The organism is Methylotuvimicrobium sp. KM1 (assembly GCF_044788715.1).
In the GTDB taxonomy this organism is placed as follows: Bacteria; Pseudomonadota; Gammaproteobacteria; order Methylococcales; family Methylomonadaceae; genus Methylotuvimicrobium.
Genome location: NZ_CP173170.1, coordinates 4,555,099 through 4,612,769 on the forward strand (window position 1 = coordinate 4,555,099; position 57,671 = coordinate 4,612,769).

At 48.9% G+C, this 57,671-nt stretch carries 51 protein-coding genes (1 of these 51 running past the window's edge); 24 read left to right on the top strand and 27 right to left on the bottom strand.

The features are described 5' to 3' along the window. Positions 1–271: 271 nt before the first annotated feature. Both ACINK7_RS19810 and ACINK7_RS19815 read right to left on the bottom strand, forming a co-directional pair. Complete coding sequence (locus ACINK7_RS19810) at positions 272–928, bottom strand: response regulator transcription factor (RefSeq protein WP_404357978.1); 657 nt, start codon at positions 926–928, stop codon at positions 272–274. Continuing rightward, complete coding sequence (locus ACINK7_RS19815; protein ID WP_404357980.1) at positions 916–4,728, bottom strand: PAS domain S-box protein; 3,813 nt, start codon at positions 4,726–4,728, stop codon at positions 916–918. The genes ACINK7_RS19810 and ACINK7_RS19815 overlap by 13 nt, the downstream gene beginning before the upstream one ends. A 34-nt stretch (positions 4,729–4,762) precedes the next feature. Here ACINK7_RS19815 and ACINK7_RS19820 point away from each other — a divergent pair, with 34 nt between their 5' ends. Further along, positions 4,763–4,966, top strand: coding sequence for a hypothetical protein (locus ACINK7_RS19820; RefSeq protein ID WP_404357982.1), 204 nt, complete (start codon positions 4,763–4,765; stop codon positions 4,964–4,966). 176 nt (positions 4,967–5,142) lie between these two features. On the opposite strand, the gene ACINK7_RS19825 is transcribed toward ACINK7_RS19820, so the two are convergent. The 3 genes from ACINK7_RS19825 to nadC all read right to left on the bottom strand — a co-directional run bounded on the left by ACINK7_RS19825 (position 5,143) and on the right by nadC (position 7,550). Beyond that, a complete protein-coding gene (locus ACINK7_RS19825; protein WP_404357984.1) occupies positions 5,143–5,826 on the bottom strand; it encodes a hypothetical protein in 684 nt (227 codons plus the stop codon). Between the two features lie 409 nt (positions 5,827–6,235). Beyond that, positions 6,236–6,718, bottom strand: coding sequence for a flavin reductase family protein (locus tag ACINK7_RS19830; RefSeq protein ID WP_404357986.1), 483 nt, complete (start codon positions 6,716–6,718; stop codon positions 6,236–6,238). Between the two features lies 1 nt (position 6,719). Beyond that, positions 6,720–7,550 (bottom strand): carboxylating nicotinate-nucleotide diphosphorylase, encoded by an 831-nt coding sequence (gene nadC / locus ACINK7_RS19835; RefSeq protein WP_404357988.1) that lies wholly within the window; start codon positions 7,548–7,550, stop codon positions 6,720–6,722. 31 nt (positions 7,551–7,581) lie between these two features. Here nadC and ampD point away from each other — a divergent pair, with 31 nt between their 5' ends. Beyond that, positions 7,582–8,178 carry a 1,6-anhydro-N-acetylmuramyl-L-alanine amidase AmpD gene (ampD, locus tag ACINK7_RS19840; RefSeq protein WP_404357990.1) on the top strand — a complete coding sequence of 199 codons (597 nt, stop codon included), beginning with the start codon at positions 7,582–7,584 and terminating at the stop codon, positions 8,176–8,178. 443 nt (positions 8,179–8,621) lie between these two features. Here the strand turns inward: ampD and lspA are convergent, their stop codons facing one another. The 9 genes from lspA to ACINK7_RS19885 form a co-directional block, all read right to left on the bottom strand. Then, entirely contained in the window at positions 8,622–9,095 is a 474-nt protein-coding gene (lspA, locus tag ACINK7_RS19845) for a signal peptidase II (RefSeq protein WP_404357992.1), read from the bottom strand. A gap of 15 nt (positions 9,096–9,110) precedes the next feature. Then, a complete protein-coding gene (ileS, locus tag ACINK7_RS19850; protein WP_404357994.1) occupies positions 9,111–11,936 on the bottom strand; it encodes an isoleucine--tRNA ligase in 2,826 nt (941 codons plus the stop codon). 15 nt (positions 11,937–11,951) lie between these two features. Further along, positions 11,952–12,881, bottom strand: coding sequence for a bifunctional riboflavin kinase/FAD synthetase (ribF, locus tag ACINK7_RS19855; protein ID WP_404357996.1), 930 nt, complete (start codon positions 12,879–12,881; stop codon positions 11,952–11,954). A gap of 90 nt (positions 12,882–12,971) precedes the next feature. After that, entirely contained in the window at positions 12,972–13,364 is a 393-nt protein-coding gene (locus ACINK7_RS19860) for a hypothetical protein (protein ID WP_404357997.1), read from the bottom strand. Positions 13,365–13,728: 364 nt separating this feature from the next. Continuing rightward, positions 13,729–14,292 (bottom strand): peptidoglycan-binding protein, encoded by a 564-nt coding sequence (locus tag ACINK7_RS19865; RefSeq protein ID WP_404357999.1) that lies wholly within the window; start codon positions 14,290–14,292, stop codon positions 13,729–13,731. Positions 14,293–14,616: 324 nt separating this feature from the next. Then, positions 14,617–19,785, bottom strand: coding sequence for a RecQ family ATP-dependent DNA helicase (locus ACINK7_RS19870; protein ID WP_404358001.1), 5,169 nt, complete (start codon positions 19,783–19,785; stop codon positions 14,617–14,619). Between the two features lie 679 nt (positions 19,786–20,464). Continuing rightward, positions 20,465–21,478 carry a quinone-dependent dihydroorotate dehydrogenase gene (locus ACINK7_RS19875; RefSeq protein WP_404358003.1) on the bottom strand — a complete coding sequence of 338 codons (1,014 nt, stop codon included), beginning with the start codon at positions 21,476–21,478 and terminating at the stop codon, positions 20,465–20,467. 199 nt (positions 21,479–21,677) lie between these two features. Beyond that, a complete protein-coding gene (locus tag ACINK7_RS19880) occupies positions 21,678–22,226 on the bottom strand; it encodes a cytochrome b (RefSeq protein WP_404358005.1) in 549 nt (182 codons plus the stop codon). Between the two features lie 159 nt (positions 22,227–22,385). Then, positions 22,386–22,595, bottom strand: coding sequence for a hypothetical protein (locus ACINK7_RS19885; RefSeq protein WP_404358007.1), 210 nt, complete (start codon positions 22,593–22,595; stop codon positions 22,386–22,388). Positions 22,596–22,840: 245 nt separating this feature from the next. Between ACINK7_RS19885 and pqqA the strand changes: the two genes are divergently transcribed. The 6 genes from pqqA to pqqE all read left to right on the top strand — a co-directional run bounded on the left by pqqA (position 22,841) and on the right by pqqE (position 27,469). Further along, positions 22,841–22,915, top strand: coding sequence for a pyrroloquinoline quinone precursor peptide PqqA (pqqA, locus tag ACINK7_RS19890; RefSeq protein WP_006892363.1), 75 nt, complete (start codon positions 22,841–22,843; stop codon positions 22,913–22,915). A 201-nt stretch (positions 22,916–23,116) separates the two neighbouring features. Beyond that, positions 23,117–24,031, top strand: coding sequence for a pyrroloquinoline quinone biosynthesis protein PqqB (gene pqqB / locus ACINK7_RS19895; protein ID WP_404358009.1), 915 nt, complete (start codon positions 23,117–23,119; stop codon positions 24,029–24,031). A 20-nt stretch (positions 24,032–24,051) separates the two neighbouring features. After that, positions 24,052–24,783 carry a pyrroloquinoline-quinone synthase PqqC gene (gene pqqC / locus ACINK7_RS19900; RefSeq protein ID WP_404358011.1) on the top strand — a complete coding sequence of 244 codons (732 nt, stop codon included), beginning with the start codon at positions 24,052–24,054 and terminating at the stop codon, positions 24,781–24,783. 31 nt (positions 24,784–24,814) lie between these two features. Next, on the top strand, positions 24,815–25,375 hold the full coding sequence (locus tag ACINK7_RS19905; protein WP_404358013.1) for a Uma2 family endonuclease: 561 nt from the start codon (positions 24,815–24,817) through the stop codon (positions 25,373–25,375). 716 nt (positions 25,376–26,091) lie between these two features. Further along, positions 26,092–26,364, top strand: coding sequence for a pyrroloquinoline quinone biosynthesis peptide chaperone PqqD (gene pqqD / locus ACINK7_RS19910; RefSeq protein WP_404358015.1), 273 nt, complete (start codon positions 26,092–26,094; stop codon positions 26,362–26,364). Further along, positions 26,342–27,469: a pyrroloquinoline quinone biosynthesis protein PqqE gene (pqqE, locus tag ACINK7_RS19915; protein ID WP_404358016.1), complete on the top strand. Its 1,128-nt coding sequence runs from the start codon at positions 26,342–26,344 to the stop codon at positions 27,467–27,469. The genes pqqD and pqqE overlap by 23 nt, the downstream gene beginning before the upstream one ends. A gap of 552 nt (positions 27,470–28,021) precedes the next feature. Here pqqE and ACINK7_RS19920 read toward each other — a convergent pair. The 4 genes from ACINK7_RS19920 to ACINK7_RS19935 form a co-directional block, all read right to left on the bottom strand. Continuing rightward, positions 28,022–28,597 carry a UbiX family flavin prenyltransferase gene (locus tag ACINK7_RS19920; RefSeq protein WP_404358018.1) on the bottom strand — a complete coding sequence of 192 codons (576 nt, stop codon included), beginning with the start codon at positions 28,595–28,597 and terminating at the stop codon, positions 28,022–28,024. A 7-nt stretch (positions 28,598–28,604) separates the two neighbouring features. Further along, positions 28,605–29,558, bottom strand: coding sequence for a prolyl aminopeptidase (pip, locus tag ACINK7_RS19925; RefSeq protein WP_404358020.1), 954 nt, complete (start codon positions 29,556–29,558; stop codon positions 28,605–28,607). 176 nt (positions 29,559–29,734) lie between these two features. Next, positions 29,735–29,980 (bottom strand): DUF2442 domain-containing protein, encoded by a 246-nt coding sequence (locus ACINK7_RS19930; protein ID WP_404358022.1) that lies wholly within the window; start codon positions 29,978–29,980, stop codon positions 29,735–29,737. Positions 29,981–31,148: 1,168 nt separating this feature from the next. Next, on the bottom strand, positions 31,149–32,024 hold the full coding sequence (locus tag ACINK7_RS19935) for a hypothetical protein (RefSeq protein ID WP_404358024.1): 876 nt from the start codon (positions 32,022–32,024) through the stop codon (positions 31,149–31,151). A 757-nt stretch (positions 32,025–32,781) separates the two neighbouring features. On the opposite strand from ACINK7_RS19935, the gene ACINK7_RS19940 reads away from it, so the two are divergent. Then, positions 32,782–33,876, top strand: coding sequence for an NAD(P)/FAD-dependent oxidoreductase (locus tag ACINK7_RS19940; RefSeq protein ID WP_404358026.1), 1,095 nt, complete (start codon positions 32,782–32,784; stop codon positions 33,874–33,876). Positions 33,877–34,536: 660 nt separating this feature from the next. On the opposite strand, the gene dmeF is transcribed toward ACINK7_RS19940, so the two are convergent. The 5 genes from dmeF to ACINK7_RS19965 all read right to left on the bottom strand — a co-directional run bounded on the left by dmeF (position 34,537) and on the right by ACINK7_RS19965 (position 39,471). Next, a complete protein-coding gene (gene dmeF, locus ACINK7_RS19945) occupies positions 34,537–35,454 on the bottom strand; it encodes a CDF family Co(II)/Ni(II) efflux transporter DmeF (RefSeq protein ID WP_404358028.1) in 918 nt (305 codons plus the stop codon). 393 nt (positions 35,455–35,847) lie between these two features. Further along, complete coding sequence (locus ACINK7_RS19950; RefSeq protein WP_404358030.1) at positions 35,848–36,543, bottom strand: OmpA family protein; 696 nt, start codon at positions 36,541–36,543, stop codon at positions 35,848–35,850. A 75-nt stretch (positions 36,544–36,618) separates the two neighbouring features. Beyond that, positions 36,619–37,032, bottom strand: coding sequence for an exosortase system-associated protein, TIGR04073 family (locus ACINK7_RS19955; protein WP_404358032.1), 414 nt, complete (start codon positions 37,030–37,032; stop codon positions 36,619–36,621). A gap of 524 nt (positions 37,033–37,556) precedes the next feature. Then, positions 37,557–38,051 (bottom strand): hypothetical protein, encoded by a 495-nt coding sequence (locus ACINK7_RS19960; protein ID WP_404358033.1) that lies wholly within the window; start codon positions 38,049–38,051, stop codon positions 37,557–37,559. Between the two features lie 28 nt (positions 38,052–38,079). After that, entirely contained in the window at positions 38,080–39,471 is a 1,392-nt protein-coding gene (locus ACINK7_RS19965) for a hypothetical protein (protein WP_404358035.1), read from the bottom strand. Between the two features lie 591 nt (positions 39,472–40,062). Here ACINK7_RS19965 and ACINK7_RS19970 point away from each other — a divergent pair. Continuing rightward, positions 40,063–40,470, top strand: coding sequence for a hypothetical protein (locus tag ACINK7_RS19970; protein WP_404358037.1), 408 nt, complete (start codon positions 40,063–40,065; stop codon positions 40,468–40,470). A 17-nt stretch (positions 40,471–40,487) separates the two neighbouring features. On the opposite strand, the gene nadB is transcribed toward ACINK7_RS19970, so the two are convergent. Continuing rightward, positions 40,488–42,089, bottom strand: coding sequence for an L-aspartate oxidase (gene nadB / locus ACINK7_RS19975; RefSeq protein ID WP_404358038.1), 1,602 nt, complete (start codon positions 42,087–42,089; stop codon positions 40,488–40,490). Between the two features lie 187 nt (positions 42,090–42,276). Between nadB and rpoE the strand changes: the two genes are divergently transcribed. The 12 genes from rpoE to ACINK7_RS20035 all read left to right on the top strand — a co-directional run bounded on the left by rpoE (position 42,277) and on the right by ACINK7_RS20035 (position 52,834). Further along, the gene (rpoE, locus tag ACINK7_RS19980) at positions 42,277–42,867 is read left to right on the top strand and encodes an RNA polymerase sigma factor RpoE (RefSeq protein WP_404358039.1); all 591 of its coding nucleotides are present in this window, start codon (positions 42,277–42,279) and stop codon (positions 42,865–42,867) included. 12 nt (positions 42,868–42,879) lie between these two features. Beyond that, positions 42,880–43,434, top strand: a complete 555-nt coding sequence (locus tag ACINK7_RS19985) for a sigma-E factor negative regulatory protein (RefSeq protein ID WP_404358041.1) — start codon at positions 42,880–42,882, stop codon at positions 43,432–43,434. A gap of 4 nt (positions 43,435–43,438) precedes the next feature. After that, the gene (locus ACINK7_RS19990) at positions 43,439–44,401 is read left to right on the top strand and encodes a MucB/RseB C-terminal domain-containing protein (RefSeq protein WP_404358043.1); all 963 of its coding nucleotides are present in this window, start codon (positions 43,439–43,441) and stop codon (positions 44,399–44,401) included. A 245-nt stretch (positions 44,402–44,646) separates the two neighbouring features. After that, positions 44,647–46,044 (top strand): DegQ family serine endoprotease, encoded by a 1,398-nt coding sequence (locus ACINK7_RS19995; protein ID WP_404358045.1) that lies wholly within the window; start codon positions 44,647–44,649, stop codon positions 46,042–46,044. Positions 46,045–46,046: 2 nt separating this feature from the next. Continuing rightward, positions 46,047–47,846, top strand: coding sequence for a translation elongation factor 4 (lepA, locus tag ACINK7_RS20000; RefSeq protein WP_404358047.1), 1,800 nt, complete (start codon positions 46,047–46,049; stop codon positions 47,844–47,846). Positions 47,847–47,894: 48 nt separating this feature from the next. Then, the gene (lepB, locus tag ACINK7_RS20005; RefSeq protein WP_404358049.1) at positions 47,895–48,671 is read left to right on the top strand and encodes a signal peptidase I; all 777 of its coding nucleotides are present in this window, start codon (positions 47,895–47,897) and stop codon (positions 48,669–48,671) included. Between the two features lie 31 nt (positions 48,672–48,702). Beyond that, the gene (locus ACINK7_RS20010) at positions 48,703–49,080 is read left to right on the top strand and encodes a DUF4845 domain-containing protein (RefSeq protein WP_404358051.1); all 378 of its coding nucleotides are present in this window, start codon (positions 48,703–48,705) and stop codon (positions 49,078–49,080) included. Then, positions 49,077–49,760 (top strand): ribonuclease III, encoded by a 684-nt coding sequence (rnc, locus tag ACINK7_RS20015; RefSeq protein ID WP_404358052.1) that lies wholly within the window; start codon positions 49,077–49,079, stop codon positions 49,758–49,760. The genes ACINK7_RS20010 and rnc overlap by 4 nt, the downstream gene beginning before the upstream one ends. After that, positions 49,757–50,638 carry a GTPase Era gene (gene era, locus ACINK7_RS20020; protein WP_404358054.1) on the top strand — a complete coding sequence of 294 codons (882 nt, stop codon included), beginning with the start codon at positions 49,757–49,759 and terminating at the stop codon, positions 50,636–50,638. Before rnc ends, era begins: the two co-directional genes overlap by 4 nt. Further along, positions 50,631–51,341 (top strand): DNA repair protein RecO, encoded by a 711-nt coding sequence (recO, locus tag ACINK7_RS20025; RefSeq protein ID WP_404358056.1) that lies wholly within the window; start codon positions 50,631–50,633, stop codon positions 51,339–51,341. Before era ends, recO begins: the two co-directional genes overlap by 8 nt. Next, entirely contained in the window at positions 51,338–52,093 is a 756-nt protein-coding gene (gene pdxJ, locus ACINK7_RS20030) for a pyridoxine 5'-phosphate synthase (protein ID WP_404358057.1), read from the top strand. Before recO ends, pdxJ begins: the two co-directional genes overlap by 4 nt. Before the next feature lie 3 nt (positions 52,094–52,096). Further along, positions 52,097–52,834 carry a PP2C family protein-serine/threonine phosphatase gene (locus ACINK7_RS20035; protein ID WP_404358059.1) on the top strand — a complete coding sequence of 246 codons (738 nt, stop codon included), beginning with the start codon at positions 52,097–52,099 and terminating at the stop codon, positions 52,832–52,834. Between the two features lie 263 nt (positions 52,835–53,097). Here the strand turns inward: ACINK7_RS20035 and ACINK7_RS20040 are convergent, their stop codons facing one another. From ACINK7_RS20040 to pyrF, 3 genes are all read right to left on the bottom strand, one after another. Then, positions 53,098–54,072, bottom strand: a complete 975-nt coding sequence (locus ACINK7_RS20040; protein WP_404358060.1) for a sigma-54 interaction domain-containing protein — start codon at positions 54,070–54,072, stop codon at positions 53,098–53,100. Positions 54,073–54,089: 17 nt separating this feature from the next. Next, a complete protein-coding gene (locus ACINK7_RS20045; RefSeq protein WP_404358062.1) occupies positions 54,090–54,806 on the bottom strand; it encodes a sulfite exporter TauE/SafE family protein in 717 nt (238 codons plus the stop codon). A gap of 136 nt (positions 54,807–54,942) precedes the next feature. After that, positions 54,943–55,668 carry an orotidine-5'-phosphate decarboxylase gene (gene pyrF, locus ACINK7_RS20050; RefSeq protein WP_125217182.1) on the bottom strand — a complete coding sequence of 242 codons (726 nt, stop codon included), beginning with the start codon at positions 55,666–55,668 and terminating at the stop codon, positions 54,943–54,945. A gap of 154 nt (positions 55,669–55,822) precedes the next feature. Between pyrF and ACINK7_RS20055 the strand changes: the two genes are divergently transcribed. Both ACINK7_RS20055 and ACINK7_RS20060 read left to right on the top strand, forming a co-directional pair. After that, positions 55,823–56,746, top strand: a complete 924-nt coding sequence (locus ACINK7_RS20055; protein ID WP_404358064.1) for an AEC family transporter — start codon at positions 55,823–55,825, stop codon at positions 56,744–56,746. An 8-nt stretch (positions 56,747–56,754) separates the two neighbouring features. Continuing rightward, a protein-coding gene (locus ACINK7_RS20060) for a competence/damage-inducible protein A (protein WP_404358066.1) crosses the window boundary here: on the top strand, positions 56,755–57,671 show its 5' portion. The gene runs 319 nt beyond the window's last position; 917 of the gene's 1,236 nt are visible here — the first part of the coding sequence; it begins with the start codon at positions 56,755–56,757; its stop codon lies off the right edge, out of view.

A 57,671-nucleotide genomic window follows, 5' to 3' on the forward strand; every position in this document is an offset into this window, starting at 1 on the left:
CAAAGGCTTTGCCAGCATGAATGCTGGCATAGAGCCTACATGGATGTATTCACCCAGCACCTAAATTAGCCATCATATTAAATTATTGCCAATGACCTATGGAATTTAGGTGCTGGGCTCACGGCGTCCTTTGACGGGCCCCCGGCGCCGAATTTTGATCAACGATGAGTATATAAAGGGAGTAAGGTACGCGCAGCGTACCCTACAATTTATGCATAACGATGGGCGCAGAGCGTGGGAACGAGAATTGCCAGGGACTGAATAGTTACACTTATTCCGGTTCAGAAGGCAAGGTATTCTCAGGAGTAAGTCGACACGTTTCACATAAACGGGCCAATTCCAGAAGGCTGGTTGCACCGGTTTTTTCCATGACTCGCGCACGATGTACTTCGACGGTACGATGACTGATGCCGAGTTGCCTTGCGATTTCTTTGTTGGAATGGCCCGCCACCACTAGCGACATTACTTCCGACTCGCGGGACGTAAGACCGTTTAAACGCCGACAGAGCGCTTGATGAGCCAATAGTGAGTCTTCACCCTTCCGGGCTTCTTGCTCTAGGACGCCCCGAATCCGTTCGATCAATAACTTACTGGAAACGGGCTTCGTCAAAAAATCAACCGCTCCGGCTTTGATGACGCGAACGGTCGTGGGTATATCGCCATAACCGGTCAGGAAAATGATAGGCAAATGAATATCCCGACGGATCAATTCGGTTTGCAACTCGTCGCCGGTCATATCCGGCATATTGAGATCGAGAACCAAGCATCCGTTCTTGCCCGGACAATAAGCTTGCAGAAAATGCTCGGCGCTCTCGAAAGCTTGATAATTAAAGCCGGCGACTTCCATGACTTGACCGAGACCATCGCGCACCGCATCGTCGTCATCGACGATAAAAACGTAGTAGGTTTGAGTGCTTATATCGCGCATGGCAATGTAAAGTGGAGACTGAGGCCGTTGCCCGCATTTTGCTCGGCCCACATTTTTCCGCCGTGAGCCGCAATCAAAGTTCGACTTATCGCAAGGCCCATGCCTAAGCCGGCCGGTTTTGTGCTATAGAAAGGTTGGAATATTTTTTTTAGAGCTACGGCATCCTCCACCCCATTGCCTTGATCGCGCACTGTCAACCGAATCATGGCTGGATCGTCCTCATCGCGCTGCGTCGTCACAATGATCTTATCGGCATTTTCTCTCTGTTCCAACATAGACTCCATTCCATTGCGTACTAGATTGATCAATACCTTTTCTATTTGCAGAGCATTGGCCCTAACCGGAGGTAGATCAACGGCAAGTTCCAGCTCAATTTTAAATTCGTCAGAGAGTCCGTCGGTTTTCATTAAATCGATCACTTCATGGATTAAGGAATTGATATCCACCGGTTCGCTATCGCTTTCCCCTTTTTGCAACAGGTTCACTAATTGCCGTATCACTTCACCGGCACGCTGCGCTTGCTGTGAACATTTCTCCATGACTTGACACAGCTTTTGCGTATCAGGGGTATCCGTTTGGCATAGATGCAATGCCACATCGGCATAAGACGAGATCGCGGACAGCGGCTGGTTCAATTCGTGGGCAAATGCCGCGGCCGTCTGGACCGCCACATATAATCGAGACGACTGTTCCATTTTGTCACGCCGCTCGTTCAGTTCCTTTTGTTTCATGTAGTCGGTAATGTCTAAATTGATGCCGAGGATACGACAGGCGCGATTATTTTGATCGTTCAATACGACTCCCCGAGAATGAATCCAACGGAAAGAGCCATCTTTGTGACGCAGGCGAAATTCCATTTCATAGCTTGGCTTATGATCGGCAATAAAGTTTTCTATCGTCGCCATGACATAAGGGCGATCGTCCGGATGCAAGCGGCTTTCCCAATCCTCTTGCCGGTTGAGTAATTCGCTATCGTCATAACCGATTTGCCTTTTTATTTCAGGCGATAAAAATAACTGACGGGTAGTTAAATCCCAGTCCCAATATCCGGCATTGACCTCTTCGACAACCAGAGCGAGTCGAGCTTCGGAGTTGCGCAATTCTTGTTCGGCCTGTCGATGTGCTGTGACATCCTCGCAGGCAATAATAATACCGCCGATCTCTCCGGCCGGATTTGTCCAAGGATGGGCTGCCCAACGCAACCATTGGCGACTGCCGTCGGCTTGAATCCATAGGTCGTCGTCGTTTTTCAAAAATTCTCCGGCCTGTACTTTTCGGTGGACTTGTTTCCATTCTGCGGGAAGATCCGGGTTGACCGCATAGTGGTTGCGGCCTGTCAATTCAACATATCCCCGACCGAAATCTTCGACCCACCGACGACTCGTGACCAAATAATTCATTTCTCGATCAAACATGGCAATGCTCACGGGCGCCTGCTCGACAAACAGCCGGAGTTGCAATTGACTCTTTTCCAACGCATCTTCGGCCTGTTTGAGCGCCGTAATGTCTAGAAAAGCCCCCACGGCACCGCGTGGCTTGCCTTCTTCGTTAAACAAGGGCGAAGCATTGCCCAGTAAAGTTATTTGTTGACCGTCAGGGCGAATAATATCGATGACTTGGTTTTTAACTAATTCACCTCGAACGGCGCGACGCATCGGTAAGTCCTCGTTTGCCAGCTCGAGCCCGTTCTGTATGACACGAATGGCGCTCAATACTTCACTACGGCTGGAAAGACCGACCATCATCGGCAAGCCGAGCATCCGCTCAAGCGCCGGGTTACCGCGAATATCGTAGACGTTCGTTCCATCGGCAATGCACAGTCCGATCGGCACGGTATTGAAAATAACTTGCATCTCTTCTATTCGGCGCTCCAAGCTCCGGTTTAACTGAGCAATTTTTTTCTCGGTCAGCTTTCTATCCGTGACATCGACGACATGCACGATGACACCCTTGATATTTCCGGTTTCATCCGCATTAGGAATGTAAGTGGCCTGAACCCAACGAGGCTCTCCATGCCCATAGGGAATTTGTTGATCGAAATTTACCTGCTCCCCTGCGAGGACGCGTTCGAAATAGGGCTGAACGATGCGCCAGGCTTCTTTACCGATTATATCCGGTGCTTTTCGGCCAAGAATAGTATCCTCGGTGATACCGAACCATTTTTCATAGGTTGCATTGACCCGCACATACCTATATTCGGTATCCAAATAAGAGATCAGCGCGGGCGTTGCATCCATGATCAAACGTAATTCTTTCTCCCGGTCGCGCAATGTCAATTCGGCCAGTTTACGGTCGGTAATGTCTTGGATATAACCATGCCAGAGCATACTACCGTCCATCTCGCGTTGCGGCATCGAATGACCTTCGATCCAAATCTCGCCTTTTATAGGATGATTGAAGCGGAACGCGTCTCGCCAGGCTTGCAGAGTGCGGGCGGACTCGGCAATGGTTTCATGGATATGAACGAGATCGTCGGGATGGATGCGGTCGAAAACAGGGCTAAAATCCTCGACTACAACATCGGGACTGATCCCATATAACGATTCGAACAGCGGACTGGCATAAGGCATGCTTGCGGAGCCATCAGGGCGTAATCGGAACGAACAAATGACTCCGGGCACTGTTGCGGCAACCTTGGTTAATTGGTCCTGTAATCTTATCCGCTCCTTCATGGCCAATTCCGCACTCATGCGTTCGGTCACGTCGCGCATGATCACGGTAAAGGTTTTCTCGCCGTTAATCTCGCACTTGGAAATGGAAGCCTCGATCGGGAACTCCTCACCATCGGCTCGTATACCCCTAATAGACGCCAGTTCATTTTTTATTCGATGAGCAACTCCTGCCTTATCGAATCCACGTATATATTTACCATGTGCGGCGCGGAACCGCTCAGGAATAAAACGCTCGATAGTCCCGCCGATGGCATCATGCGCCGAACAACCGAACATTTTTTCCGCTGCGGAGTTGAATAGTAAAATACGTTGATCGGCGTCGATAGTAATGATTGCGTCGATAGCCGACTCGACTATGTCGGCATAGCGCTGCCGACTGTCCAGCAGCGCCAGTTCGTTACGTTTGTGATGGGTAATATCCTGAGTGGTCCCGAATCCGCCCAGCAAATTACCCTTTTTATCGTATTCCAGCCAAGCCTTTTCTCGAACCCATTTCACTGCGCCATCTACCAATAAACGGTGCTCGATATCGTACGGCTCGCCGCGTAGCCCCTCTCGCCACATCCGGTCGACATAGTCTCGGTCTTCCGGATGCACGATGGCTAGAAAAGTTTGATAGGTCTTCGGCGTGCCTATCGGAATACCGAAAATACGGTGGTTCTCGTCGGACCAAATTAATTCGTCACGCTTGATATCCAGCCGCCAGCTACCGATTTGCCCGACCGCTTGCGCACGACCCAAATCTTGTCGACTTTCCCATAGCGCATGGGTAAGACTCCTATAAAAGCTGGTTGTCGCGACCATAACCACTGAAACGAAGCAAAAGGCTGCGTTTAATATCAATAGGTCGTCGAATTCGGTCTCGGCCGGAAACAATATCAGTGCATTGACTGCGATCAACGATAAAGCCGTCGCAAGAAAGCCGGGATTCTTCCCTAACCAGAAAGAGACCAGATTAATCCCGAAAGCAAATAACAAAAATGCCGCCCGCTCACCTATCACTGGAACATAAATGGTTGCGATAGTGGTGGTAACGACGACCACTAGTGTCAGTCCGTATCGCAACACGGCAGGTTGATCGCCTAATTTAAAAAAAATTGTTTGAACTTTATATCGCGCGTCGGTCATCGGCTCTTGTTGTCAATGCTAATTGCTGTGCGTCATGTTACGTCAAACCAAGCAATCGGTATTGGCTCAACGAATCAACCATCATCCTAACGATCATGACGGTCTGGCCATCGCCCCGGCAAATGAAAGTGCGAGGAGTGTGGCGGAGGGTGCGGTCACACGCCCGACAGGACGCCATTTGATCTACGATTGGCATATATTTATCATGGCGTTAAAAACAGCAAAATTGCCTTATTGATCGAAATAAAATGGCTGCCGAACTAGTAGAGGCTTTTTGCTGATCGGTAAATTAGCTAGCCAAGTCAGGGAATGATCATCAATATCGCTATAAGTCATCTTTTTCATAAAACAGCTAACCCCCTCGAATTTATTGAAAACAATGAACCTAGACTAGGTGTCGATAGCGCCTTTGAGTTAGTTTTTTGTCAGTAACTTGCCCTGCTCAAGTATTGATCCAATTTCTTCAAATTGAAGGACATTTCTATCGGTCGATAAAACAAAGTTGGCCAGCGCAGTGATTGCGAGCCAATTTGACCTATCATTGATAAAACTGAATGCGTCCATGAAGAGCGCCTTGAGTTTTCTCTCTCTTAGATCCCGAGTCACAATAAAGCAATCAAGATACTCGTTGACTAGCTCCAAATCGGATGATCCGCCATAATATTGCAGCGCCTCGATATTCACTAGCCGAGAATTAATAGGCTCATTGTCGCGCAATGCGATATATCTGGCCTCAGCAAGCGGTCCAATGAGTAAATTTATGATATCGGCTTCAAAAGCACACTGATAAGCAAGCTTTTGTGCATTAGAAAAGTATTTTGTCGTTTCGTGAAACGATGTTGCTATCGTATGAATCAAGCGGCCGCCTTCTACTTTAGCCATATATCGAGCCGATCGATCTCCTAAACACTCGGATGACTGAAAGTCGGTATTTAACGGTTTGACACATATCTGAAAAAAAACCGGCGGCAATCCTTTCTGTTGGTTGCCCAAATGTATAGCGGCAGCATGGCCCGCTTCATGGAAAGCGATGTTACGGCTAATTTCTCTATGGGATTCTGAAGATGAGTCCTTAAAATTAAAGGTACGATTCATCATGGGGGGAGCCCTCTCTTAAGATATAAGATTATTCTGTTTTATCGGGGGTTTAGTATTTATGAATCGTCATCTGAAAACTATACGTATGAATACTTACAAAATGTATGGATACTTACAACAACCGGATGTTTCATGAAAAAAGGTGAAAAAACGGGAAAAAGGGGTCCGGAAAAAGGGGTCTGCGGAAAAAGGGGTCAGGTTAAATTATTAACTTATTCTAACGCTCATGAAGGACTGACAATTGCCTCAACAAATGAAAGTTCGAGGCGCGGGGTGGGTGAGGGATAATTTGAAGCTTCACCAAGCAGGTAAAAGTGTTGTAGACCGTTCGTGCTTCGACTCGGCTCAGCATAAACGGTCTACAACACATGCCAACTTCTCTTTTTAGGGTTATCTTTTTCTGATGACGTTATTCGTCGTATAGCTCGCTGCTGCCATCCATATCGCCGGTCTGACTGTAGAGCATCAAGGGATCGCTTCTAAGCATCGCCGCGTCGACGACTCTCAACACAGCGATGCGGTGATCGCCGGCATCGGTGAAATGACTGAGCTCGCAATCGAAATAGGCGAGACTTTCTGATAATACCGGCGCGCCGGTTTTCTCCTGTTGCCAAACGTATCCCGACATTTTATCGGGCCCGGAGCGGCCGAAATGCTCGGCCATGGTCATTTGATCCCTGCCTAGAACATTGACCGTACAGCAGCAGCCCGCTTCTAGCAGTCGATAAGAGTTGTGTTCGGGATTGATGCTCAGCGCCAGCATAACCGGATCGAAAGACACTTGCATGACCCACGCGGCGGTGAAGGCATTGGTTTTTTCACCGTTGCGCACGCCGACCACATAAACGCCGTGACTGATTAGCCGGCATAAATCCGCTATTTTTTCGCTCATGTCAATTCACCAGGTTGATACGCATCGACAAATCGATCGCTTTGATATTTTTGGTCAATGCGCCGATCGAAATAAAATCGACACCGGTTTCGGCAATTTTTTTAACGCTTTTTAAATCGATATTACCCGACGCTTCCAATCCGACTCGGCCGCCGTTGAGCTTAACCGCGGCCTTCAAATCTTGAAGACTGAAATTATCGAGCATGATCCGGTCCGGTGCGGCAGCAAGCGCCTGTTCAAACTCCTGAAGATTCTCCACTTCGATTTCGACCGGCAATTCGGATAGCTCGCGTGCCATTTGTACTGCGGCGGCAATCGAACCCGCCGCAATGATATGATTTTCCTTGATCAAGATGCCGTCGAACAGGCCGATCCGATGATTAACGCAACCGCCGCAAACCACTGCGTATTTTTGAAGTTTTCTCAAACCGGGTAGAGTTTTACGCGTATCGAGGATACGGCACTCCGTTCCGGCTACCGCATCGGCATATCCTCTAGCTTGCGTCGCGGTTGCTGACATTGTTTGTAGAATATTTAACGCACTTCGTTCACCTGTCAACAAGGCACGAGCATTACCCTGCAAACGACATAGCACAGTATCCTTGGAGACTTTATCACCCTCGGTGACTAGCCACTCGACATGTACATTTTCGTCCAAGAACCGGAACACGGCGTCGAAACAGGCGTGTCCGCATAAAACCATGTCTTCACGCGTGATGACTTCAGCCCGAGCGTTTTTGTTTTCGGGAATAATTTGCGCGGTAATATCCCCGGTACCGATATCTTCTTCGAGAAAAAGTTGGATTTGCTCAATAATGGACGATTGGTTCATACTTTCGTACTCCGAATAATTATAAAACCTCATGAAACTCACCAATCACTGTCTCGATGATTGTAAGCAAAGGCCTTCACCGAATCATGACGAACGCCCCGACCCCGACGATATTTCGCTAGTTGTGATTCATTGCATCAGCTTACCGCCCGGCGAATTCGGTACGCCCCATATCGACCGTTTGTTTAGCAATACATTATGCCCCAGCGATCATCCCTATTTTCAAGACATTCATCAAATAAGAGTTTCGGCGCATTTGCTGATCCGAAGGACCGGCGAAGTCGTGCAATACGTACCATTCGACAAACGCGCCTGGCATGCGGGCCTTTCAAGCTATCGAGGTCGGGAACGCTGTAATGATTTTTCAATCGGCATCGAGCTCGAAGGAACCGAGACATCGCCCTATACCGACGAACAATATGAACAACTCGCGGCAACGCTCAAGTGTCTATTTGCACATTATCCGAAATTATCCAAACAAACGCTAACCGGACATAGCGATATTGCACCGAACCGCAAGACCGACCCGGGCCCGTCGTTCAATTGGGATAGGTTGTTCGATTTGTTAAGGAACGAGCATAAAATAACTTCGACAAATGTGGAAAGGGGGGGGCGGTGGTTCGATTGACAGGTGTCGGCGGCAGGGCAGATTTTTGCTCCTCGGCAATTGCTCCTGCATTGCCCTAATACACGCCATCCATGGCGTAATGCAAAATCTGCATTCACACCATCCATGGCGTTTGCAGATTTTTGCTCCTCGGCAATTGCTGAGTTACAAGGATGTAATGAATGCAGAAAATGCAGGAGCATTTTTCTGCCCTGCATCGCTTAAAGCGCCTACTGTTGGTGCCCTAATACACGCCATCCATGGCAATCAGTCGCCGCCGTCAAGCCTACAAGGATTTATTAACGGCGTCCTGCCAGGCGAGTTACCGACCCCTCGACAAAGCCCATAACTCCAGGACGTTATTTATCGCGAAATCCTAAGGTGCGCTCCGAGACACCTTTCGAACGAACCGGGTCAGGATACTTGTCAAAAAGGTACGCATTGCGTACCCTACCACCGCTTTTTCACGAGACTTCGTCTTTTTTGCCAATACCGAACGATTCGGCAATCATCAACGCGACACCGATCGTAATCGCCGAGTCGGCGATGTTGAACGCCGGCCAATGCCAGTCTTGATAATAGACATCGAGAAAATCGATCACATAGCCGTAGGCGAGTCGGTCGATCAGATTGCCGACCGCGCCGCCGAGTACCAAGGCCAACGAAACCGCCAACAGGGTTTCATGCCGCTTGAGCCTTGCCAACCACACCGTGATCACAACGCTGATCACGAAGGCCAGCACTGCAAAAAACCAGCGCTGCCAACCGCCTGCTTCGCTCAAGAAACTGAATGCCGCGCCGGTGTTATGCACATAGGTCAGATTGAAAAACGGCAGCACTTGAATCGATTGATAAAGCTGCATGTTCGCCGCTACCGCCAGTTTGGTAATTTGATCCAGAACCAGCACGACAAACGATAACCAAAGCCATTTCAACATTCGACCTGTCCTTATTTAAGCGAAACGTCTGACTTCGCCATCGCCAACGATATTCTCGACGCAGCGTCCGCATAATTCAGGATGATTCGGATCGACGCCGATATCGGCGCGTTGATGCCAGCAGCGCACGCATTTGGCATGCTCGGACACCGAGACCTTGATCTTTAACCCTTCCAACTCGGCTTGTACGGCATCATCGGGACTCGATGCCAGCTCTTGAACCGTTGCCGCCGACGTAATAAACACAAAGTGCAATTCACTCTCGAGTTGTTTCAATACCGGGAAGTTACGCTCGTCGGCATACAAAGTGACCTCGGCATTGAGCGATGCCCCGATCGCACCGGTTTTGCGCACCCGCTCCAATTCCTTGCTGACCGCTTCGCGCACGGCCATTACCTTTGACCAAAAATCTCTGTCCATCGGCGAATCTTTGTCCAACTCAAAAAGGCCTTGGTACCAGGTTTCGAGAAACACCGACTGACTACGCTGCCCCGGCAGATAGTGCCAAATTTCGTCGGCGGTATAGCTGATAATCGGCGACAACCATCGGGCTAACGCTTCGGCGACATGATACATCGCAGTTTGCGCGGACCTACGCGCCAAACCGTCCGCTTTCGCGGTATATTGCCGATCTTTAATGATGTCGAGATAAAAACCGCCGAGGTCGACGGCGCAGAAGTTATGCACTTTTTGATAGACTTGGTGGAATTGATAGCTTTCATAAGCGGCAACGACCTCTTGCTGCAAACAATAAGCGCGGTCGACGACCCAGCGGTCCAATGCCAACAGTTCGTTCGCTGGAACCGTATGCAGAGCCGGATCGAAACCGTCCAAGTTGGACAACAAGAAACGGGCCGTATTACGCAAGCGCCGGTAGACATCGGAGGTTCTTTTCAGAATTTCATCCGAAACATTCATTTCGGCGCGATAGTCGGTCGCCGAAACCCACAGGCGCAACACATCGGCACCCAAGGTTTTCATGATCGTTTGCGGCGCAACGACATTGCCGCTCGACTTGGACATTTTTTTGCCGTCCGCATCGACCGTGAAACCGTGCGTCAATACCGCCTTGTAAGGCGCAACACCGCGCATCGCGACCGATGCCAAGAGGGACGATTGAAACCAACCCCGATGTTGATCCGACCCTTCCAGATACAAGTCGGCCGGAAAATCCAAATTATCCCTGGCCTCGAGTACGGCATAATGCGTCACGCCGGAGTCGAACCAGACATCGAGCGTATCTTGCATTTTTTCATAATGTTCGGCATCGGCGTCGAGTAATTCAGCCGCATCCAATTCGAACCAGGCGTCGATGCCTTTTTGTTCGATGCGAAGAGCCACTTGTTCGATCAATGCCTCGGTGTTCGGATGCAGGTCGCCGCTTTCCTTATGCACGAATAACGCGATCGGCACGCCCCAAGTACGCTGACGCGACACGCACCAATCCGGGCGTCCGCCGACCATACCTTCGATACGGGCCTGTCCCCAATCCGGTATCCATTGGACCTTGTTGATTTCCTCCAAGGCCTTATCGCGCAAACCGTTTTTCTCCATCGAGATGAACCATTGCGGCGTCGCGCGGAAGATAATCGGCGTCTTATGCCGCCAGCAATGCGGATAACTGTGCAGCATCGATTCGTGATGCACCAACTTGCCTCGCTCGGCCAACACTTCGAGCACATGGTCGTTCGCTGTGAAGACATGCTCGCCGGCAAACAATTCGGTATTCGGCAAGAACACACCATTGTCGCCGACCGGATTGTCCACCGGCAAATCGTATTTCAGGCCGACCACATAGTCTTCTTGACCATGGCCGGGAGCGGTATGCACGGCGCCGGTGCCCGCCTCGATCGTGACGTGCTCGCCGAGAATAACCGGCACTTTACGCTCATAGAACGGATGCTGTAACAGCAGATTTTCCAGCGCATCACCTTTACAATAGGCAATTACATGATATTCCTCAATGCCGTAACGGAGCATCGCATCCTTCATCAAGGCTTCGGCCAAGACCAAACGTTCTTTTGCGCCGTCTTTTTCGCATTGCACGACCGCATATTCCAATTCCGGGTTCAATGCAACAGCTTGGTTGGCCGGCAAGGTCCACGGCGTGGTCGTCCAAATCACGACCGAGAGCGGGCCTTCGCCTTCGTGCTCGGGCACATGATGACAGCGCGCCAAAAATGCGGCTTCGTCGACGACCTGAAAGCGCACGTCGATCGCAGGCGAATGCTTGTCTTCATATTCGACTTCGGCCTCGGCCAGCGCCGAACCGCAATCGGTACACCAATGCACTGGTTTCGCGCCCTTACTCAAATGGCCGTTTTTGCTGATTTTACCCAGTGCGCGAACGATGTCTGCCTCGAATTTAAAGTTCATCGTTAAATAAGGGTTATCCCATTCACCCAATACGCCCAAGCGAATGAATTCGCCCTTTTGCATCTCGACTTGCTTAGCCGCATAGTCGCGGCATGCATTGCGGAATTCGGCTTCGGAAACTTTGCCGCCGGCCTTACCGACTTTCTTTTCGACCATCAGTTCGATCGGTAAGCCATGACAATCCCAACCCGGAACGTAAGGCGCATCAAATCCGCTCAATGACTTGGACTTAACGATAATATCTTTCAGAACTTTATTGACCGCGTGACCGATATGAATCGCACCGTTCGCATAAGGTGGGCCGTCATGCAAAATGAATCGAGGGCGTCCGGCAAACTCTTCCCTAATTTTCTGATACAGATCGATGTCGTTCCAAGCCGCCAGCCGCTCCGGTTCGCGTTGCGCCAGATTGGCCTTCATCGGAAAATCCGTTTTAGGTAAATTCAGTGTAGTTTTATAATCCATCGTCGTTAACTTGAGTTAAATCAGTAAAATTTTTTTAGCTTCGTCCACATCGTTGACGATCTGCGCCTTAAGTTCGTCCAGCGAAGGAAAACGCATTTCATTTCTTATTTTCTTCTTGAAATGCACTTCGACATAGCTTCCATAAATGTCTCGGTTGAAGTCGAATAGATGTGTCTCCAAAATCACCTTCGAACCGCCACCGACGGTCGGCCGCGTGCCGACATTGGCAATACCGGGTATTTCCCGTCCATCGATGCCGGTCATGACAACCGCGAACACGCCCTCGATCGGTGTGTTTTTTCGCGATAGCTGAATGTTTGCGGTTGGAAATCCTATCGTGCGCCCTATCTTATCGCCATAGGCCACTCGACCACAAACCGAATAAGAACGCCCGAGCATGCCGGCGGCATAATCCAGGTCGCCTTCACCCAAGGCATCACGAATCATCGTACTACTGACCCGATGCCCATCTATTTGATAAGAAGGTGTATCTTCGACCTGAAAACCGAACTCACAGCCCTTTTCCTTCAACATCGCAAAATTACCGCGCCGCGCCTTGCCGAAATGAAAGTCGTCGCCGACCACGAGATATTTGACATTCAGCCGTTTCAGCAAAATATCTTCGATAAAATCTTCGGCCTCCAAATCGGCAAAGAAGCGATTAAAACGCAGTATCAATACTCGATCAATAGGCGATGCCGAGAACTGAATGATTTTTTCCCGTAATCGAGTTAGACGCGACGGAGCGTTTCTTCCTTGAAAATATTCCAAAGGCTGGGGTTCGAATATCAAAGCGACCGACGGCAAGCCCATTTCCCGGCCTTGCCGTGCCAATTTGTCGATAACCGCCCGGTGACCTAAGTGCAAACCGTCGAAATTGCCTATCGTCAGCACACAACCTTTCGGCATAGGTTCAATGTGAGCCAATCCTCTAATCAATCGCATGAATACATCTTGCTGGAAAAACAGGGAATTCTATCATTATCCGGCGTCTGTGACCGACAAATTGCATTCCAATCACACGGTAAATTTGCGTTAACCCTTTAAGGAAGGCGTGACGCCGCGTATAGAATTCTGAGTCATACGCAAATAGTCAAAAACCAACCGGATATTACGGTTCAATTGCTGCATTTTTTCAGTCACGCTCGTCTTTCCTTTGGCGAACATTTTGATCACCCCGGCTGCAAACCGGCGTAGTCGCGTCATGTTCTCAGGGCCATTGCCTTTTGAAATTTGGCTGCGATCTTCGTCATAATTCCAATCGATAATATAGTGACACGAATTTTCGATGGCCCAATGCCCACGATTAATTGCGAGTAGTCGTTGAGCATTCGCTTGTTCAGCGGGTCTACTGGTCATACCCAAGGCAATTTCACGGGTAAGCTTCTGGCTCTTTTTATGAAAGACTTCGCGTTCGATCAGAAACAACTATCCTGACACAGAGGGGGAGTGAGATTGATTTAACCGAGTCCACAAGATTGCGGAGGCAAGTAGACAATCAGTGATGACAACAACAGGTCAGACCGGTGCTTTTACAACCCGTTATACCCATAGGTTCTTAAGAAACCGTTACGATGGTTGAGGAATAAGCGCGCGGATAGATTCATCAGGAGTCCTGAGGCAATAAAGCCTCTGTTGAGAGACCGGATATATGGTAGCAATCTTGATCTCTGTTTTGACATCAATTTTTGAAAACTTGGCTTGCAATAAACGAGGAGTCCATATATGGGTATATTTAGGACTGGATTTATGGTTTTTTTGTCGGCATAGGCCGCCGTCTTAAAACTTGCAGTCAGTACGCAACGTCTAACGCCTTTAGCGTCTCCTCAGTTATCGCACCCTCAACCAAACCTTTCTGTTTTTGAAAGCTTTTCACAGCCGCCATTGTTTTCGGGCCCATTATGCCATCGATAGGCCCCGGGTTAACACCGGCGTCCGCCAAGGCCTGTTGGATTTTGCGTACTAGCGCCGGCGTAGTCTTCACTACTTCCGAGGTGGCCTCGCTTATCGCCGCCTGGTCTGTTGTAACCGCTTCACTAAATTTTGTTTCGGCAGTAACCCCTAAATCCTGAGCGACTTCGGCTGTTTTTTCAACAGTCTGCTCCGTAGCGCTTTCAACTGCTTCGACTGATTTTTTAACTGTGGACTCTGCCATAGTGCCGATGGTTTCACTTTTACTGCCGTTCGTTTCAACGGTTTTATCCGCTATTTCCGAAACGGGACTAGCCGTCACGCTCTCGGTAACGGTTTGCTCAGGCTGTTTGCTGGTTTCTTTCTGCTCATCGCCACAGCCGTACATGAACACAGTAACGGCTAGCAGGACAATGATTTTTGCGTCGATGTTATTTGTCTTCATTGTCTAAACTCCTGATTTAAAGAATAAATCCCCTGAAAAGGGCCCCTTGAACCGGATACGACATCAAGGTCGATAACCAATTGATTGACTAATGCGTTGGAAAAGACACAAATCAGCTAGTGATTCTGCGGCTTTAATTCAAGTGGCTTTGGCCGTTGCACTCAGAACGGGATTAAAGCCTGAGAATAGCTACCAGACCTATAAAATAAACCACTTGAGTCATCATATACTTATTTTTCAGTAATTTGAATTTAAACCTCTTGGCGACCTAAGCGGAATAGTCGGGGAAAGGGGTTGGGTTTCATTTCAGAGTCAGTGTTTTTTCTACCCCCGGCACACGACTTCGACGAAAGGCACTTCCCAAACCGAGCATTGACAACGCTTGCGGTATTGCTCCTCGCCGTCTTCGGCATGGCGGCGGATCATCGCAAGCACAGTCACTTTTTCTGCATTGACGTATTTGTCTGCCCATTCATGTTGGGCTTTTTGCGACAGCGCGGCTACGGTCTCGCCGCCGGATTGCAAAACTAATTTGCCGTTGATAAGGGCGAAATTCAGTTCACTGCCCGGATTCAATCCCGCGAGACGTCGGTGTATCGAGTGTTGTTCGGGAAAGGAACCGGCATAACCGATGTTGAAGTCTTTTAAACCCAGGATTTCGTAATCGCGAAGAATGATTGGCCGGTCTTGCGCATCGAGCTCCGGCGCTTCGGTAATCAGCAAATGATCGCCTCGTAGTTCGGATAGATACGGATTGCGAAGATCCTTACGATGCATTAGGCAAAGCGTTTCTCGCGCGCGGGTCATTGCAACATAGAGCAGACGGCGCTGTTCTTCTTCTCCGGCTCGCGAATTCCAACCGCCGTCGATTATCACAACATGATCGAATTCCAGACCTTTAACTGAATGCACGGTGCCGAGCAAGACGCCCTGTCCGAAGGTTCGGTCGAGGCGTTGTTCGGCGAGCGTTTCGGCGATGAAATCGAGAGTCTGACTGTTGGCCGTCTCGCCGTCTCCGGTTACATTCCGCCAGTCGCCGAGAAGTTCTTTGAGCTGCAATAGCCATGGGTTACCCGGCTGTTCCCCATAATTTTCGGCCAGCCAATCGAGCCAGTAAGACGGGCGTGTCAACGGTTCCGGATGATGTTTAAGTGCATCGAGTAAGCCCACGTTTTCGCGAATGCGAAACGGCGGCGGCCTGCGGTCGGCCGGCAAAACGATGCTGACCGGAATGCCTTGCGCCTCGAAAACGGCCCGAATCGGACTCAAAAACTGCCATTCGCGCGCGAGCACCGCACAGTGAGTCCATTGTAGGCGAACGTCCAATTGCCGCAGCCGCTTGAGTTCTTCGGCAACCTGCAAAGCTTGAATCGACTCGCGTTCGATATCGATTTGCCGTACCCTGCCGCGCGCAAAAGTATCGAGCGCTTGCCAGCGGCCGCCGGGCTCGAGACTGCCTCGCTGCTTGTTGATTCGTATCGGATGCTGTTGTTTCATCCGGTCCCGGTTATGTCCTATCAAGGCATTCGAGGCGGCGATGATATGTGCGCTCGAGCGGTAGTTTTCGACTAGATAATGCACCTGCGCTTGATAGTCTTGCTGAAATTGCCGGATGAACTCGACATTCGCGCCGCGAAATTGGTAAATATTTTGATCGTCGTCGCCGACCGCGAGAATCGTCAATTTACTGTCTTCGTCGAGACTGCGCCCGGCAATCGCCGAAATGAGCCGGTATTGCTCCGCGTCGATATCCTGGTATTCATCGACCAGGATAAAGCGGTAACCTGCCAGCAATCGGTCTCGGGCCGCGTCCGGTTCGACGCCGAGCAAATTTTTTTCGCCTTTCAACAGGGCAATCGCCTCGCCGATCATTTCGGCGAACGGTTCGCTCGAGGCATCGCCGTCGCCGTACAAACCGCTTACGGCATGTCCGGTCAAGCGCAAGCTGAAACCGTGATAGGTTTGCACGGTTACGTAGCGTGCCTCATCGCCGGCCAGCTCGATCAGCCGGCGACGAATTTCATTGGCGGCTGAACGGTTGAAACACAGCACTAAAATCGCCTGCGCCGGTACTTGTTTGACACGCAGCAAATACGCGCAGCGATGCACGACGACGCGGGTCTTGCCGGAACCGGGTCCCGCCAGAATCAGCGCATTGTCGTCTTCCGGGGCCGAGACCAGCGCGATTTGTTCGGGGTTATTTAGATCGGAGGCGATGCGCTGAAAGGCTTGTTGGCTGGCCGCGCGTTCGAGTATTTCCTTGCGCCCGGCAAAATAGCGCTGCACGAATTCGGCCTTATCGAGCGAAAAATAGGCGACGACGAAGGCCAGCGCCTGACCGATTTTTTCGAGTCCGCGCCGCGCATATTCATTCATCACATGCACCTGAAACACCCGTTCGCCGTAATGCTGGGACAGCGGCTCGTAATCGCCCTTGCGGTAGCGGCGCGATTTTGCTTCCGGCAAAACATTGATGGTCATCGCCTGCCGGAAAACCGCAAGGCCTTTTTGCAAGGTAATGATTTTTTGTTCGTGCATAAAATTCAGCGCCCGCTCGACCGCCGCGAGCGGGTCTTTAACCTCCGCCAATGCGACCGCATCCTGCTGCAAAGCCGAAAGTAAATCCTCGGCGGCAAATTCGACCAGCACATCGGCGGCCGGCGGCGTACCTTCCGGCACCCGGCCGACGATACAATCCAACACGACCTTGGCGATGCCTTGCCGTTTTTCGGCAGTCGCAATCAGCGCGGGCCAGCCGCGGTTTAATTTGACCGCATATTGATCGAGCCCGCGATGGCGCACGAACAAACTGCCTTTGTTGCCGGCCAGGCCCAAGCCGTCCCGGCTCAAACTGTTCAACAACAGGCGCAACGCTTCCAAATGGCTTTGTTCGAAACCTTGATCCAACAAATGTTGGTTCAGATGCCGAATCGACAAGACCTGCCAGTCGTCGCCTGCGGCATCGGGCGCTAATTCACGCATCGCGGCGATCATCGCCCTCTCCAGATCGCAGACCTTGGTTAACTGTGCCTGAGATGATTGAGTCACCTTGTAGCGAATGAACGCGGTCAGCAGCAGGCTTTTTTGAATCAAACCTTGCTCGGCCATGTCGTATAAAGTCCGAATCACGCGTTGGCTGGCCGTTTCGCCGGGTTTGTCTTCGTCATTTTCGACAAACGCACCGAGCATCGCCAGTTGATCGGCGCTGAAGCCTTCGTCACTGTCGGCATTGAACAATTCTTCGAGAATCGCCAGCCAGCGCTTTTTCTGGCGTTGCGACAGCGGCAATTTGCCGATCTTGGCTTCGGCTTCGTCGAGATTTTTAACCTTCGGCCGACCCTGGAAAACCTGCGTGCGGTTTTCGTTGCGCTCGACGAAGCCGGCCCGCTCCAGCCAAGAAACCGCCGTGACGACCTTGGTTGCAGCGTTATAATCATCGCTACCGAAAGACGTGTCGACCGCATCGTTCTGCAATAGCTCGCCGGCCGTCAAGACGACATTGCCGGACTTGTCTTTTTTGCATCGCCTGATTCCGCGAAGCAACTGTGCGATATCGCGCTGCGTGATTTGCGAGTGCGCCGATAGTTTGAACTGCGTGTCGATATCGTTCTCATCGAACAACAGCACGCATTCGGCATCCTGACGGTCGCGCCCGGCGCGTCCCGCTTCCTGTAAATAATTTTCGAGCGAACCCGGAATGTCGGCATGAATCACCAAGCGTACGTCTTCCTTGTCAATACCCATGCCGAACGCATTGGTAGCACTAATTACGCGGGTGATGCCGCCGACGAAGTTTTCCTGGATATGCTTTTTCTCGGCTGCATCCTTGCCGGCGTGAAAGGCCTCGGCTTGCCATCCCGCTTGTTGCAGAAACTCGGCCACCGCTTCGGTGTTTTTTTGGGTCGAACAATAAACGATCGCGCTGCCGGTCTCGCCGGTCAAACGCTCGGTCAATAGGCCATGGATGCGCGGGTATTTGTCGGCGGCATTGACGGTCTGCACTTCGAAATGCAAATTGCTGCGTTCAACGCCGCCCTCGAAAACCACCAGCTCCTGACCCAAATGAGCGCGAAAATAGTCGATGATTTCATCCTTGACGTCTTGCTTCGCGGTTGCCGTGAAACATTGCACCGGAGGAAGCGGCGCGCGGTGCTTCGCGGCGAATTCCTTGATGAAGCGCGCGGCATAGAGATAATCGGGCCGAAAATCGTGTCCCCATTTTGATAAACAATGCGCTTCGTCGAACACCCAGCAACCGATTTCCCGTTGCGCGATCGCATTTTGAAAACCGGTATTGCGCAATTGCTCGGGAGAGACATAGAGTATCGCGATGTCGCCCAACTGTATTGCCCTGAGCACTTCGCCGCGCTCGGGTGCGGTCAACAGACCGTAGAGCGCGGCGACATTCGGCGCGCCGGTCTTATTGCGCAAATTATCGACCTGATCCTTCATCAAGGCCTGCAGCGGCGAAATCACGACCGTCAACACGCCGCGCCGCTGATAGCGCACCAATGCCGGCAATTGAAAACACAGCGACTTACCGCCGCCGGTTGGCAATACCGCAAACAACGGCCGGTCGCTCATCGCGGCCTGCACGATCGCTTGCTGTAAGCTGCCGCCGTCATCGCTTGCCGGTTCCTCGCGAAAAGCCGGAAATCCGAAATAGCGCGTCAATTGACTCACCGGATCGTGCACGCCGGCGCAATAAGCGCATGCCGGATTGCCGCATGGAATATCGCGCAGTTGACTTAACACCGGCGCGACATCGTGAAAGCGTTGCCGAACCCACGGCGGCAGCACCGAATTGCCGCCCGCGACCCGCAGCCAGGCTAGGCAATAAGCCAACGCTTGACGCAAACGTGGATCGGGCAGATAGGACAACACGACTTTGTTGAATGCGGTCTCGCAGACTTTACCGGACGAGGTTTGCTTGAATACATCGAGGGCTTGAGAGGCACCCGGCAATTCGGCCCCAACGACCTCCATCATCCGACAGATTCCACTGAAACCAGGATCGCCGGAAAAGGCGTAATGATAAAACGACACGATGCCGAAGGCTTGTTGCTGTTCTCGCAATGCATTCCATTGATCCTGAAACAGCGACTCGGCCAACTTGGCGTCGAGCAAAGGATCGCTCAGGCCGTCGCGCACCAATTTGTAATTCTTGACCAGGCGATGATAGGGATTTTCGGGAAAGGCCAGCGGTGACAGATACAGCGTATCGACGACCGGTTTGTTTAAAAAGGCGAGACTCGGCACGATCGCGCGGCACACCGGCAGGTCGTGACCGATCAGGTTATGGCCCAGAATAAATTCGGCATCAGCGGCAAAGCGGTCGAATTCGGCCAAGACGCTTCGGATATCGAAAGGCGCTTTGCGAATAAACTCCCGGCCGCGAAAGCGCCCGCCGAGCGCGAAAATCTCGCCGTTTTCGTTAGTTTCGAGATCGAGGCTACAACAAGTATTTTGAAAGGCTTGCCAGTCCGTTGTCATAGTTGTCTATTTCTCGCGCTTAGGCGCGGTGTTTTTGTTCATTGATTTTACTTATTGCCCTGGTTTCCGCTCATCCGCTCATTCTCAAGCTCTTGGGACAGTGAAAGTATTTAATATCACTAAATAACCATGAAGAACATAAAGGGACATGATGAATTAGACTGTTGATTTTGCAGAGTTTTTCCTCACTTCCTTCATGGTGAATAAATTTTATTATGATGTGTTCGCCAATATTTTCACTGTCTATCCTCGGTGGTAATCAATCTATACGTTGGTTGCCGAGGCAAGATCGGTATGCGTTCCCACGGAGGCGCTCGCTGTTATACACAAGTATAAATACCTCCGCAGCGATTCAGCGTTAGGTTGCCGTGTCGTCCGACAAGACTATTAAGAGTTTAGCGTTAACGGCTTCGATAATCGCGACGTAGACGTCGCTCCCTCAGCGCTGCAATCCTATGTGAGAGCGATCCCCTGATCGCGATTTCGAAGCCGGGAGAGTTAAGTAACAATAAAGGGTATCGAAGTCACATTAGCTAAGATGACAAGACGATATCTACGATTGATGTATAACAACGAGCGGAGGACTGTGGGAACGAGGAAACTTGAGAAATAAGTCCATTGTCATAGCTATCTATTTCTCGCGCGGAGGCGAAGAGTCTATCCGCTAATTCCCCCCGAATTAAATTCGTTGCAAAATACCCGCGATCAACTCCGGACCTTTGTAGATCAAGCCGCTATAAACCTGAACCAGACTCGCGCCGGCCTGTATTTTCTCTAACGCGTCTTCCCCGTTCAAAATTCCGCCGGCCGCGATAATCGGTAGCTTGCCGTTCAATTCCGTTGCCAAGGCAGCGACGACTTCGGTCGATTTTTTCTTGACCGGCGCGCCGCTCAAGCCGCCGGCCTCTTCGGCCAATTTATGGCCCGCGATTGCATCCCGTGCGATCGTCGTATTGGTCGCGATCACCGCGTCGATTTCGAACTCAAGCAATAGCGCTGCGATATGGCGGACCTCATCCGGCGTCAAGTCGGGCGCGATCTTGAGCGCCAACGGCGTGTATTTGCCGTGTTCTCGTTGCAATTTCACTTGTTCTTCCTTCAATGCCGCGATCAGAACCTTGATTTCGTCGCCCTGCTGCAATTGCCGAAGATTTTTCGTATTCGGCGAGGAAATATTGATCGTGATGTAGCTTGCCGCGCGGTAGGCCTTGCGCAAGCCGATCAAATAATCGTCGGCGGCCTTTTCGATCGGGGTGTCGAAATTCTTGCCGATGTTGATGCCGAGCACGCCTTTATATTGACAGTGTTCGACGCGGTTCAACAGATGATCGATGCCTTTATTGTTGAAGCCCATGCGATTGATGATCGCCTGATGCTCGGGCAGGCGGAACAAACGCGGTTTCGGATTACCCGGTTGCGGGCGCGGCGTGACCGTGCCGATTTCAATGAAGCCGAAACCTAAGGCAGCCAGCGCATCGATATAATCGCCGTTCTTGTCGAGGCCGGCGGCCAGACCGACCGGGTTCTTGAACTCTAGCCCCATAACGCTGACCGGCTTAGCCGGTAATCGCGGATAAAGCACTGAGGACAAGCCCGAACGATGCGCGGCTTGCAGCGCTTTCAGGGTTAGGTTGTGGCTGACTTCAGGGTCGAGGGAAAATAATAACGGGCGAATTAATGGATATAGATTCATCGATTGAAAAGGTGAGAAAAAGAAATGTCAGTAAGGAATGAGCTCGAAATAACTTTGGTTTTTGATTCACGAACCCTCTTCCGGAAGGGGATGGGAACGGGGATATTCATCGTTCCCACGCAGAACGTGGGAAGCATTTGAAGAAGTTATTTTATGCTTGTTCCTAACAAGAAGGCTGCAATTTTGAGACCTACCCAAGTTATTTCCGAAACGGCAGCATGCGAAGCAAGGTATTATCTTTCGAAATACTGTGATGATACAGCGCGGCCAAGACATGCAAGCCAATTACGTAATAACCGACCGTGCCGACTGTCGCATGGACTTCCTTAATTGTTTTGGCGAGCTCCGGATTTTTGCCGATCAACGGCGGAAGTTCCAAGCCGAAAAAAGGTATTGGTTTGCCGGCTGCGCTTAGCATGAACCATCCGGCCAAAGGCATACCGATCATCAACAAATAAAGACTCCAGTGAACGGCGGAAGCCAAATATTTTTGCCATGCGGCAATGGCGGGTTCGATCACCGGCTTGACGTTACTCAGGCGTACAGTCAGACGCAGCCACACCAATAAGCCGACCGACAGCCCCAGCATGAAATGCCACATTTTCAACGCTTCGCGCGGATCGCTACCTTTCGGGTACAGTACGCGCAATTCGATGCAGGCATACAGCCCAACCATCAACAAAAATATTAGCCAGTGCAGGCCGATCGCCAACGAACCGTAACGTCGAGGCGTGTTTTTCCAACTCATTTCTTTTTTCCCTCGTTCCAGAGACAGTGAAAGTATTCATATCTCTTGATGTTCTTCATGGTGAATAAATTTTTTTATGATATATTCGCCAATTTAAAATTCGGTGCGTTTCAGGCCGGGTTCCCACGCAGGGCGAGGGAACCCTCTTTAATTAAAGCATTATTGCTTAGACACCAGGCCTTTTGCGAACACGATCGCTTTTTCCGCCAAATCGTTGACCAACGACGGGCTATCGCCATGAGGCTCGATTTCGCCGAACGGCTTGCCGTTTTCCTGTGTGAACTTCAATATAAAATACCCCAGTGGCGCAAAAGCCAACAAAGCAATAACTAACATTGCCACAACCAGTTGAATAAGATCACCGGACATGATTACCTCCTCGTTTTTATAACATTATTTTTTTTATTGGAATCAGGAATATAACTCTGTCATTCCGATGGCTCAAGTGAAAAATGCAATTTCCGATATGAATCTCGGTTTTTCACCGCTCCAAACAAAGCCTATTCGCTAAACCAATCGGTTGCTTTGCCTAAATTATCGTCGTATACTTCCGACCTAGCTTACTTGATCAAGCTGGCATAACACTTATAAACATACTTCTGGAGGTATTGATTATGAAATGGGAAACACCTAGCTACACAGACCTGCGTTTCGGTTTTGAAGTAACGATGTATATCTACAACCGTTAATCATTACGGTCGAATAGAAAAGGGGCTTGTAAGAGCCCCTTTTTTTTGCGTCGAATTCCTGTTTCGAATAAGAAATTTTCCCGGCTTGCCATAAAATGACGCTGCCAGCCTTTCAGCGCCCCGCCGACAAAGCCCTAGCCGTTTGCGGACAACCTTTAATTGACGTATGATTCAGCTCTTTTAATCATTCGAAACAATGCCATGAAAATCAGAGTTCTCGGCTCGGCAGCCGGCGGCGGTTTTCCGCAATGGAACTGCAACTGCCACAATTGTCATCGTATTCGCCGCAATGAAATGAACGGCGTCCCACGCACTCAGTCGTCGATCGCGGTCAGCACCGATAACCGAAATTGGCTGCTGTTCAACACGTCTCCGGACATCCTGACGCAACTCCATGCATTCCCTGCGATACAGCCACGCGAAGGCGTGCGCGATACCGGCATCAAGGCAATCCTGCTGATCGACAGCCAAATCGATCATACGACCGGTTTATTGATGCTGCGCGAAAGCCGGCAGCCGCTCGATATTTATTGCAGCGACATGGTCAAACAAGATCTTAGCACCGGCTTCCCGACCTTCAAAATGCTCGAAGATTACTGCACCGTCAACCATCATCCGGTTCCGCTAGACGGCGGCAGCTTTACGATTCCAGGTATCGAAGATTTGAAATTTTATACCCAGTCGCTAAAAAGCAAGGCGCCGCCCTATTCGCCGCATCGCCACGACCCGCATGACGGCGACAATATCGGCGTGATCATCGAACAGATTTCAACCGGAAAAAAAGTCTTCTACGCACCGGGGCTCGGCGAAATCGAACCCCATGTGATGGATGCAATGCAACTGGCCGATTGCGTAATGGTCGATGGCACATTTTGGACCGACGACGAAATGGTTACGCAAAACATCAGTCACAAACACGCCCGCGAAATCGGTCATTTACCGCAATCGGGTCCAGGCGGCATGATCGAAGTGCTGAACGGGGTATCCAACACCCGTAAAATATTAATCCATATCAATAACACCAATCCGATTTTGGACGAAGATTCCGAGCAGCGTAAAACCCTCGATGCCGCCGGCATCGAAGTATCCTACGACGGCATGGAAATCGATTTATAAAAGAAGCCCCGGTAAATCCTATGATTAACAGCGAATCAAAACCTTGGACCCGCGAAGAATTCGAAGCCCAGCTTCGCGGGATGGAAAAGTATTACCATATCCATCATCCGTATCACACGCTGATGAACGAAGGCAAACTGACCAAGGAACAAATTCAAGGCTGGGTCGCGAACCGCTATTATTATCAGGTCATGATTCCGATCAAGGATGCGAATATCCTGGCCAATTGCCCGGACCGTAAGACTCGCGCGATCTGGATTCAACGCATTCTGGATCATGACGGCCATCCGAACGATCCGGGGGGCATCGAAGCCTGGATTAGGCTCGGCATTGCGGTCGGCCTGACGCGCGACGAAATTACGTCATTGCAATATGTACTACCCGGCGTGCGTTTCGCGGTCGACGCCTATGTCAACTTCGCGCGCCGCGCCGATTGGCACGAGGCCGCCAGTTCGTCATTGACCGAACTGTTCGCGCCGAAAATACATCAGCAACGCCTCGACAACTGGCCGACGCATTATCCGTGGGTTGAAAAAGAAGGTTACATTTATTTTCGCAAGCGTCTCTCCGAAGCGCGCCGCGATGTCGAACATGGATTGGAATTGACGCTGGACTGGTTCAAAACCCGCGAACAGCAAGAACGCATGGTCGAAATCCTACAGTTTAAGTTGAACGTGCTCTGGACGATGGCCGATGCGATGTACATGGCTTATATTAACGAGATGCCGCCTTATTTCAATGTCAAACCTTGACCGACAACGAATCCTGTGATGGGAGAATGTCATGCAAACGGCGATACAAAAACATTTGTTCAGCATTTCCGATTACGATCGCATGGCGGAACGCGGCCTGTTCGATGAAGACTCCCGCATTGAATTGATTAATGGAGAGTTTTTCGATATGGCGCCGATTGGCAGCAGGCATGCAAGCATCGTCAGTTTTTTGGCCAGCACCTTGATAAAACAACTGAGCGACCGAGCAATCGTGCGCATTCAAGACCCGGTGCGGCTCGGCGATTTTTCCGTGCCGCAACCCGACTTGGCGGCCGTCGAACCTAAAACCGATTTTTATCGAACACGGCATCCGGAAGCGAACGAAATTCTGTTGCTGATCGAGGTGTCCGACTCGACCGCCAGTTACGACTTGAACACCAAAATACCGCTCTATGCCAAGTATGCGATTCCCGAGTGCTGGCTGATCGATATCGAAAAAAAAACGGTGACCCGTTTTACCGAACCGCTTGAAAACAGCTATAAAATGCAGCACATTTACCATGCCGACGAATCCGTAAGGTCGATACAATTCGACCATCTGTCGATCAATCTTGCTGGCTTGATCGAATGAAAGCACGACGATAGCTGTTTTTTAAGTATTTAGGATTTCGTGATAAATAACGTCCTGGAACTATGAGCTTTGTTGAGTGTATGGTAACTCGCTTGGCAGGACGCCGTGAACCCAGCACCTAAATTATTCAAGATAGTTAACCATAGCCAACGAGCTATGGAACTTAGGTGCTGGGTAAATACGTCCGTGTAGGCTTGACGGCGGCGACTGATTGCCATGGATGGCATGAATGCAGATTTTGCATTACGCCATGGATGGCGTGTATTAGGGCAATGCAGGAGCAATTGCCGAGGAGCAAAAAATCTGCCCTTCCGCCGACACCTGCCAATCGAGCAACCGAACCTCCGTAAAATAGGGAGGTTATACTCATCGGAGATCAAGATTCGGCGCCGGGGTGCCCGTCAAAGGACGCCGTGAATACGTCCATGTAGGCTCTATGCCAGCTCCATGCTGGCAAAGCCTTTACCGAGCACCCCGGCGCCTTCTTAGGCACTGCCGAAATTTGAAGTGCGAAAGGTATATTTACGACCAAGTCCTTAGCGCCCCTCTTTGAAAAAAAGGGGCTAGGGGAGTTTTTTTAATTAAATCCCCCCTCTCAATCCCCCATTTTCAAAGGGGAGGCTCAGTCGCCAAATTGTTTTAGATACAGGGTGAACAATTACGTTTGTTTCACTAGTTTCGGCATTACCATTAGCCATTATTCGAATCAAAACACTATGACCATCGACCCGGACAAAAATATCTGCTTCTCGCCTACGCACCGACTGCAATGGGAAGAGGCGCAACAAAAAGACGTGATTCTCTATCCCGAAGGCATGGTTGAGCTCAACCAAAGCTCTGCAGAAATTCTGAAACTGTGTGACGGCAGCCGGAAAGTGGAGCAAATCGTCGACGAATTGGAACGAAAATTCGAAACCACGGGTCTTGGTAACGACATCATCGCATTTCTGGAAGTAGCACTACAAAATGGCTGGATTAAACAAGATTAATATTACCCCTCCTCGCTGGCTGCTGGCCGAGCTGACTTATGCTTGCCCGCTGCAGTGTCCTTATTGTTCGAATCCGCTCGATTACGCAAAATACCCGTCGGAGCTTTCGACCGAAGACTGGAAACGCGTATTGACTCAGGCGCGCAAGATGGGCGCGGTGCAACTAGGCTTGTCCGGCGGCGAGCCATTAGTTCGTAAGGACTTGTCTGAACTGGTCAAACACGCACGCGAACTCGGTTATTATTCGAACCTGATCACATCGGGCTATGGACTGACCGAAGAGCGCATCATCGAACTAAAACAGGCCGGGCTCGACCATATTCAGGTCAGCATTCAAGCCAGCACGCAGGAATTGAACGACCATATCGCCGGCACCACGTCTTACGAACATAAGAAAGAAGTCGCGCATTTGGTCAAGAAACACGGCTATCCGATGGTTTTGTGCGTTGTGATTCACCGCGAAAACATTCATCAGATGCAACAGATTCTCGAAATGGCCGAAGAACTCGGCGCCGATTATCTGGAGCTCGCGAACACGCAATATTACGGCTGGGCGCATGCCAACCGGGATCTACTGCTGCCGACCAAGGAACAATTCGAACAGGCCGAAGCGATCGCTCAGGCTTATAAAGAAAAAGTCGCCGGCAAAATGAAAATCTATTATGTCGTACCGGATTATTACGAAGACCGCCCGAAAGCCTGCATGAACGGCTGGGGCACGACGTTTCTGACGATCGCGCCGGACGGCGTCGCGCTACCATGCCATTCGGCGCGTGAACTGCCGGGCCTGGATTGCCCGAATGTCAACGAATACAGCATCGAGGAAATTTGGAATGAGTCGAAAGCCTTCAATTTCTTCCGAGGCTTCGATTGGATGAAGGAACCTTGCCGCAGTTGCGACGAAAAGGAAAAGGATTTCGGCGGTTGCCGCTGCCAGGCCTATTTGTTGACCGGCGACATGTATAACACCGACCCGGTCTGCAGCAAATCGCCGAACCGACATGTCGTGCAAGAAGCCATTGACTCCGCAAAGTCCGCGTCATTGGCGCCAGGTGAAAAACCGTTGATTTTCCGCAATAGCAAAAATTCGCGGCAAGTCATGTAGCCCGTATGCAGCGTAGCGAAATACGGGGAGTTCCGTGCATCGAAATTCCCGGATTACGTTTCACTTCATCCGGGCTACTATCGAAAAAAGGTGCGCGATGCGGCACCCTACATCGTTTCTCTTAGGATTTCGTGATAAATAACGTCCTGGAACTATGAGCCTTGTTCACGCTCTTTCCCAAGCTCCAGCTTGGGAAAGACACCCCGGAAGCTCCCCCTTCGACAAGGCCCTCCTGAGCGCAGCCGAAGGGCTCAGGGCAAGAGCTTCCTGAGACCGACACAACCTCCACTCATTCTCAATCAACCCCGACTCGCTCGTTCAATCTTTCTTGATTATCGGGAAGCTAGAGCTTCCTGAATAGGTTACCCAAGCTGGAGCTTGGGTAACAGCATAACTATGAGCCTTGTTTAGGGTTCGGTCACTCGCTTGGCAGGACGCCGTGAATACGTCCATGTAGGCTCTATGCCAGCTAAAGCCTTTGCCGAGCAACCCGGCGCCTCCTAAGACACTGCCGAAATTTGAAGTGCGAAAGGTATATTTACGGCCAAATCCTTACAAACCTTCCCAAGGCGTGAATAAACCTTCGGTCTCGACGCCGAACATCGCCAGAATGCGCCCTACTCCGTCATCGACCATCGCTTCGATCGAGTTCGACTTATTGTAAAAGGCCGGCATCGGCGGATAGATGATGCCGCCCATTTCGGTCACCGCCGCCATGTTGCGGATGTGCGCGAGATTCAAAGGCGTTTCGCGCGGCATGATTACCAAGCGCCGGCGCTCCTTTAGCACGACGTCGGCCGCGCGCGAAATTAGATTATCGCCGAAACCGTGCGCGACCGCCGCCAACGTTTTCATCGAACACGGCGCAATGATCATGCCTTCGGTCTTGAAACCGCCGCTCGCAATGGTCGCCGCGACATCGTTGATTTCATGCGTCACATCGGCCCATTCATAGATCTGTTTGCGCGACATCGCCATCTCATGTTTCAGATTGACCAAGCCGGCCGATGAAATCACAAGATGCGTTTCCCAGTCCTGTTTTTCACGCAAGACCTGGAGAAATCTGAGTCCGTAAATCGCGCCGGTCGCGCCGGTAATGCCAATGACGAGTCGTTTTTTTGTATTCATGACTTTATTAATTCCGCAAAAGCTTCTCGGCCATTGTATCGGTCGCCGACACCAAGGCGTCGATCATGTCCTTGCCCTGTGCGATGTGCCCGGCATTCGGCAATACGATAAATTCGGCATGCGGCATGGCTTTATGTAATCGCCAGCCGGCCTCGATCGGACAGACCAAGTCGTTGCGGCCGTGAATGATGATCGCCGAAATAGCCTTTAAACAGGCACAATTGTCGATAATTTGATTTTCTTCGATGAAATAAGCATTTCTCGCGTAGTGCAGTTCCATGCGGACTTGTTCGAGCATCTTGTGCGATGCGTGATCCTGATGCGGCGCCGGCCTGAAATCGGAGCCCAAAGCGACTTGCCCCCCCCAGGCGGTCCATTCTTTCGCCGCGCGTAGCCGCGCCAACTCGTCTTCGCCCCATAATGCATCGCACAAACCTTGCACAGGATCTTGTTCAAACTCGGCGGGAATACAATCGACCAGGCGCGACCATTGTTCCGGATAGATGCGCCCCGCTCCGTTTCTAATAAACCAATCCAAATCTTTCTGCCGCGCCAGAAAGACGCCACGAATGATCAGACCGAGCACCTTGTCGGTATGCTGCTGAGCATACAACAAAGCCAACGCACCGCCCCACGAACCGCCGAACACGAGCCATTGCTCGATGTTCAATTGAATGCGAATCCGCTCCATGTCGTCGATCAGGGCGTGGGTATTATTATCTGCCAATTCGCCGAACGGCAGGGACTGCCCGCAGCCACGTTGGTCGAACAGGATTATGCGGTATCTTTCGGGATCGAAAAAAAGCCGGTGATCGGGTTTGATACCGGAACACGGCCCGCCATGCAAAAACACCACGGGCAGACCGTCCGGATTGCCGCATTGTTCTACATAGACCGAGTGCTTGCCGGTATTCAGAAAGAACGTATCGAATGGGGAGATTTCGGAATAGAGGGTTTTCATTAAAAGTTGATGGACTCGATGGAAGTTACCGCTATATTAAAACTTTATGGATTCCCATGGTCTTCCGTGGGAACGAGAGCGTAGCCCGTATGCAGCGAAGCGGAATACGGGAATGGCGTGGCTTCGAACTTCTAGGAGGAGCCAGGCTCCATCCGAACTACACTGTTCGGTTCGTTTTAGGCGGCTTTTTGCTGAACGTCGATTCGAAGCATGCTTTCTATGCTCAAATGATAATCCAATCCGGGCCATTCGATTCCCGTCCCGCGACAAATAAAACGATAATTTGACAATTCTTTGAACGATGCTTCTTGTAATTCTTTATACCATGCCATCGGCGTCGATATTAATCGGCTGTCTTCTAGCTCGACATGCAAATACCGATCGTCGAAATGCACTGATTTACCTTTCACTGAAATAGTCATCCCATTGCCTTTCAAATTCATCTATTACTCGTTCCCGCGCTCCTGCGTGGGAATGCATACCGGGCTTCAAGCGCGCTGCATTAGCCTGTAGGATGAATGCAATGAAGCCCATCGAATCGGCCTTGATGATGGGCTTTGCTTCGATCAACCCCTACTCCTGGATTCTCGAAGCGCTTCCAAAATATCGTCGGTTGTTGCTTTGGTTTTGATTCCCGACACGTCAAAAGGGGACGAGTATTTTTCGCTTTTCGCTTTTAACGAAAAGACCGCTCCGTCTTTTCTGTGTATTTCGACTTCCTCTGTTTGAGCATTAACCAATAACTCAGCTAGATGCCGTCTCGCTTCAGAATAAGTAACAACTTTCACTCTGTTTACCTCACTACCTCAATACCCAGATCTCGTGCAACTTGCATCATTTTTTTGTCGAGTGTCATCAAAGGACAAGACAACAATCTTGCGCATTGCAAAAAATAGGCATCATAAGCATAAATATTAACCTGATTACGTATAAGCTTTAGCCTACTTAAAGCCCAGACAAGGTTTTGTGTCGCTATCGCGACGTTTATGTGGAGTCGGTTCGCGGACCGACAGCCGCGATACTTTTCTTTGCTTGTCCAAAGAAAAGTATCCAAAAGAAAAGACACCCGGAGGCCGCTGTATCCTGCGCGCTGACGATTTTGCCGAGGGTTTTCGGAAGGGCTATCCCTAGCCCTCCGAAAACGAGCGGCATCCCTGCCGCTCCCCTAGTGGGCTATTCTCGGCAAAATCGTCAGTGCTCGGCGCGGCCTAACGGGGCCCGGGCGGGAGCTCTAAGCCAAAGCAAATTGGCTGAAGGTTCTAAGTAATCAGGAATATTAAAGTCAATCGCTAATTGTAATGACTCATAAATATCTACCTTAATAAGCCGTACTGGTATTTTGCTCGTGGTATGGAGCATAGATGCTGGCCCCCGAAGTATGTTGGATGATACTCTCTCTTTCCGGCTCATCAAGAACCACCGCTAAAAATATACTGGTGTCGGATAAAATGTTCACAAGCGGAATTTTACAGCCTTGTCATCATTTGACAAGCGACCAAAAGCAAAAGGTGCGCGATGCGCAGCCTACGCGGACATAAAAAAAGGAGGGGTATTACGCCCTCCTTTTTTATGGGATCAAGTACTCAGACTTTAGAATTTGAAGCCGACCGAGCCGCCCAACGTGAAGCCGTCGGTATCGACGCCGTCGACGTCATCAAAGGTATGATGATAACGAGTGTCAGCACCGACAACGATGCCGTCGAATATTTCATAATCGGCACCGATACCGAACTGCATGCCGGTGTTCAATACGGTAATTGCGTCAGACGGCGGACTGATGATGTTCATGTCCAAACCGACCGGAATCAACCAGGGCCTGAATTTGCTGTCGTGCATGAATTTGATCTTCGGCGCGGCGCTAATTCTCAGCATGTTGACGGTGACTGTTTGTTGTATATTGTCAGGTATATTATTTAATGCTGCGAAAGTTGTATTTACACCGCTTCGTCTTTCATCCTTGATTTCAGTGTATTCGATGCCCAGTTCTAGATTAAACGAGGTATGGTCCATCAGACCGAACAGGTCGTTGTTGACATTGAAATCGATCGCACCGCCGTAGTAAAAAGCGTCTTGATCCGTATCACTTGTCAGAAGATCCTCACCCAACCCGGTACCAGCGCCAAGAGGATCACGAGTTGAACCGCGATTATTATTGAACCGCGACCAACCGCCGCGAACCGAAAACATATGATCTTTCGGCGCTGAAGCGGCAGGGGCCGATTTCACCGATGCCGCCCATTCGTCCAATTCCATGACCTTCGCGGTATTTTCGGAAGCGGAACGACTCGCCGCATCACGTACGCGGTTCAATTCTCCTTGCATTTCTTGCAACATTTGCGACATTTGATTAACTTGCGCTTCCAACGCTTCGACTCTGGCATCGGCCGATGCGGTCGGTGCGGCCAACGCCCCTGCCGCCAATACCGCAGCCACGCCCAGAGCGGTTTGAGTTTTATTCAGTTTCATCGTTTCCCCCTCGTAAGAGATTTTTTGTTTATGTTTTTTTTGCCTTAAAACAACAAGACTTTTTCACGAAAAGGATAATAGCAGCTAAAGTCCATCCTTACAAGTTCCTTACAGTAATTAAGGATTTTTCTTTTCTATTAGATAATCATTATTTATCAAACACTAATGAAAACAACATCAACACATGTTCGATCTGTATGCTAAAAACAACAATCCATTCAAACTCCGGCTTCGCTCAAAGCGCCTGGTATTCGGTCGCGCTCATTTGCAATTTTTAAGTGCCTTAGGATGTCTCATCCATAAAAACCGTCTGCAAACGTCATCGACTTTCGTTTTTTGCTTCATCTGATGGCTGCACCGGTTAAAGCCGTAGGGTGCGCATCGCGCACCTTTCCACGGCAACGAACCAGACGATAGGTGCCGATCCAGGTGCGCGATGCGCACCCTACACCTAGCGTTTTATAACCCATGATCACCCACAAATTCCAAGATATTTTGAGATTAAAAAGCGGGAACCCCAAAATTAGCTAAAATGGCCTTTTTCGACAGCCTCCCCCTAGCTCCTCTTAAATTCTAAAAAGGAAACCGATTAATCACTCATTGACTGCCGTTTTTTCCCTCATCTAATGGTCGCACCGGTTAAAGCCGCGTAAAATAGCACTTAAATCAATCCATACACGAACAGACATCCGATGATTTATCGAGCCTCAATACGGCAGGCCCCGCTCGGAAACGATAAAACGAAATTAAACTCATCATGACCACCATTCCTGACATAACGATTATCGGCGGCGGCATTATCGGCCTCTTGACCGCCCGCGAACTTACCTTAGCCGGCGCCCGCGTGAGCATTCTGGAAAAAAACGCTATCGGCCGAGAGTCCTCCTGGGCCGGCGGCGGCATTTTATTGCCGATTTATCCGTGGCGACAGCCTAGCGCGATTTCCGAATTGGTCCGGCACAGCCTGGATATTTACCCCACGCTGGCGATGGAACTCAGAGAATCGACCGGCATCGACCCTGAATGGAGTCCGTGTGGCCTGTTTATCAGCCGCAACCCCGATATCGAACAGGCTATCGATTGGTGCGAACGTTATAATATCGATTATCGGACCGCACAAACGCCGAGTTTGAATAATTTAAATTGCGATCCGCTCAATCCTCTCTGGCTGCCCGATATCGCTCATGCCCGCAATCCTCGCTTATTGAAGTCGGCGCGCCGGGATGCGGAAAACCGAAACGTCGAGTTAATCGAACATTGCGATGTGCAAAACGTCACCGTTAAAAACGGCAGAATCGTTTCGTTGACTACCGACCGAGGCGAGCGTCCGGTCGGTCATCTTGCTGTCTGCGCCGGCGCCTGGACGAAAACGTTATTCGAGCGTTTCTTTTCCGAATTCACGGCTCCTGAAATCCAACCCATCAAAGGGCAAATGCTGCTTTACGATGCACCGCCCGATCTCTTGCCGGGCATGATTCTCGAAAACGATCACTATTTGATTCCGCGTCTCGACGGTAAAACACTGGTCGGCAGCAGCGTCGAGCATTGCGGCTTCGATAAATCAACCTCGGAAGCGACTTACCGCCGACTGAAGTCTTTCGCCGAACATTTATGCCCGGCATTGAAAACGATGCCGATCATATCGCATTGGGCCGGCCTGCGCCCCGGCACCGAACATGGCATCCCTTATGTTTTTCGCCATCCCGACCTTGACAATTTGAGCGTTAACGCCGGGCATTTCCGTAACGGCTTGGTCATGGCGCCGGCATCGGCTCGCTTAATGGCCGATTTAATTCTGGGTGAAACACCTATAACCGACCCGGAACCTTATCGCCTATTCGCCTCTCATTAAACCGAAAACGCTATTCCGGCCGCGACCGACCGGAAGCATCAAACTTGAAAAAGTAGATCATGAAGCCGTAGGGTGCGCATCGCGCACCTGGGTCGGAACCTGTCGTCGGGTTCGTTGCCGGGGAAAGGTGCGCGATGCGCACCCTACGTCGCTTTGAATTTTTGATGTGTTTTGGCAAAGCAGGAGCGGAAGCTTTTCAACCGTAACCGAAGCAAGCCCGAAATGTTTAGGGCAAAAACAAAATGTTGGGGACGGGTTAAATAACCCGTCCCGCAGAAGAAGCTAGAGCTTCCTGAATAGGTTACCCAAGCTGGAGCTCTCATCGTTATACATAAATTGTAGGGTACGCTGCGCGTACCAAAGCCGTGCCCTAGCGGTTCGGTTGGAACATGAATGAACATCTCGGGGGCTACCATGGTACGCACAGCGTACCCTACGCGGATCCCTAGCACCTCACCTAGAGTTAGGTCAGGGAGATCCGAGAGTGTTAAGTGACAATAAATGGTATCGAGGTCTCATTTGTTAAGATTGCAAAAGGGTAATTTTTAACTTATGTATAACGGCGAGAGCTGGAGCTTGGGTAACAGCTTATTTTAGTCTTTGCGGCCTCGATGCCATTTGCAGAAGAGTTTAGGATTGTTATCGAATGAATGCGAAGCTTCATTGCGATGCCAAGCCCTGCACTTCGACCGTAATGTGTTTGATTCGGCGAAAGTCGCCGAGCAAGGCTTTGTAATAGTCCGGCGACTTTGGAAAACGAGTCGTCACGGCAACGATCGCGGCGTATTGGTTAGGGCCGATTTGCCAGACATGGAGATCGGCCACTCGATTATCCGAGTCGTTTTCCAGCGCCATCTTGATCGCGGCCGTGTAATTTTCTTCGATACTGCCATCCAGCAATATTGGCCCGGTTTTCTTCAACAAGGTCATCGACCAACGCAAGATGATCAATGCGCCCAAAATTCCCATCGCAGGATCCAGCCAATTCAATCCGTAATATTTTCCGCTCAGCAATGCGGCAATCGCTAAAACCGAGGTCAATGCATCGGCCAACACATGAAAAAATGCCGCCTCGAGATTATGATCGTGGTGATGTTCGTGCTCGTCGCCGTGTCCGTGTCCGTGGCGGTCAATCAATATGAGCGCGCACAGCAAGTTAATGAACAAGCCGATGCCGGCCACCATGATCGCTTCGTCGAAACGAATACTTTGCGGCTCAAACAAATATTTGACCGATTCCATCGCCATGACCGCGGCAACGACAGCCAACGTAACGGCACTGGCAAAACCGCCCAACACACTGACCTTACCGGTTCCGAATGAAAACCGGGGATTACGGGCGTTTTTTCTCGCATAACGATAGGCAAACACCGTGATCATGAACGCCGCGACATGAGTACCCATGTGCCAACCGTCGGCCAATAAGGCCATCGAACCATAAAAGATTCCGGCCGTTATTTCGACCACCATGGTTACCGCAGTCAAAAAAAGAACGAAACTCGTCTTTTTCTCGGCTTTTTTATGCTGCTCGATATCTCGTTGCAAATTGCAACTAAGTTTTGAATCCGCGTCGCACATATGATCTATTCCGGCACTAAAACAATGAAATTGATAATAACGTCCGCTATCCCCTTTAATCTAAAAAGCATTTCACCATGAATGCCATGAAGAATAAGAAGTTAATTCAATAACTTGTTATTTGTTTGCATAGAACGTTCATTTATCCAAGAGGTTAGCGGCAATGTTTAGGTCATCTCTGGAAATATGCGTTTCATGGTTAAACGGTCCTATTTTCGGGGTATTTGAAAAGACATTTTGAAACCGTGCTTGTGGGAAGTCAATTAGACAGAGGCAATTGGATGATAACGAGGCGAAGAGAGATGGAGGGGAGATGGCAGCGCATAACCAGGCTACTTGGTTCTCCGTAGCCTGGTATCCGATCAATTGAAAACGGAATTAAACGCCGTGCGCTTATTTCAGCTTAGGGCAGTCGACATATTCGGCATGCACTGTGCTGATTTTAACGACGCGATGTTTCTGATTGGGGTTATTGTTAGGTCCTTCCGCTTCGCCAACCGCCGATATCCGCAATTGGTTCGGTCTTGCGCCTGCTTGTCTCAGCATATTTGCGACAGATGCCGCTCGACGTTCCGCCAGCCTTTTGTTGCTAGCCGCGCTGCCGACCGTATCGGTGTAAGCCACAACATCTGCAGTTGAACTTGGGTGAGTTTGCAGATACTGACCGATCAAATTGATATCGTGATGATTGGTATTGTAAGGCGTTGCGCTACCGGTGCTAAAGAATGCGCCGGTTCTTTGGACTTTACCTGCTTTATCGTGATTATCGCTATGAACTTCGGTCAGCCAATCGCACATGGCTTTTTCCGATTCCAGACGATGATTGGCCGCATCGCGAGCCGCATTCATCGCTTTTTGCTGCTGATCGATATTCCAATAATGGTCGTTTTGCCAATGTCCCAGTATGTGATTGGCCTCTTCGAATCTTTCTTCAGCGGCTTCCCAATGGTACAGCGCTTGCCCATAGTTCCCGGCTACCGCTGCGTCCATTTCCGATTTTAAAGCGGGAATGTCCTTTGCAGGGGGGGTACAAGCCGTTAATGCCGGAGCCAATATAGCAAGCGACAGGTATACAAGTTTTCTGTTCATGATTTTTATCCTCTTAAATCAAAAGCGATCCCTACCGGGAGATCAGTGGAGAGTTGTTAATCCAAAATAAATGGATTATTCGCCGTCATCCAATGGACCGTAAGTCGTCCAAAAACCCGGATAATGGGCGCCGAAATAACGTGTATCTTCACTGAAGCGGTCCCACACATAAGGTGGCGTGATATAGTCTTTTGTAGGAATCGGCGAGGTAATCAATTCTGCTACACCAATGACAGTTCGGCTCACGCCGTGTCCAACGCCACGCAATAGCCCCCAGCTCATGCCGAGAAATATATTGGAATCGCTGCTGATATTGACGATATTTTTTGGTATTTCAATCCACCCTGTCGTCGTGTTAAAAAAACCTTGACTCACCTTCTTTGTAAAACCGGACAAATACCCTTGTTCGTGATCGTCGGCATATCCCGGACTTGCTGTTACGAGTGTGCCGACTAACAGGCCGGCGGTGATTAATTTATTTTTATTCATTGTAGATTCCTCCCGAAACGTTAAAGGTATCAGGTCCACTATAACAATCATTCAAGTTGTTATACTCCGACCCAAAGAGTTTTCACATGACCGAAACATTAGGTTTATTTGACGGCCATACTGGCCAAAGCCTCCTTACTTAAGCATCAAACAACTCTCCCTATTGCATCGGCATAATGCAAAATAGATATTTAAATCGAAGGGACGCGCTCTCCTTTATCCCTTAATAACGACAATAGCCTAAAGGTTGAATGTTGTCAAACCGGCGCCCTGCCTGAATTCGTAGTAATTTTCATTATTGTCTACCGTTTATAACAATCAAAAGCGTAACTTGACGCAAGTCAGTCAATGCGATCGTCTCCTATGCGCACCAACGGGCATCTTTTTTGAAAACCGACCGCCGAAAGCGCCTTTCTACACTTGGGATTTGCCCCATACGCATCAAGCTAAAAACGGCCAACTTGAATTAATAAGTGTTAGCGTCATAACAAAGACCTATGCTCAGCCGCTCTCCTTTGCATGAACTATATCAGTAGCATCAGCATAAATGCGCCGCCATGCGTGACACTAAAATAAACGATCGACAACACAAACGCCAAAGTGGGCGTGATCAATAAAATACGCATGATCAAATAGGTAATAACCGCAAAGACCCAGACCATCAAGCCGAATAAAATATAGTAGCTCAACAAGTCGTCGGTTGTTGTTAGCCAAACGATAACAGGAAGACCCGCAGTGGCAATGATGTTCTCACAAATCAAAAAACTGGTCGCTGCCGAAATAAACCCCGCGCTCGCTTTTCTAAAAATCAAGAGTATTTCAACAAACATCAAGGTTAACCCGGTTTCCAGAATAGCCTCGATCAGCGCGTCTAAAGGATCGGTAATATTAGCTAGAATAAATAACTCGATTAGTAAATAATAGTACAAATTTTTTTGAAAAAAACTAACCGAACGCGGCAACTCTAGCGGACAATGCCTGAACCAGCACAACGGAACGTAGGCTTTTATAAGCTCCATTCCTCCCCCTAATTGTTGTTATCCAAAATTATTCTGCGTCCGGACTTTCGGATTCCAAAATTTTGCTGGTGTTATCTAATCGATCTTCATAAACATTGAACCCGTCATTCAATGCAATGACCAGCTCTTTAGCTTTTTCGCTTAATTTAGCCAGACGAAGCTTAGTTTTCTTATTCCAGCCCACCGGGGTATTGATCGGCAATAGCATATGAGTGTTCGTCAGGCTTTTTTCGAACAATTCCGCTAGATTTTCCAGCAAATGGAGTTCCTTTTGCCGTTCCTCCAATCTTCCGATAATTAACTTCGCCTGCAATTTACTAATCGCGATATGCAGCGGCGCCATGAATGCTATCAGTCCTACTAATGTCAATGGCCCCACGATGGGATCGAATAATATCGCAAAGAAGCCCATTTGAATTTCGGCAAACAACATCAACATGACGATGGAACCTAGAATCAAAAGGCTGGAAAAATGCGCACGCTCTTTCCAAAGCTCGATAGCTTGCTTGACTTCCGGTATAACGACCGCGCCGACATCGCGGATATTCTGTTCGAGCGCTTGCAGAATTCGGTAGGACCGGTAGTGATTTAAGTTTTCGATACGCTCATCGATAATCCCCATCGACTCTTTATTCCGCGGATCGGCTAAGTTTGCCTGACTGGATAGCACGACGAATTGTCCAGTCTTGATGCCCAGTTCCGCCAATCTTTTTTGCCATGATTTGATAACCTCCGCATTTGCAGTCGCATGGTCGATTATATAGACGAACTTATTGGAGTCCTGCTGTTCGGCAATGCTCTGACTGAGCCCCGTCAACGAATGCAATTCGCTATCGAAAACATCGCAAAACACTAGAACCAAGTCGGAAATCTCGACAATATGCCGGGTTAGCAGCTTTGTAATCGGATTAACCGGGGCTTCTATTCCAAAGTTGGGCGACTCAATGATCAACTTACCTTTTAAACGCTCGTTATTGACGGTTTTCAGCTCTAAATACGCGTTAACATTATTGCCTTCGCCCCGTATTTCTCGCTCTAACTTTCGGCTTATCCGGTAAAAAGGCAAACGGTGATCCAAATCCAACGCAGCCCCGGGCAAGGTTACTGCATGGTTTTGGCTATTGTGCTGCAAAACCGTGAATTTATGATTGGATGATTGTATTCCCGCTAAACTCTGATTCGCATTCAAATATTGATTGATAAACCGAGAACTCGCCTGCGAAGATCCGCCGATCACGCTGATAATAGGCCACCAGGAATGTTGACTGGCCGTGGTTTCATCCGCGCCGATCAGACCCAAATCGAATTCGAGCTGATCAAGTTCGTGAAACACCTTGGCCGCATCGAGCAAGACCGGATTATTATCGACAAAATGCTTTTCAATATTGAGCAATTGTTTACCGGGTGTTTTTTTTGTCATCAGTTTGACCTTGATTGTTATTAATTGTTATTTGTACGCCTGAGTCAGACGTCATGGCATATTAAATGGATAGACGTAACGTCTTGAGTTCGACCACTCCCTTGATATATCGATACTGCCGCTACCTTGCCACACCAACCGGCGTCCCCGGCACGACAATAGACCGCGTAACTTAGCTGAATTCCATGATTATTAAGTAGGATTTCAAGTATACACCCAGTTAAAACGCAATCAAAAAATGATCTTATCGACATTGTTGTTGAAATTAGCTTACCCGGCAGTAATGCCGTATCAACTGACTCAAACCGCTGACCAAGCAAAAATAATCCTAAAAAGAGCAGCTTACATGTGTTGTAGACCGTTCGTGCTGTGCCAAGTCGAAGCATGGACGGTCTACAACACTCTCACCGGCTTGGTGAAGCCTCAAACTTCCCTTCACCCTTCGACAGGCTCAGGGCGAACGGTAGATTGAGACTCTCAACTGCTCTTTTTAGGATAATCGGTATTCAAGTCTTTGCCTTTGTCATTAACTGCCAGTATATTAGCTAGCTTATCATTACCTTAATATGAGGCTGTAAAACGGGTCGCTAGATGGAAAAACCAAATACTATCCTTCCAGGCGCTTGGGCCTTAATGACCGTGATCCTTGCTTTCGTTTTATCGGGATGCGCAAAACCTTTTTGGGGCGGTTATGGGGACACTGGCCTAAGTCGGGATGCGTTTGAGGTATATGTCGAACAAGTCTTCCGATTTCAGAATCGGCTAACCAACGAAGTGATGCTCTTATCTCTAAGGAGCGAAGACCTCAATCAATTCAACGACATCTACTTAGCCGAGCATAAAATGCATGAAATCTGCAGCCCTTTAAATGAATATGTGGCCAAGAGCATGGATGACCAAAATGCCGGCCTGCTGTTAATGCGACGCTTGGAAAGGTCGGTCGCGCCTTGCGAACAAGCCGCCCAATATGTTGATTTACTGCTAAGGCACTTGGATTAGATCTGCCGATGATAAGCTCAAGCTTTCTTTAAAGGCGTTAAAACCGTATTGACAGCCGGTTTACTTTTATCGATTTCCGGATAATCGAGCGTGTAATGCAAGCCTCTGCTTTCCTTACGTAACTGTGCACAACGCACGATCAATTCGGCAACTATCACCAAATTACGAAGCTCCAATAAATCGCTGGTCACTCTAAAGTGGCTGTAATATTCAGCGATTTCGCTTTTCAGTAATTCGATTCGGCGCATCGCGCGGCTCAATCGTTTATCGGTCCGTACGATACCGACATAATCCCACATAAAATGCCTGAGCTCGCTCCAATTGTGAGAAACGACCACCTCTTCGTCGGAATCGCTGACCTTCGACTCATCCCATTCGGGAACCTTGGAAGGCTCCGGTATATCGGGCAGTATTTGAAGAATATCCCGGCAAGCCCGCTCAGCGAAAACCAAACATTCGAGCAGCGAATTGCTAGCCATGCGATTCGCGCCATGCAACCCGGTACAGGCAACTTCGCCGACCGCATACAGATTCGACAAATCGGTACGGGCATTGCGATCGGTTAAAATACCGCCGCAAGTATAATGAGCGGCCGGCACAACCGGGATAGGTTGTTTAGTAATATCGATATCCAGTTTTAAACAACGCTCATAAATGTTCGGAAAATGCTCTCGTACAAAGGCCTCCGTTTTATGGCTGATATCCAGATAAACGCAATCGACCCCACTTTTTTTCATTTCATGATCGATAGCTCTGGCAACGATATCGCGTGGCGCCAGTTCCTCGCGAGGATCATAGCGATGCATGAACGCAGTCCCGTCCGGCAAAATGAGGCGCCCCCCCTCTCCCCGGACCGCCTCGCTGATCAAAAACGAATGCCCATGCGGATGATAAAGACAAGTGGGATGAAACTGCATGAATTCCATATTGGCAACTCGACAACCGGCACGCCATGCCAAAGCGATACCATCGCCGGTCGCAATTTGAGGGTTAGTGCTGTACAAATACACTTTACTGGCGCCACCTGTAGCAAGCGCGACTGCTCTAGCCGCGATAGACTTAACACAGTGCGAGTGGATATCAAGCACATAAGCCCCCGTTACCCTGTCACTGGTTTCTTTGCTTAAAATTAAATCGATGACATTATGATGCTCGTATATCTTAATGTTAGGATGTGCCCTGGCCCTTTCGATTAATATTTCCGAAACGGCCTTACCGGTGGCGTCGGCCGTATGCACAATGCGGCGGTGCGAATGACCGCCTTCGCGATTCAGATGCAATTGCGTTTCGCCGGTTTCGGTTTGCTCTTCTGTGAATACAACCCCTTGATTCCTAAGCCAATCAATTGACTCCTTGCCATGCTTGACCGTCAACTCGACTATATCGGGATCACACAATCCGGCGCCGGCATCCAGCGTATCGGCAATATGCGATTCGAGCGAATCTTGTGCATCCAAAACTGCGGATATTCCGCCTTGCGCATAATAAGTACTGCCTTCGAAAATCACGCATTTTGACAAGACGGCAACACGGACTCGGTCGGCAAGCTTAAGAGCCAAGCTCAAACCAGCCGCGCCACTGCCGATGATAAGAACATCATAAGTTTCAGATTGATTCATGTAATGGTTGAAGTTATCGGTATTTATTTTTTTGTTATTTCTTGGGTATTAATACAGCAATACTATAATTATGGCTTCATAAGCCTTGTTTGTGGATAATAACGTTTTTTTATACGTTAGCAATTTTTTTTGAAGCTTAAGAACTTGTGCGGTTTAATTCTGTCTATCAAAACACATTGGAAAACTTGTGAAAGTTAAAACAGGGACCAGCGAACAACTGGATAAAGACTTGGTGTTGCGCGTACAGCAAGGCGACAAGTCTGCCTTTGATCTATTGGTCATCAAATATCAGTATAAAATAGTTCAACTGGTAAACCGCTATGTCAAGGATCCCAGTGAAGCGCAGGATGTGGCGCAGGAATCTTTCATCAAGGCTTACCGGGCGATTGGTAATTTTAGAGGCGACAGCGCTTTTTATACCTGGCTCTACCGCATTGCCATCAATACCGCAAAAAACTATCTGGTTGCCCGCTCACGGCGTAGTAGCGATTATGAAATCGATATCGACGATGCGGAACAAATACAAAATGCTCCGGAACTAAAAGGTATGGATACGCCGGAACAGCATTTGCTGAACGAAGAAATTCTTGAAACGATCAAAGGCGCAATCGAAAAATTACCTGAGGAAATGCGCATAGCCATTACCTTGCGGGAGTTCGAAGGAATGAGTTATGAAGAAATTGCCGATGCGATGGAATGCCCGGTTGGCACTGTTCGGTCGCGCATTTTTAGAGCGCGAGAAGCGATCGATAATAAATTAACCCCTTTGCTTAAATGACGGTAACTTTTGATGGTCGATGAACTAAATCAAAAAATTTCTCAACTCCTTGATGACGATCTCAATTATCAAGAATCCTTGAGTTTACTCAAAAAAATGCGAACCCAACCGGGTTTACAGCAACAGTTGCACCGCTATGAAGCAATCAGCCATGTGCTCAAATCCGACACCTTCGTACCTGTCGATACGGATTTTGCCCAACGGATTAGCCGAAGCTTGCAAACCGAGCCCGTTTATCTGGCAACGCGACGCAAACCCTTTAAAAAATCTTACGCCTCGATATCGGCCTTAGCCGCCTCTGTAGCTGCTGTCGCAGTACTTGTCTCTCAAGGGATTAATCAATCATCACAACCGCACATGATGCCCTTAGCTCAATCGCAATCGGTAACCATGGCGGGAAATGCCGAACTGCAGGACCCTCAGCTGCCCCTTGACCATCCATCCGAAAAGGAATTGACGAGAAACCGATTTATTAAATACCTTCAAGCTCATAACAGCAGCCGCTACATAGATGGGGCAGTCAATCTTCAGCCTTATGCGCGGACCGTTCAGTATCAGCAGGAATAATCGCGTGTTGAAAGTTTTAAGTTTTGTTTTGTCGCTGACGGCCGCATCCGCGTTTGCCGCCGAAATCGATGCCAAGCAGTCGCCTGAGCATTCGCTTTTGAAAATGCAGCAAGCAATGAAACACCTTAATTACCAAGGTACAGTGGCTTTTTTAAGAAACGGCAAGCTTAATGTCTTAAAATATTCACATGCCTCGACCAATGGCACAGGACAAGAACGCTTAGTTTCGGTAAACTCTCCTTTGCGAGAAACCATTAGGGATGCCGATAAAGTCAGCTGCTTCTTCCCTGAAACCTCTAAAGTTATTGTCGATCACAGACCTGCCGCTCGGTCTTTTTTAATCGATTTACCCGAGCAATTAAATGGCTTGGAAGCGTATTATCAATTTACGTTTTCCGGCGAAGAGCAAGTAGCCATGCTGCCAACAAGAATCCTGGATATTTCTCCAAAGGACCAGTATCGTTATGCACGCCGAATCTGGATAGACATCGGACAATATTTACCATTAAAGGTTGAAGTTTACGACCGCTCGGGCAACACCATCGAGCAGGTTGTATTTACCGAACTTGAAGTCAAACCTAGCTTGCCTTTTATCGATGTCGACTCCGCTCTCTTGGATAAAGAGGTAGAACGCATTCATAACCGGCAACCCATGTCTTTTGAAACCGCGGGATTTGTTTTAAAACAAGTCCCCGGCGGCTTCCGTCAGCAATTTTTCGTGCAAATGACAATGCAGGGCAGTAATCGCCCAGTGGAACACTTGCTCTTATCGGATGGATTTTCGTCTGTATCGGTTTATCTTGAAAATAAAGGTGCTAATATTGAGCTTGGCGCTCGCTCAACCGACTCTGTCAATGCATTTAGCCGAATCATCGACGATCATGTGGTAACCGTAATGGGCGAAGTACCCGAAGAAACCGTCAGGTATATCGCGGAAGGCGTGGAGCTTCGCACGGATATCCAATAAATTTTGCCATTGCTCAACGTATCTATATAGTAAACCGGCGTGCATTGAAATAATTTCACAACACCACTCAACTCATTTACCAAGTAAGCGATTTCCCAACGTCGATATCGCAAGACCAATTAATCGGTCCAGTGCGCTTTTCGAAAGCTAACGGTAAAATCACCCTGCCCTGTACAAAATACGCTATCTAAATGACCTATAATTCCCGACGATCCATCATGAGTTTACCCGGAGGCTATCACTCTATGAAAATTTATGGACTCTTATTATTAAGCTTGTTGTTCATTCAAAACGCTGCAGCGCAACTGCCCGACTTTACCGGGATGGTCCAGGATAATGGCAAAGCCGTGGTCAATATCAGCACCTCCCAAAAAGCCCCGGAGAATGAAGTAACGGGCTTTCCCGGAGAGCCTCAACTACCGGAAGGCATTCCTCCGGAACTGGAAGAGTTATTCAAACATTTCTTCCAAGGGCCGGGAGGCGGCATGATTCCCAGGGAAACTAATTCGTTAGGGTCAGGATTTATCATTTCCGGCGACGGTTATGTGCTGACCAACCATCATGTCGTCAAGGACGCCGATGAAATCGTCGTTAAACTAACCGACAGACGCGAATTAGTCGCTAAACTGATCGGGTCGGACTCACGAACCGATGTCGCACTGTTAAAAATCGATGCTGAAGATTTACCTTCGGTTACCATCGGCTCCCCTGAAAAACTGCAGGTCGGCGAATGGGTACTTGCGATCGGGTCGCCATTCGGTTTCGAACAGTCGGTCACCGCCGGCATTGTCAGCGCAAAAGGCCGCAGCCTGCCCGGCGGAAATTATATTCCGTTCATTCAAACCGATGTTGCAATAAATCCGGGTAATTCGGGCGGCCCATTATTCAACATGGAAGGCAAAGTGGTCGGTATCAACTCCCAAATCTACAGCCGGACCGGCGGATTCATGGGGCTTTCTTTCGCAATCCCAATGGATGTCGTCATGAACGTCGTCGACCAGCTCAAAACTAAAGGTAGCGTATCGCGCGGCTGGCTCGGCGTGCAAATTCAAGATGTCACCCGAGAGTTGGCCGAATCGTTCGGCATGAAACGTCCTGTCGGCGCCTTGATCGCCAAAATTATTGCCCAAAGTCCGGCGGAAGCTGCCGATCTTCAAATAGGCGATATCATTGTCGAGTTCAATGGTCAGAAAATAGAAACATCCGGAGACCTGCCGCCACTAGTAGGCATGAGCCCGATCAATGAAAAATCCAAACTCACCGTGATTCGCCAAGGCGATAAAAAAGTGGTTAGCGTTAAAATCGGATTACTACCGGAAGAGGATGTTCAGCAAGCCGCCACGAAAGCCGCACCGAAACCGGACAATCGCCTCGGCATCAACGTCAGCAATCTGAATGAAGAACAACGCGAACAAACTCAAGTCTTGAAAAACGGCGTGTTAGTTCAGAATGTCGGCAAGGGACCGGCTGCCCAAGTCGGTATCCAACGCGGCGACGTCATTTTAAGGATCGCCAATAATGTCATTCGAGATGTGGCTGATTTTGATAGAATAGTCAAAAATCTTCCGGCCGGCCAATCGATTGCTGTATTAATACAGCGGCGGGGCAGCCCGGTCTTTTTGGCCATTAAACTAGATAAATAAACGTGGATTTAAAAAACATAAGAAACTTTTCCATCATCGCGCATATCGACCATGGCAAATCGACACTGGCCGACCGCTTCATTCAACTATGCGGCGGCTTAAGTAACCGGGAAATGGCGGCCCAAGTCCTCGATTCGATGGATATCGAGAGGGAACGCGGCATTACGATTAAGGCGCAAAGCGTCACCTTGAATTACCAAGCCAAGGACGGCATTACCTATCAACTGAACTTCATCGACACTCCGGGACATGTCGACTTTTCTTACGAGGTCTCAAGGTCCCTAGCCGCCTGCGAAGGAGCATTATTGGTCGTTGACGCCGCTCAAGGCGTCGAAGCGCAAAGTGTCGCGAATTGCTATACCGCGATCGAACAAGGTCTGGAAGTTGTCCCGGTATTGAATAAGATCGATCTGCCGTCCGCCGAACCCGAACGCGTGATGGCTGAAATCGAAGACGTTATCGGTATTCCCGCCGATAATGCCCTCAAAATTAGCGCTAAAACCGGCGTCGGTGTCGAGGACGTGCTGGAACAATTGGTTCAATTGGTCCCGCCGCCTTCCGGCGACGAAAATGGACCATTGCAAGCACTAATCATCGACTCTTGGTTCGATAGCTATCTGGGTGTAGTGTCGCTGATTCGGATCGTCAACGGCAGCATCCGCCGCAAACAAAAAATCACCATCATGTCGACCGGCAAGTCGTTTCTTGTCGACAAAGTCGGCGTGTTTACACCGAAGCGACTGGAAAAAGACACCCTTAATACCGGCGAAGTCGGCTACATGGTCGCTTCGATCAAAGATATTTTCGGCGCTCCGGTCGGCGATACGATCACTTCGACCGACAACCCGTCCGATAAGCCATTAGCCGGATTCCAAAAAGTCCAGCCGCGCGTATTCGCCGGCTTATACCCGGTATCTTCGGACGACTATGAAGACCTGCGTGAAGCGCTAAACAAATTACAATTAAACGACGCTTCGCTGCAATTCGAACCTGAAACTTCGCAAGCACTGGGTTTCGGTTTCCGCTGCGGATTTCTCGGCATGCTGCACATGGAAATTATTCAGGAACGACTCGAGCGCGAATACGATATCGACCTGATCACCACGGCACCGACTGTGGTCTACGAAGTGACCACCCACAACGGGGAAGTTTTAATGGTAGACAACCCGGCTAAATTGCCCGATATCGGTGCGATCGCATCGATTAAAGAACCGATTATCCGCGCCAATATTTTAGTTCCTCAAGATTATTTGGGTAACGTTATCAATCTATGTATCGAAAAACGCGGCATTCAAAAAGACATGCAATACGCCGGACGACAAGTCTCATTGAATTATGAATTGCCGTTAAGCGAAGTCGTACTGGATTTTTTCGATCGTTTGAAATCGGCCAGTCGCGGCTTTGCTTCATTCGATTACGAGTTCTTGCGTTTTCAAGAAGCTTCGCTGATTAAACTGGATATCCTGATCAACGGCGAAAAAGTCGACGCACTGTCGATCATCGTTCATCGAGACATCAGCCAAAACCGCGGACGCGATTTGGTTGAAAAAATGAAGGACCTGATTCCTCGTCAGATGTATGAAGTTGCTATTCAAGCCGCGATCGGTTCAAAAATCATTGCCCGGTCGACAGTTAAAGCGATGCGTAAAAACGTGACTGCTAAATGTTACGGGGGAGACATCACTCGTAAGAAAAAACTCCTGGAAAAACAAAAGGCCGGTAAAAAACGCATGAAACAAGTCGGCAAGATAGAAATTCCGCAAGACGCTTTTCTTGCAGTACTTCAGGTCAACAAAGACTAACTTTTTTCTTATACTCCGACCAATTTTTCACTTTTTGCACCTTTGACCATGAATTTCGATTTTTCATTTTTTTTAGCGATCGCCACTTTATTGACCGGAGCGATTTGGGGTGGCTATTTAGTCTACCTTAAATTCGCCAGCATCGACCCGCTACCGGAAAACGAGCCGATTATAGTCGAGTATGCTCGTTCGTTTTTTCCGATCGTGTTGATCGTTTTGCTGCTCAGATCGTTTTTGGTTGAGCCGTTTAGAATCCCTTCCGGGTCGATGATGCCCACCTTGCTGATCGGAGATTTTATTTTGGTGAACAAATTCACCTATGGCATACGACTACCGGTTATTAACAAAAAAGTCGTCGAAATAAACCAACCCCAACGCGGGGATATCGTTGTATTCCGCTACCCTAAACAACCATCGGTCGATTACATCAAGCGCATCATTGGCTTACCGGGCGATCGTGTCGCTTACGATAAAAAAAACCTCTATATCAATGGCCATCCGGTTAAACGCGTTTCACTCGGTATTTATGAAGGCGTCGGCCAAGGCGAAAGCATGACCGGCACCGAACATTTTCTAGAGAATTTAAACGGTGTCGAACATAGCATTTTAATCAGTCCCGGCGCGCCCTCGATTGACGGCGTTTATGTTGTACCCGAAGGCCAATTTTTTGTAATGGGCGACAACCGCGACAATAGCAACGACAGTCGCTATTGGGGTACGGTACCCGAACAAAACCTAGTAGGAAAAGCGTTTTTTATATGGATGAATTGGGATTGGCAACATAAAGGCGTCGGCTTCGACCGTATCGGCACAATCATTCAATAAAATCCCATTTTTTATCTTATAGGGGACGACTATGAAAGCTTCCTTGCAACGCCAAACCGGATTAACGCTCATTTCGACTATATTGCTTCTGGGCTTGATCGCGTTTTTTACGCTGTTGATTTTGAAAATCGCGCCAATCTATATAGACCATAGTAAAGTAGTCAATTCACTGGCAGGCCTAAAACAGACTGTCGACATTCAAACGAAAAATAAAAACGAAGTCTGGAATGCCTTGGACAAGCGCTTTAACCTCAATTACGTTTATAACGTCACAAAGGATGATGTCAAAATAACCAAACAAGGCAATTATTTGAAAGTTGAAATCGATTATGAAGTCGTCGAAAAGATTGTCGGTAACTTGAGTGTACTCGTCGAGTTTAATGAAGTCATTGAGGTGGGTGTAGAGTGACGAGAGACCCTGAGATACTTTGTAAAAAACTGGGTTTGCACTTCAATAACATGCAGTTGTTTAAAATGGCGCTGACCCATCGCAGTATGGGAGCGCATAATAACGAGCGACTGGAATTTCTAGGCGACTCGATACTTGGCTTCGTGGTCGCCGAGAAACTGCACGAAATGTTTCCGGAAGCCAGCGAAGGCGTTTTAAGTAGACTCAGAGCCAGCCTTGTCAATCAGGGTGCGCTCGCCGACTTGGCAAGAAAGCTTAATATAGGCGATTATTTAATCCTTGGCTCGGGAGAACTGAAAAGCGGCGGTTATCGACGCGACTCGATCCTATCCGACGCGGTCGAGGCGATTATCGGCGCCTTGTTTAAGGACCAAGGCATTGAAATTTGTCGGCAATGGGTTCTGGATATGCTTCAGGACAGACTCGACAGCTTATCGCTCGATAATTGGCAAAAAGACCCAAAAACACAATTACAGGAATTGATGCAATCAAAAAAACTGGACTTACCCGACTACACCTTAACAACGATGTCCGGCTTACCGCATGAACAAACGTTTAAAGTGAAATGCACGATTCCATTATCGGGAAAATCGTGTATCGGTTCCGGCGTATCAAGAAAAAAAGCCGAACAAGATGCTGCAGAGCAAATGCTGGCGCTATTGAAGCGAGAACAATCATGAAATGCGGCTATGTTGCGTTAATCGGCCGACCCAACGTCGGCAAATCCACGCTGATGAATCATTTGCTAGGCCAAAAAATCAGCATTACATCGCGAAAGCCACAAACGACCAGGCACCGCATTCTCGGCATCAATACAACCGAAACCGGCCAAGCGATCTATGTCGATACTCCCGGAATGCACGATAACGAAAAACGCGCACTCAATCGTTATCTCAATCGAACAGCGGAAACCACTTTGGTCGGCGTCGAGGTCATCGTTTGGTTAATCGATGGACTTTCCTGGCAGCCTTATGACGATTTGATTTTCAAAAAACTGGAGCAAGCCGGCTTACCAGTCATTCTAGCGGTTAATAAAGTCGATAAAATCAAAGACAGAGATACTCTGTTGGCATTTTTTGCCGAAGCCCAACAGCGCTTTGCTTTCGAACATATCATCCCGATTTCCGCGCTAAAAAAAACCAACCTGCAACAACTGGAAAAACTCGTCATGGAGTTGCTGCCGGAACGCGACCCCATTTATCCGGAGGATCAGATTACCGACCGTCCGGAACGCTTTTTAACCGCTGAAATCATTCGAGAAAAATTGACCCGCCGACTGGGCGACGAATTGCCTTATTCGTTGACTGTCGAAATCGAACGCTATGAAGAAAACCCCGAAATCACTAAAATCTATGCCGTAATTTGGGTCGAGCGTAGCTCGCAAAAAAGTATCGTGATCGGGAAACAAGGCGAAATGCTCAAGAAAATCGGTTCCGATGCCCGGCTCGACATAGAAAAACTAATCGATCAAAAAGTTTATTTACAGTTATGGGTAAAAATCAAACAAGGCTGGTCCGACAACGACCGAGCGTTGCGAAGCCTGGGCTTTAATGATTGAGACTGTTGTTTCGTTGCAACCGGCTTTTATCCTGCACCACCGGAACTTCCGGGAAACCAGCCTGATCGCTGAGGTATTGACTCGGGATTTCGGCCGGCTCTCGGTTCTAGCGAAAGGCGTCAGAATACCGAAATCGAAACTAGGCCCCTTTATTCGTCCGTTTGTTCCTGTACTATTATCATTTTCCGGCAAATCGGACTTAAAAACTCTGACGCACATCGAACCCTGGCAAACGGCACCGAAACTGCATAATCTCGCACTGTACAGCGGGTTTTATATCAATGAACTGGTCACTTATTTTCTGCACCCTTTCGATCCACACCCCGAAGTGTTTCTACTTTATCAAAATGCCTTAAGCCAGCTATCGAATACCTCAGACCTGGAACCCGTACTCCGGGTTTTTGAACTTAACCTGCTGACACAAGTCGGTTATGGCTTGCAGTTCGATGTAGACAACCTTCATCATCCGGTTTCGCCCAGTAAGAAATACCGTTTCAATGCCGAATCGGGACCGGTCGAATCGGAGCAAGGAGATTTTGCGGGAAGTACTTTCCTCGCACTGGAAGCACGCTCATTCCCGGACAGCGCCACTCTGACCGAGGCTAAAAAAATCATGCGCTCGGCAATTAATTTTCATTTGAATGGGAAGCCACTCAAAAGCCGAGAGGTTATTTCCAAAATCCTCAAACACTCGCATTCATGAACAACAACGATATTCTACTTGGCGTCAACATCGACCATATTGCCACGTTAAGGCAAGCTAGAGGTACTCAGTACCCTGACCCGATCCAAGCCGCATTGATCGCCGAACAAGCCGGCGCGGACGGTATTACTGCTCATTTGCGCGAGGATCGCAGACATATTCAAGACCGGGATATTTATCTACTGCGCGACATCATCCATAGCCGCCTGAATCTGGAAATGGCCGTCACCGATGAAATGATTGCAATTGCGCTCAAAGTCAAACCTTACGCTTGCTGTCTCGTTCCGGAAAAGCGCGAGGAACTGACCACCGAGGGCGGTCTTAACGTGGCCGAAAATCAATTCCGCATGAACGATGTCTGCCTTCGGCTCGGCGAGGCCGGAATCGAAGTCTCCTTATTCATCGACCCGGATCGGCGTCAAATCGACGCTGCTGTGAAAGCGGGCGCGCCAGTCGTAGAATTGCATACCGGGCGTTATGCCGATGCGGAAACATCAAGCATTCGCTCCGACGAGCTAAAGCGCATTCAATCGGCCGCGCAATACGCAAACAGCGCCGGATTACAGGTCAATGCCGGACACGGACTCAATTTTCACAATGTCGAAGCGATTTGCAAAATCCCTGAAATTGTCGAATTAAATATCGGCCATGCCATTATCGCCCAAGCGGTTTTCTCCGGTTTAGCCAAAACCATCTGCGATCTCAAACAATTGATGCGGCAAGCCCGATTACAAAGCTTGATCTCCAGATAACCGATGAAATTACAATGCTTTCAATTAACCTCGGCCGGCGACCGAGAAGTTAATCAAGATTCGATGGGGCGCATTATACAAGACGACTATGCCTTGTTTATTGTTGCCGACGGACTCGGAGGCCATCAGTCGGGTGAAAAAGCTTCCCGATATTTTTGCCAAGGCTTATTAAAATTAGTCCATCAACACCGGAATCATCTTGCTCAAGCTCCCGATGAAACCATGACGGCATGGTTTAAATCAGCAGTCGAAGAAATGAAAAAGCTTTTCGGCAACGATCCATCCGCATCGGAAGCGCATACCACCTGCGCATTACTCTATATCGACCCGAATCAAACAATCACAGCGCATTGCGGCGACTCCCGAATTTACCGGATGAATGCGAATAAAGTTCTATGGCGTACGAAAGATCATTCAATCACGCAGCAACTGTTGGACGAAGGATCAATAACCGAACAAGAAATGGGCTTGCACCCTGAGCAAAACCAATTGACGCGTAGTGTAAATATCCAGCAAACCCATCTACCCGAAATCCATGTTTACCCCCCAATAAAACTGGGCGAAACATTTCTCTTATGTACAGACGGCTTCTGGGAGTACGTTAAACCCGCCGAATTACTCGACTTAGCCCAACCCGATAGCGGTAAAATCGAACTGGGGAAATTTGCCCGATTGACGGTACTCAGGGCAAGAGGCCACAGCGACAATGTGACGGTGCAATGGATAAGGTGCCTGGGATGAAACGCATAAATAACCACGATGCTGACATTAAGACTCATGTTTGCGCGCGCATATCCTGTATCAAAACGACACACCACATCAAAAGGGGTCTATTGATTTAACAATAGCCCCTATCGCTCAAATCTCGAAATACATTAGGCGCGGCACCGAATATACTCATCGTAGATCAAATTTCGGTACCGCCGAAATTTGAAGTGCGAAAGATATATGATGCGCGAAAGGGAATATATCAGTACTTAGAGCAGATTTGCTCTGAATTAAAACTAGGCGGCCAAGCCGTGTTTTTGTATCCGGTATAGCAAGGTATCTCGGGTAATGCCTAATAAGCGGGCTGACTTGCTGCGATTGCCGTTGGTTCTAGTAAGCGCTTGATTGATCAAGTCCGCCTCTAGAGAGTCCAATTGGATACCGAAATCAGGCAGTTTAAAACTCGGAATACCGCCTGCATCTGCTGCAGGGGCCTTTTCATCAATATATTCAGCAAACTCATGCGGTAAATTATCGGGCTCGATAACTTTTCCCGCCAACAAGATCGACAGTCTTTCACATAAATTGCGGAGTTCTCTTATATTACCAGGCCATCGATAGCGAGTTAACACTCGAATCGACTGTTTACTGAATTTCGGAGCTTCGAGCGAATGGGCCTGCGCAAAATGCCGAACAAAATGAGTAATCAGCGCCTCGATATCTTCGGTTCTTTTCGATAGTGGCGGCAACTCTAGCGGCACGACATTTAAACGAAAGTACAAATCCTGCCTAAACTGTCCTGCGTCGATTTGCTTAACCAAGTCTTGGTTACTGGCCGCAATGACTCTCACATCGACGCGATAAGGCTTGGTTTCTCCAACAGCTAAACATTCACCAAGCTCTAAGAAACGCAATAATTTTGCTTGAATCGACAGAGGTAACGAATTAATTTCATCCAAAAATAAGGTCCCGCCATCAGCGGCTTGAAAGATGCCTTGCTTGTTAACGTTAGCTCCGGTGAATGCACCTTTTTTATGCCCGAATAATTCAGACTCCACTAAACTTTCGGGCAAGGCGGCGCAATTCAACTTGATAAACGGCTTATTAGCACGCGCGCTTTCTTTTTGAATTGCAGAAGCTAGCACTTCCTTACCGGTACCGGTTTCTCCTTTGATGAAGACAGTTACATCGGTACAAGCAACCATTCTAGCGCTACGAAGTAGAGAATCGAGTGCGGGAGATTTCCCAATTATCGAATTAAAATGATCCACAGGAGCCTCTCCTAAAATTATAAGTGTTGTAATCGCATGGGATTAAGCCATGGCAGAGCGGCCAATAATGCGAGTGCAATCATCAATAAGCCGACCGTCTGCTTAAAGTATTGCATTCTAGATAACCTTGTTAGTGTGCTGGTAATTATACCGACACTTATCACGGCGGGTAAAGTCCCAAAACCGAAAGCCAACATTGTCAACCCGCTACGAATAATATCACCGGTCGTCGCCGCAAGTGCCAATGCAGCATAGACAAGGCCACAGGGCAACCAACCCCAAATCATACCAAATAAAAAAGCTTGCTTGTGCGTTTTCACCGGAATTAAGCGGCGGCCATACGGCTCGATTAATTTCCAAAAACGGGATCCGGCTTTTTCGATATAAGCAAAACGCGGAAACCACCCCGCGATATAAAGTCCGGCACTGGTCATGATTGCAGCCGAAAGTACCTGCAACACCCTATGACCGTGACCTTCGCCAAAAGGCATCGTCAATATCGCCTCAATAAAGCCTACCAACATCCCGGCCAAAGCATAACTACTGATACGGCCCAAATTATAGTTCAGCACATAAGGAAAAAGCTTAGCCTTAGAAGTACGGACCTCGGGCTTAAGACTCAGCGTAAGCGTTCCGATAATCGACCCGCACATGCCGATGCAATGCATGCTACTAAACAACCCCATCGCAAAAGCGACAAAATAGGAGGCATTAAAGGCGATAGTATGTTCCATAGAGGGAGAACATTAGCATATTTATTAACTTAAACAATATTTAGTTTTGAAAAATTGAGGATTTTGACTCATCTTTTTACGTGAAATAACACAGATCAATTACTTATGCCGCATAAATGAATAAATAGATAAAAACTCATTTAAAAACCGACTGAATTTGCATCTGGATTTTTTCCGCCATCGACTTACGGTCTTCGGCATCTCGAATCGGACGACCGACGACAATATAGTCGGCTCCGTTACGGAAAGCTTGCTCGACACTGACCACACGCTTCTGATCGTCCTCTTCTCTATTATCGACCGGCCTAATACCCGGAGTGACAACCAACAAACGATGATCTAATTCCTCCCTTAACATAGACGCTTCCAACCCTGATGAAACAATACCGTCGCAGCCGATTTGCAAAGCACGCTTGGCGCGCGATAAAACTAAATCTCGTATATCACATTGAAACCCCAAATCATCGAGATCCCCCCTATCCAAGCTAGTTAAAGCGGTCACCGCCAGTACTTTTAATTGCCCTTTTTCCTTCGCGGCCGCCTCCATAATGGCATCGTTACCGTGAATAGTCGCCAGGTCGACACCTTTGCTACTCAGCGCGCGAATTGCCCGTCCGACCGTGGCCGGCACATCAAAAAATTTTAAATCGACGAAAACCTTTTTGTTCTGTAGTTTCAACCATTCGATAAAGCCAAAATAATCCCCGGACATGAACAGCTCCATGCCGACTTTATAGAAAATCACCGAATCGCCTAATTCTTCGACCAAGGCTCGGGCTTCAGGAATACTCGGTACATCCAACGCCATGATCAAGCGCTCGCGGACAGGAATGGATTTTTCAGAAATAAAAGTTTCGGTCATGAGCAAGTATCGATATGCAATAGTAAAAGACTCTCTATATTACCGAAACTTAATTCAACAGTGAATGTTAAAATAGCGTTCGACTAATCCACCCTGCCTAAGGCACATGTCAAATGCGCCTTAACCGCATTACAACTAAGTAATTAACGCATCTATGATCTTCACTCTGCTGCAAATGGCCGGATTAATCGCCTGCGGTATTGGTTGGCGTTGGCTTCGCCCAGGCGAACTTAGCGCCGAACAAGTTCGACCGGTTTTGACCACGGTGGTCTATTATTTGTTTTTACCTGCAATGATACTGGAAGTTCTGTGGCGTTCGGATATAGGCGTAAAATCGCTGCAATATACGTTGCTGGGTACATTAAGCATCACTTTTGCAATGATTTGCATCTGGCTAATTGGGCGAGCCCTTAACATTCAAGATAAAAAACTTGGCGCGATTATTCTGGTCACCGCCTTCCCCAATGTCACCTATCTTGGCTTGCCCGTTTTAGAAGAAACCTTCGGTCATTGGGCCCGTTCGGTTGCCATACAGATTGACTTGTTTGCTACCGCGCCTTTTTTATTTACTGTCGGCATCATGACTTCCCGGCATTTTGGCGAAAACGATAGCCAAAAACACAAACCGACTTGGCTTAATCTCAACGCCCCGCCTTTTTGGGCAGCCTTATTGGCGGTAATTTTAAACATAAACCAGATCGCTGCTCCCGAGTGGTTACTGGGGGTTTTGCAGAAACTTTCGGCCGGCGTCGTGCCGATCATGCTTTTTTCATTGGGTTTGGCATTGAGCTGGCAAAGCATCACTTTGCGTAATCTACCTTATGCTCTGCCGATTATTTTGATTAAACTATTTTTAATGCCGTGGTTTGCCTTGCAAGTATCGGTATTTTCAACGTTGGATGAGGCGCATAAGGCCGCAGCGGTCTTGGAAATGGCCATGCCCAGCATGGTATTAGGCATTGTTTTTTGCGACCGCTACCGGCTAGACAGTGCTCTCTATGCCATGGCGGTAACGCTAACCACCGTCTTAAGCATGGTTACTCTACCTTTTTGGTACCGCATCATTACTACAACGTAAGTACATTTATGAATCCGACCCTAGAAATTTTCTCGCAAGGCGAAGAGATCGTCACCGGACAAACTGTCGATACCAATGCGGCCTGGCTTTCTCAAGCCTGCGTAAATATGGGTTTTACAGTTTCCAGACATACCGCCGTCGGCGACCGGCTCGATGAACTCATAGCGCTCTTAAAAGAAATCTCGTCTCGCGCCGATTGCTGTATCTGTACCGGGGGACTGGGCCCTACATCCGATGATTTAACCGCTCAAGCAGTCTCTTTGGCTTTCTCTATGCCCTTGCAATTCGACACGATAGCTTTCGAGCAGATTGCCGGCTTTTTTAAAAACAGAGGCAGAACCATGCCTGAAAGCAATCGAAAGCAAGCCTATCTTCCTAGCGGAGCCTTACGCATTGATAATCAATGGGGAACCGCCCCAGGATTTACCCTACAATACAATCGTTGTCGATTCGTCTTTTTACCCGGCGTTCCGTTCGAAATGCAACACCTATTCAATGAGTTTGTTAAATGTTTTTTCGAACGGCACTACGCCCTTAACCCTAAGCAATTAGTCACTCTAAAAACCATCGGTATCGGCGAATCCGACATACAGACGGCCATCGCAGATATTACAATACCTCAGGAAATTCAACTCGGCTTTCGTGCCGGTCCGGATCATATCGAAACAAAATTACTCGCCCCCGCTCAATATCCTCGCCAGAAACTCGACCTATATATTGATACAATAAAAAGCCGTCTAGGTGATTTTATTTTCGGAATCGCTGACGATCGCAACCATTGCGACGATTTACCTAGCACGATCGATAAAATGATGCGAGACCAACAACGAACGGCGATTTTCATTGAAACCATAAGCCAGGGACTCATGGCAGCGAAATGCTCGCTTGCCAATGAATGGCTTTTAGAAACTCATTACCAAAGAAG

Coding starts and splice junctions, on each gene's coding strand:
- ACINK7_RS19810 (WP_404357978.1), bottom strand. CDS start 928: ATGCGCGATATAAGCACTCAAACCTACTACGTTTTTATCGTCGATGAC.
- ACINK7_RS19815 (WP_404357980.1), bottom strand. CDS start 4,728: ATGACCGACGCGCGATATAAAGTTCAAACAATTTTTTTTAAATTAGGC.
- ACINK7_RS19820 (WP_404357982.1), top strand. CDS start 4,763: ATGTTACGTCAAACCAAGCAATCGGTATTGGCTCAACGAATCAACCAT.
- ACINK7_RS19825 (WP_404357984.1), bottom strand. CDS start 5,826: ATGATGAATCGTACCTTTAATTTTAAGGACTCATCTTCAGAATCCCAT.
- ACINK7_RS19830 (WP_404357986.1), bottom strand. CDS start 6,718: ATGAGCGAAAAAATAGCGGATTTATGCCGGCTAATCAGTCACGGCGTT.
- nadC (WP_404357988.1), bottom strand. CDS start 7,550: ATGAACCAATCGTCCATTATTGAGCAAATCCAACTTTTTCTCGAAGAA.
- ampD (WP_404357990.1), top strand. CDS start 7,582: ATGAAACTCACCAATCACTGTCTCGATGATTGTAAGCAAAGGCCTTCA.
- lspA (WP_404357992.1), bottom strand. CDS start 9,095: ATGTTGAAATGGCTTTGGTTATCGTTTGTCGTGCTGGTTCTGGATCAA.
- ileS (WP_404357994.1), bottom strand. CDS start 11,936: ATGGATTATAAAACTACACTGAATTTACCTAAAACGGATTTTCCGATG.
- ribF (WP_404357996.1), bottom strand. CDS start 12,881: ATGCGATTGATTAGAGGATTGGCTCACATTGAACCTATGCCGAAAGGT.
- ACINK7_RS19865 (WP_404357999.1), bottom strand. CDS start 14,292: ATGAAGACAAATAACATCGACGCAAAAATCATTGTCCTGCTAGCCGTT.
- ACINK7_RS19870 (WP_404358001.1), bottom strand. CDS start 19,785: ATGACAACGGACTGGCAAGCCTTTCAAAATACTTGTTGTAGCCTCGAT.
- ACINK7_RS19875 (WP_404358003.1), bottom strand. CDS start 21,478: ATGAATCTATATCCATTAATTCGCCCGTTATTATTTTCCCTCGACCCT.
- ACINK7_RS19880 (WP_404358005.1), bottom strand. CDS start 22,226: ATGAGTTGGAAAAACACGCCTCGACGTTACGGTTCGTTGGCGATCGGC.
- ACINK7_RS19885 (WP_404358007.1), bottom strand. CDS start 22,595: ATGTCCGGTGATCTTATTCAACTGGTTGTGGCAATGTTAGTTATTGCT.
- pqqB (WP_404358009.1), top strand. CDS start 23,117: ATGAAAATCAGAGTTCTCGGCTCGGCAGCCGGCGGCGGTTTTCCGCAA.
- pqqC (WP_404358011.1), top strand. CDS start 24,052: ATGATTAACAGCGAATCAAAACCTTGGACCCGCGAAGAATTCGAAGCC.
- ACINK7_RS19905 (WP_404358013.1), top strand. CDS start 24,815: ATGCAAACGGCGATACAAAAACATTTGTTCAGCATTTCCGATTACGAT.
- pqqD (WP_404358015.1), top strand. CDS start 26,092: ATGACCATCGACCCGGACAAAAATATCTGCTTCTCGCCTACGCACCGA.
- pqqE (WP_404358016.1), top strand. CDS start 26,342: ATGGCTGGATTAAACAAGATTAATATTACCCCTCCTCGCTGGCTGCTG.
- ACINK7_RS19920 (WP_404358018.1), bottom strand. CDS start 28,597: ATGAATACAAAAAAACGACTCGTCATTGGCATTACCGGCGCGACCGGC.
- pip (WP_404358020.1), bottom strand. CDS start 29,558: ATGAAAACCCTCTATTCCGAAATCTCCCCATTCGATACGTTCTTTCTG.
- ACINK7_RS19930 (WP_404358022.1), bottom strand. CDS start 29,980: ATGACTATTTCAGTGAAAGGTAAATCAGTGCATTTCGACGATCGGTAT.
- ACINK7_RS19935 (WP_404358024.1), bottom strand. CDS start 32,024: ATGAAACTGAATAAAACTCAAACCGCTCTGGGCGTGGCTGCGGTATTG.
- ACINK7_RS19940 (WP_404358026.1), top strand. CDS start 32,782: ATGACCACCATTCCTGACATAACGATTATCGGCGGCGGCATTATCGGC.
- dmeF (WP_404358028.1), bottom strand. CDS start 35,454: ATGTGCGACGCGGATTCAAAACTTAGTTGCAATTTGCAACGAGATATC.
- ACINK7_RS19950 (WP_404358030.1), bottom strand. CDS start 36,543: ATGAACAGAAAACTTGTATACCTGTCGCTTGCTATATTGGCTCCGGCA.
- ACINK7_RS19955 (WP_404358032.1), bottom strand. CDS start 37,032: ATGAATAAAAATAAATTAATCACCGCCGGCCTGTTAGTCGGCACACTC.
- ACINK7_RS19960 (WP_404358033.1), bottom strand. CDS start 38,051: ATGGAGCTTATAAAAGCCTACGTTCCGTTGTGCTGGTTCAGGCATTGT.
- ACINK7_RS19965 (WP_404358035.1), bottom strand. CDS start 39,471: ATGACAAAAAAAACACCCGGTAAACAATTGCTCAATATTGAAAAGCAT.
- ACINK7_RS19970 (WP_404358037.1), top strand. CDS start 40,063: ATGGAAAAACCAAATACTATCCTTCCAGGCGCTTGGGCCTTAATGACC.
- nadB (WP_404358038.1), bottom strand. CDS start 42,089: ATGAATCAATCTGAAACTTATGATGTTCTTATCATCGGCAGTGGCGCG.
- ACINK7_RS19985 (WP_404358041.1), top strand. CDS start 42,880: ATGGTCGATGAACTAAATCAAAAAATTTCTCAACTCCTTGATGACGAT.
- ACINK7_RS19995 (WP_404358045.1), top strand. CDS start 44,647: ATGAAAATTTATGGACTCTTATTATTAAGCTTGTTGTTCATTCAAAAC.
- lepB (WP_404358049.1), top strand. CDS start 47,895: ATGAATTTCGATTTTTCATTTTTTTTAGCGATCGCCACTTTATTGACC.
- ACINK7_RS20010 (WP_404358051.1), top strand. CDS start 48,703: ATGAAAGCTTCCTTGCAACGCCAAACCGGATTAACGCTCATTTCGACT.
- era (WP_404358054.1), top strand. CDS start 49,757: ATGAAATGCGGCTATGTTGCGTTAATCGGCCGACCCAACGTCGGCAAA.
- recO (WP_404358056.1), top strand. CDS start 50,631: ATGATTGAGACTGTTGTTTCGTTGCAACCGGCTTTTATCCTGCACCAC.
- pdxJ (WP_404358057.1), top strand. CDS start 51,338: ATGAACAACAACGATATTCTACTTGGCGTCAACATCGACCATATTGCC.
- ACINK7_RS20035 (WP_404358059.1), top strand. CDS start 52,097: ATGAAATTACAATGCTTTCAATTAACCTCGGCCGGCGACCGAGAAGTT.
- ACINK7_RS20045 (WP_404358062.1), bottom strand. CDS start 54,806: ATGGAACATACTATCGCCTTTAATGCCTCCTATTTTGTCGCTTTTGCG.
- pyrF (WP_125217182.1), bottom strand. CDS start 55,668: ATGACCGAAACTTTTATTTCTGAAAAATCCATTCCTGTCCGCGAGCGC.
- ACINK7_RS20055 (WP_404358064.1), top strand. CDS start 55,823: ATGATCTTCACTCTGCTGCAAATGGCCGGATTAATCGCCTGCGGTATT.